Annotated in this window: 47 protein-coding genes; 18 read left to right on the top strand and 29 right to left on the bottom strand. The window is 74.7% G+C overall.

The genetic code is table 11. The features are described from left to right. Positions 1 to 105: 105 nt before the first annotated feature. Complete coding sequence (locus I5Q34_RS15780) at positions 106 to 426, bottom strand: hypothetical protein (RefSeq protein WP_199892806.1); 321 nt, start codon at positions 424 to 426, stop codon at positions 106 to 108. A gap of 142 nt (positions 427 to 568) precedes the next feature. Then, positions 569 to 2809: an ATP-dependent DNA helicase UvrD2 gene (locus I5Q34_RS15775; protein WP_277965664.1), complete on the bottom strand. Its 2241-nt coding sequence runs from the start codon at positions 2807 to 2809 to the stop codon at positions 569 to 571. A 180-nt stretch (positions 2810 to 2989) separates the two neighbouring features. Between I5Q34_RS15775 and I5Q34_RS15770 the strand changes: the two genes are divergently transcribed. Beyond that, a complete protein-coding gene (locus tag I5Q34_RS15770) occupies positions 2990 to 3235 on the top strand; it encodes a mycoredoxin (protein WP_199892805.1) in 246 nt (81 codons plus the stop codon). 22 nt (positions 3236 to 3257) lie between these two features. On the opposite strand, the gene nudC is transcribed toward I5Q34_RS15770, so the two are convergent. The 5 genes from nudC to I5Q34_RS15745 form a co-directional block, all read right to left on the bottom strand. Next, positions 3258 to 4187 carry an NAD(+) diphosphatase gene (nudC, locus tag I5Q34_RS15765; protein ID WP_199892804.1) on the bottom strand — a complete coding sequence of 310 codons (930 nt, stop codon included), beginning with the start codon at positions 4185 to 4187 and terminating at the stop codon, positions 3258 to 3260. A 66-nt stretch (positions 4188 to 4253) separates the two neighbouring features. Then, positions 4254 to 5663, bottom strand: a complete 1410-nt coding sequence (locus tag I5Q34_RS15760; protein WP_199892803.1) for a dipeptidase — start codon at positions 5661 to 5663, stop codon at positions 4254 to 4256. Between the two features lie 10 nt (positions 5664 to 5673). Continuing rightward, a complete protein-coding gene (locus I5Q34_RS15755; RefSeq protein ID WP_199892802.1) occupies positions 5674 to 9552 on the bottom strand; it encodes a UvrD-helicase domain-containing protein in 3879 nt (1292 codons plus the stop codon). A gap of 494 nt (positions 9553 to 10046) precedes the next feature. Continuing rightward, positions 10047 to 13310 carry an ATP-dependent DNA helicase gene (locus I5Q34_RS15750; protein WP_277965689.1) on the bottom strand — a complete coding sequence of 1088 codons (3264 nt, stop codon included), beginning with the start codon at positions 13308 to 13310 and terminating at the stop codon, positions 10047 to 10049. A gap of 237 nt (positions 13311 to 13547) precedes the next feature. Continuing rightward, the gene (locus I5Q34_RS15745; RefSeq protein ID WP_199892981.1) at positions 13548 to 13955 is read right to left on the bottom strand and encodes an MGMT family protein; all 408 of its coding nucleotides are present in this window, start codon (positions 13953 to 13955) and stop codon (positions 13548 to 13550) included. A gap of 155 nt (positions 13956 to 14110) precedes the next feature. Between I5Q34_RS15745 and I5Q34_RS15740 the strand changes: the two genes are divergently transcribed. Beyond that, the gene (locus I5Q34_RS15740) at positions 14111 to 16822 is read left to right on the top strand and encodes a flippase-like domain-containing protein (protein ID WP_199892980.1); all 2712 of its coding nucleotides are present in this window, start codon (positions 14111 to 14113) and stop codon (positions 16820 to 16822) included. 563 nt (positions 16823 to 17385) lie between these two features. On the opposite strand, the gene I5Q34_RS15735 is transcribed toward I5Q34_RS15740, so the two are convergent. Then, entirely contained in the window at positions 17386 to 18837 is a 1452-nt protein-coding gene (locus tag I5Q34_RS15735) for an MFS transporter (RefSeq protein ID WP_199892800.1), read from the bottom strand. A gap of 161 nt (positions 18838 to 18998) precedes the next feature. Here I5Q34_RS15735 and I5Q34_RS15730 point away from each other — a divergent pair, with 161 nt between their 5' ends. The 7 genes from I5Q34_RS15730 to I5Q34_RS15700 all read left to right on the top strand — a co-directional run bounded on the left by I5Q34_RS15730 (position 18999) and on the right by I5Q34_RS15700 (position 27004). Continuing rightward, positions 18999 to 19865 carry a helix-turn-helix domain-containing protein gene (locus tag I5Q34_RS15730; RefSeq protein WP_199892799.1) on the top strand — a complete coding sequence of 289 codons (867 nt, stop codon included), beginning with the start codon at positions 18999 to 19001 and terminating at the stop codon, positions 19863 to 19865. Positions 19866 to 19904: 39 nt separating this feature from the next. After that, entirely contained in the window at positions 19905 to 20303 is a 399-nt protein-coding gene (locus I5Q34_RS15725; protein WP_199892798.1) for a molybdopterin-binding protein, read from the top strand. Continuing rightward, positions 20303 to 21073: a molybdate ABC transporter substrate-binding protein gene (gene modA, locus I5Q34_RS15720; RefSeq protein WP_199892797.1), complete on the top strand. Its 771-nt coding sequence runs from the start codon at positions 20303 to 20305 to the stop codon at positions 21071 to 21073. The genes I5Q34_RS15725 and modA overlap by 1 nt, the downstream gene beginning before the upstream one ends. Next, a complete protein-coding gene (locus I5Q34_RS15715; RefSeq protein ID WP_199892796.1) occupies positions 21070 to 23397 on the top strand; it encodes an ABC transporter permease in 2328 nt (775 codons plus the stop codon). Before modA ends, I5Q34_RS15715 begins: the two co-directional genes overlap by 4 nt. Positions 23398 to 23515: 118 nt before the next feature. Continuing rightward, on the top strand, positions 23516 to 25045 hold the full coding sequence (locus I5Q34_RS15710) for an alpha/beta hydrolase (protein ID WP_199892795.1): 1530 nt from the start codon (positions 23516 to 23518) through the stop codon (positions 25043 to 25045). Positions 25046 to 25172: 127 nt separating this feature from the next. Continuing rightward, positions 25173 to 25442, top strand: coding sequence for a hypothetical protein (locus tag I5Q34_RS15705; RefSeq protein ID WP_199892794.1), 270 nt, complete (start codon positions 25173 to 25175; stop codon positions 25440 to 25442). Between the two features lie 35 nt (positions 25443 to 25477). Continuing rightward, the gene (locus tag I5Q34_RS15700) at positions 25478 to 27004 is read left to right on the top strand and encodes an alpha/beta hydrolase (RefSeq protein WP_199892793.1); all 1527 of its coding nucleotides are present in this window, start codon (positions 25478 to 25480) and stop codon (positions 27002 to 27004) included. 717 nt (positions 27005 to 27721) lie between these two features. On the opposite strand, the gene moeZ is transcribed toward I5Q34_RS15700, so the two are convergent. The 12 genes from moeZ to I5Q34_RS15645 all read right to left on the bottom strand — a co-directional run bounded on the left by moeZ (position 27722) and on the right by I5Q34_RS15645 (position 41423). After that, on the bottom strand, positions 27722 to 28900 hold the full coding sequence (gene moeZ / locus I5Q34_RS15695; protein ID WP_199892792.1) for an adenylyltransferase/sulfurtransferase MoeZ: 1179 nt from the start codon (positions 28898 to 28900) through the stop codon (positions 27722 to 27724). 63 nt (positions 28901 to 28963) lie between these two features. Then, positions 28964 to 29719, bottom strand: coding sequence for a spherulation-specific family 4 protein (locus tag I5Q34_RS15690; RefSeq protein ID WP_199892791.1), 756 nt, complete (start codon positions 29717 to 29719; stop codon positions 28964 to 28966). After that, complete coding sequence (locus I5Q34_RS15685; RefSeq protein WP_199892790.1) at positions 29707 to 30621, bottom strand: NAD(P)-dependent oxidoreductase; 915 nt, start codon at positions 30619 to 30621, stop codon at positions 29707 to 29709. The genes I5Q34_RS15690 and I5Q34_RS15685 overlap by 13 nt, the downstream gene beginning before the upstream one ends. Positions 30622 to 30667: 46 nt before the next feature. Further along, a complete protein-coding gene (locus I5Q34_RS15680; protein WP_199892789.1) occupies positions 30668 to 31687 on the bottom strand; it encodes a hypothetical protein in 1020 nt (339 codons plus the stop codon). Positions 31688 to 31719: 32 nt separating this feature from the next. After that, complete coding sequence (locus I5Q34_RS15675; RefSeq protein WP_374193016.1) at positions 31720 to 33237, bottom strand: DUF3492 domain-containing protein; 1518 nt, start codon at positions 33235 to 33237, stop codon at positions 31720 to 31722. 456 nt (positions 33238 to 33693) lie between these two features. After that, complete coding sequence (locus I5Q34_RS15670) at positions 33694 to 35289, bottom strand: ABC transporter ATP-binding protein (RefSeq protein WP_199892787.1); 1596 nt, start codon at positions 35287 to 35289, stop codon at positions 33694 to 33696. Further along, entirely contained in the window at positions 35286 to 36275 is a 990-nt protein-coding gene (locus tag I5Q34_RS15665; protein WP_199892786.1) for an ABC transporter permease, read from the bottom strand. The genes I5Q34_RS15670 and I5Q34_RS15665 overlap by 4 nt, the downstream gene beginning before the upstream one ends. Then, a complete protein-coding gene (locus tag I5Q34_RS15660; RefSeq protein ID WP_199892785.1) occupies positions 36272 to 37276 on the bottom strand; it encodes an ABC transporter permease in 1005 nt (334 codons plus the stop codon). The genes I5Q34_RS15665 and I5Q34_RS15660 overlap by 4 nt, the downstream gene beginning before the upstream one ends. Beyond that, complete coding sequence (locus I5Q34_RS15655) at positions 37273 to 38997, bottom strand: ABC transporter substrate-binding protein (RefSeq protein ID WP_199892784.1); 1725 nt, start codon at positions 38995 to 38997, stop codon at positions 37273 to 37275. The genes I5Q34_RS15660 and I5Q34_RS15655 overlap by 4 nt, the downstream gene beginning before the upstream one ends. Before the next feature lie 192 nt (positions 38998 to 39189). After that, entirely contained in the window at positions 39190 to 39285 is a 96-nt protein-coding gene (locus I5Q34_RS36050) for an Ms4533A family Cys-rich leader peptide (RefSeq protein ID WP_338399801.1), read from the bottom strand. A gap of 82 nt (positions 39286 to 39367) precedes the next feature. Beyond that, entirely contained in the window at positions 39368 to 40444 is a 1077-nt protein-coding gene (locus I5Q34_RS15650; RefSeq protein ID WP_277965665.1) for a DUF3152 domain-containing protein, read from the bottom strand. Continuing rightward, positions 40437 to 41423, bottom strand: coding sequence for an alpha/beta fold hydrolase (locus I5Q34_RS15645; RefSeq protein ID WP_199892783.1), 987 nt, complete (start codon positions 41421 to 41423; stop codon positions 40437 to 40439). Before I5Q34_RS15645 ends, I5Q34_RS15650 begins: the two co-directional genes overlap by 8 nt. A gap of 159 nt (positions 41424 to 41582) precedes the next feature. Here I5Q34_RS15645 and I5Q34_RS15640 point away from each other — a divergent pair, with 159 nt between their 5' ends. The 4 genes from I5Q34_RS15640 (at position 41583) to I5Q34_RS15625 (ending at position 43536) form a co-directional block, all read left to right on the top strand. Beyond that, the gene (locus tag I5Q34_RS15640; protein ID WP_199892782.1) at positions 41583 to 41801 is read left to right on the top strand and encodes a hypothetical protein; all 219 of its coding nucleotides are present in this window, start codon (positions 41583 to 41585) and stop codon (positions 41799 to 41801) included. A gap of 189 nt (positions 41802 to 41990) precedes the next feature. After that, entirely contained in the window at positions 41991 to 42626 is a 636-nt protein-coding gene (locus I5Q34_RS15635; RefSeq protein ID WP_199892781.1) for a TetR/AcrR family transcriptional regulator, read from the top strand. Between the two features lie 164 nt (positions 42627 to 42790). Then, positions 42791 to 43018: a DUF3107 domain-containing protein gene (locus tag I5Q34_RS15630; RefSeq protein WP_199892780.1), complete on the top strand. Its 228-nt coding sequence runs from the start codon at positions 42791 to 42793 to the stop codon at positions 43016 to 43018. Between the two features lie 239 nt (positions 43019 to 43257). Then, a complete protein-coding gene (locus tag I5Q34_RS15625) occupies positions 43258 to 43536 on the top strand; it encodes a hypothetical protein (RefSeq protein WP_199892779.1) in 279 nt (92 codons plus the stop codon). 49 nt (positions 43537 to 43585) lie between these two features. On the opposite strand, the gene I5Q34_RS15620 is transcribed toward I5Q34_RS15625, so the two are convergent. Then, complete coding sequence (locus I5Q34_RS15620) at positions 43586 to 44335, bottom strand: ferritin-like fold-containing protein (RefSeq protein ID WP_199892778.1); 750 nt, start codon at positions 44333 to 44335, stop codon at positions 43586 to 43588. A gap of 539 nt (positions 44336 to 44874) precedes the next feature. Here I5Q34_RS15620 and I5Q34_RS15615 point away from each other — a divergent pair. Next, positions 44875 to 47118, top strand: a complete 2244-nt coding sequence (locus tag I5Q34_RS15615; protein ID WP_234428775.1) for a DEAD/DEAH box helicase — start codon at positions 44875 to 44877, stop codon at positions 47116 to 47118. Positions 47119 to 47474: 356 nt separating this feature from the next. Here the strand turns inward: I5Q34_RS15615 and I5Q34_RS15610 are convergent, their stop codons facing one another. Next, positions 47475 to 48230, bottom strand: a complete 756-nt coding sequence (locus tag I5Q34_RS15610; RefSeq protein ID WP_234428774.1) for an SDR family oxidoreductase — start codon at positions 48228 to 48230, stop codon at positions 47475 to 47477. A 67-nt stretch (positions 48231 to 48297) separates the two neighbouring features. Here I5Q34_RS15610 and I5Q34_RS15605 point away from each other — a divergent pair, with 67 nt between their 5' ends. Beyond that, positions 48298 to 49191: an alpha/beta fold hydrolase gene (locus tag I5Q34_RS15605; protein WP_199892777.1), complete on the top strand. Its 894-nt coding sequence runs from the start codon at positions 48298 to 48300 to the stop codon at positions 49189 to 49191. Here I5Q34_RS15605 and I5Q34_RS15600 read toward each other — a convergent pair. Both I5Q34_RS15600 and I5Q34_RS15595 read right to left on the bottom strand, forming a co-directional pair. Beyond that, the gene (locus I5Q34_RS15600) at positions 49163 to 49939 is read right to left on the bottom strand and encodes a VOC family protein (RefSeq protein ID WP_199892776.1); all 777 of its coding nucleotides are present in this window, start codon (positions 49937 to 49939) and stop codon (positions 49163 to 49165) included. The two genes, I5Q34_RS15605 and I5Q34_RS15600, sit on opposite strands and share 29 nt — an antisense overlap. A 70-nt stretch (positions 49940 to 50009) precedes the next feature. Then, positions 50010 to 50975 (bottom strand): NYN domain-containing protein, encoded by a 966-nt coding sequence (locus tag I5Q34_RS15595; protein WP_199892775.1) that lies wholly within the window; start codon positions 50973 to 50975, stop codon positions 50010 to 50012. Positions 50976 to 51190: 215 nt separating this feature from the next. Between I5Q34_RS15595 and I5Q34_RS15590 the strand changes: the two genes are divergently transcribed. Then, on the top strand, positions 51191 to 51343 hold the full coding sequence (locus tag I5Q34_RS15590) for a hypothetical protein (RefSeq protein WP_199892774.1): 153 nt from the start codon (positions 51191 to 51193) through the stop codon (positions 51341 to 51343). Between the two features lie 93 nt (positions 51344 to 51436). On the opposite strand, the gene I5Q34_RS15585 is transcribed toward I5Q34_RS15590, so the two are convergent. The 4 genes from I5Q34_RS15585 to I5Q34_RS15570 all read right to left on the bottom strand — a co-directional run bounded on the left by I5Q34_RS15585 (position 51437) and on the right by I5Q34_RS15570 (position 54478). After that, positions 51437 to 52042, bottom strand: coding sequence for a MarC family protein (locus I5Q34_RS15585; RefSeq protein ID WP_199892773.1), 606 nt, complete (start codon positions 52040 to 52042; stop codon positions 51437 to 51439). A 160-nt stretch (positions 52043 to 52202) separates the two neighbouring features. Then, complete coding sequence (locus I5Q34_RS15580) at positions 52203 to 53057, bottom strand: PHP domain-containing protein (protein WP_199892772.1); 855 nt, start codon at positions 53055 to 53057, stop codon at positions 52203 to 52205. 79 nt (positions 53058 to 53136) lie between these two features. Next, entirely contained in the window at positions 53137 to 53778 is a 642-nt protein-coding gene (locus I5Q34_RS15575; protein WP_199892771.1) for a DUF6758 family protein, read from the bottom strand. 94 nt (positions 53779 to 53872) lie between these two features. Then, positions 53873 to 54478, bottom strand: a complete 606-nt coding sequence (locus I5Q34_RS15570; protein WP_199892770.1) for a suppressor of fused domain protein — start codon at positions 54476 to 54478, stop codon at positions 53873 to 53875. Between the two features lie 477 nt (positions 54479 to 54955). On the opposite strand from I5Q34_RS15570, the gene corA reads away from it, so the two are divergent. Beyond that, positions 54956 to 56062 carry a magnesium/cobalt transporter CorA gene (gene corA / locus I5Q34_RS15565; RefSeq protein WP_199892769.1) on the top strand — a complete coding sequence of 369 codons (1107 nt, stop codon included), beginning with the start codon at positions 54956 to 54958 and terminating at the stop codon, positions 56060 to 56062. Here the strand turns inward: corA and I5Q34_RS15560 are convergent. Continuing rightward, positions 56040 to 57017, bottom strand: coding sequence for a DMT family transporter (locus I5Q34_RS15560; protein WP_277965667.1), 978 nt, complete (start codon positions 57015 to 57017; stop codon positions 56040 to 56042). The genes corA and I5Q34_RS15560 overlap by 23 nt on opposite strands. 90 nt (positions 57018 to 57107) lie before the next feature. Here I5Q34_RS15560 and I5Q34_RS15555 point away from each other — a divergent pair, with 90 nt between their 5' ends. After that, the gene (locus I5Q34_RS15555) at positions 57108 to 57611 is read left to right on the top strand and encodes a hypothetical protein (protein ID WP_199892768.1); all 504 of its coding nucleotides are present in this window, start codon (positions 57108 to 57110) and stop codon (positions 57609 to 57611) included. Positions 57612 to 57671 lie beyond the last annotated feature (60 nt).

The following is a 57671-nucleotide window of genomic DNA, read 5'->3' as shown; positions in this document are numbered from 1 at the left end:
CGGCTGGTGGCCGGGCTGGTTTCCCCTGGCTGGGGGGCAAGCAAAAGGGCCGCGGATCCCGGTGTGGGTTCCGCGGCCCTGGAAGGTGCCGACCTGATCTGCCGATCAGGCTGGATCTCTCCAGGGTTCGAGCCCACGGAAGGCCCACATCGTGTGGTGCTGGTACTGCTTCGTCCGGGATTCGGCGCCGTTGGTCTCCGTCGCAAAGGCACGGAACTGTGCCATTGCTGCCGTTGCCGCAAGCGCCTTGGTCGGTCGCTCATTGCCCAGGGCCGACGTGGTGGCCGGGAGGGCGACGAAGGACAGACCGGTGCCGTTGACGGAACCGAGACCGGAGGCGAGGGCGACACCGGATACGGCGCCGAGCGGACGCGTGGCGAAGACCGGGCGATCGGTCATTTTGTTGCTGGGGATGAAGCTGATCATTGGTCTCGCCTCCTCTCGGCGTCTCGGGACGGACGGAGTCCGTCGAATCTTCGGTTCAGTGCACCACGGAACCAGCGGATCCCGTGAGGATCCGTTGTTTCCCTGCTCGGAAGGCTATGGGTATGCCCTCCGCGCGCGCAAACTATTTTTCCGGAGAGATTTCCGAGCCCTCGCACGACCCCGGCTCGCGGCCGGCGCACAGCGCCAGGACATCGGCTCCGAACGTGCCGAGCTTGCGCCTTCCCACTCCTGAGATGACGGAAAGCTCCGCCTCGGTTCCCGGGACGGCCTCGGCGATCGCCAGGAGCGTCTTGTCGGTGAAGACGCAGAAGGCTGGCTGGCCGAGCCGCTCGGCCTGCTCGGCGCGCCAGTCCAGCAGCCGCTCGTGGAGACCCTCGTCCAGCTCGCTGGGGCAGTCCTCGCAGCGCAGCAGCTTGATCTCCCCCGCGTCGGTCAGGGTGCGCCCGCAGACGCGGCACCGCACCGGTCTGCGCCGCGCCCGGGGGGCGGGGCCGCTGCCGGCGGAGCGGCCGCCGGAGCCGTACGCGCCCGACCCGTACGAGACGTGGCCCAGTGCGCCCGTCGCCTCCGCGGCGCCCGGGCGGGGCGCCGCGGAACCCGGGCGCAGGCCGGACAGGAAGCGGCTGGGGCGGCGGGAGGGGCGCCCGCCGGGCGCCCGGGAGAGCGCCCACGACAGGGTCAGGTGGCGGCGGGCCCGGGTGACACCGACATAGAGCAGGCGGCGCTCCTCCTCGATCTGCTCGTCCGTCTTCGCGTAGGTGATCGGCAGCATGCCCTCGGTGAGGCCGACCAGGAAGACGGCGTCCCACTCCAGGCCCTTGGCGGCGTGCAGTGAGGCGAGCGTCACACCCTCGACGGCGGGGGCGTGCTGCGCCTCGGCCCGCTCCTGCAGCTCGGTGACGAGGTCGGCGAGCGTGGCGCCGGGGCGGGAGCGGGCGAAGTCCTCGGCGAGGCGCACCAGGGCGGCCAGGGACTCCCAGCGGTCGCGGACCGCGCCCGAGCCGGCGGGCGGCTCGGGCGTCCAGCCCCGGGTGGAGAAGACGGCCCGGACCTGGCCGGCCAGGTCCTCGGCGGCGGCCAGCCGGGGGTCGGTGCCGGTCGCCGCCCGGGCGGCGCCGCGCAGCAGCAACTGGGCCTCGCGGACCTCGGGGCGCTCGAAGAACCGCTCGGCCCCGCGCAGCTGGTAGGGCACGCCCACGTCGGCGAGGGCCTGCTCGTAGCCCTCGGACTGGGCGTTGATGCGGTAGAGGACGGCGATCCCGCCGGCGGGCACGCCGGAGGCGATCAGGTCGCGGACGCGCCGGGCGACGCCCTCGGCCTCGGCCGGCTCGTCGGCGAACTCCGCGTAGGCCGGCTCCGGGCCGCTCTCCCGCTGGGAGACCAGCTCCAGGCGGTGGTCGGCGGCCCGGCCGCGGGCCTGGGCGAGGAGCTCGTTGGCCAGGCGCACCACCTGGGGGGTGGAGCGGTAGTCGCGGACGAGCCGGACGACGGTGGCGTTGGGGTGGCGGGTGCGGAAGTCCAGCAGGTGGTCGGGGGTGGCGCCGGTGAAGGAGTAGATCGTCTGGCTGGCGTCGCCGACCACGCAGAGGCTGTCCCGCTCCCCCAGCCAGAGGTCGAGGAGGCGTTGCTGGAGGGGGCTGACGTCCTGGTACTCGTCGACCACGAAGTGCTGGTACTGGCGGCGGACGGTCTCGGCGATGTCGTGGCGGTCCTGGAGGACGCCGACGGTGAGCAGCAGGACGTCCTCGAAGTCGATCACTCCGCGCTCGCGTTTGAGCTGCTCGTAGATGCCGTAGATCTTCGCGATCTCGGCGGGGTCGCGGGGGGCGTCACGGGAGCAGCGGGCGACGGCCACCGGGTACTCCTCGGGGACGGTCTGGGTGACCTTGGCCCACTCGATCTCGCCGGTGGTGTCGCGCAGCTCATTGCGGTCGAGGCGGACCCGGCAGCGGGCCGCGGCCTCGGCGACCAGCTGGGCCTTCCGCTCGACGAGCCGGGGCAGCTCGCCGCCGACGGCCTTGGGCCAGAAGTACTGCAGCTGGCGCAGGGCGGCGGAGTGGAAGGTGCGCGCCTGGACGCCGGCGGCGCCCAGCTGGCGCAGCCGGCCGCGCATCTCGCCCGCCGCGCGGTTGGTGAAGGTGACGGCGAGCACACTGGCGGGCTGGAGCACGCCGGAGCGGACCCCGTAGGCGATCCGGTGGGTGATGGCGCGGGTCTTGCCCGTGCCCGCGCCGGCCAGCACGCACACCGGCCCGCCGAGCGCCGTGGCCACCGCGCGCTGCTCGGGGTCGAGCCCGTCGAGCACGGCGTCGGCGGTCTCCGGCACCTGGGGGAAGAGGGTGGAGTGCGTTGCTGGTGTCACCCCGCCATGCTGCCAGGTTCCAGGAGGCGACCGGGACGGTTGTCCACAGGCGGGGCTCCGCAGTCGTACTTATGCTGGCCGGGACCTTTCCGGGAATGGCCGAGGATGGTCGCACGTTCTACCACCGGAGCACCGCTCCCCCACCCGGAAACACCCCCGCACGACCTCCAAGGAGTCCCGATGTCCGCCGTGACGATGTACAGCACCACCTGGTGCGGCTACTGCATCCGCCTCAAGCGCCAGATGGAGCGGGAGGGCATCGAGTACACCGAGGTGAACATCGAGCACGACCCCGAGGCCGCCGCCCTGGTGGAGAAGGCCAACGGGGGCGACCAGACGGTGCCGACCCTGCTGTTCGCGGACGGTTCCACGCTCACCAACCCCTCCCTCGCCCAGGTCAAGGCCAAGATCGGGGTCGGCGTCTGACCGCCGGCTTACGGCGACCCGCCTACGGCAGGGGCTCGCCGTACCAGAGCTCGACCAGCCGGGCCGCGATCGAGATTCCGGTGGGAGGCAGTACCTCCCCGGACTTGAACGCGGCCCGCAGCTCTTCCCGGGAGAACCAGCGCGCCTCGTGGATCTCCTCGCCGTCCACCTGGATCTCGGAGGAGACGGCCCGCGCCCGGAAGCCCAGCATCAGGCTGGACGGGAAGGGCCAGGGCTGGCTGGCGACGTACTCCACCTCGCCCACCACCACGCCGGCCTCCTCGGCGACCTCGCGCCGCACCGCCTGCTCGATGGACTCGCCCGGCTCGACGAAGCCGGCGAGCGTGGAGAAGCGGCCCTCCGGCCAGTGCATCTGGCGGCCCAGCAGGGCGCGGTCCTGCTCGTCGGTGACCAGCATGATCACGGCGGGGTCGGTGCGCGGGTAGTGCTCGGCGCCGCAGGCCGGGCAGCGGCGGATGTGGCCGGCGGCGGCGATGACGGTGCGCTCGCCGCAGCGCGAGCAGAAGCGGTGCAGCCGCTGCCAGTTCTCCAGGGCCACCGCGTGCACCAGCAGGCCGGCGTCACGCGGCGACAGCAGCAGGCCCGCCTCGCGCAGCCCGGCCGGGCGCGCCGACTGGTCCATGCGGCCGGGCAGGCTGTCCTTCTGGAGCGCGAAGTAGGCCACCCCGTCCTCGTCCTGGCCGAGGAAGTAGCGGTGCGTCTCGGTGACGGGGGCCTCGAACGCCGGCGTCATCACCAGCTCCGTGCGGCCGTCGGGGGCGTCGTCGATCAGCGCCTGCCCCCCGGAGACCACGAAGACCCGGGTCGAGGGGTGGCTCCAGGCCGCCGCCAGCCACGCCTCGTCCAGGCGGTGGTGCGCGGCGCGGTCGATGCCGCTCGCGCCGCTGAGCGTGATGGGACGGTCGGCCGGGAATGCGGTCCAGGTGGTCACGGCTGCTTCCAACTCCCCCTGTGGTGATGGTGGTGGTGCGTCCGGGGCGGGTGCGGTCCGCCCGCGCTACTGCCCGCCCGGGCCCCCGGCGAGGTCGCCCCAGAGGTGGGCCGCGGTCTCCACGCCCTTCATGAGGAGGTCGAGCTCGACCTTCTCGTTCGGCGCGTGCCAGCCGTCCGAGGGCACCGAGATGCCGAGGAACAGCACGGGGGCGCCCAGGACGTCCTGGAGGTCGGCAGCGGGGCCGGAGCCGCCCTCGCGGGTGAAGAGGATCTTCTGTCCGAAGGCGCGGCCCATGGCCCGGGCGACGGACCGGAGCGCGGGGTGGTCCAGCGGCGTCAGGCAGGGGCGGGTGGCCCCGGTGAAGGTGATCTCGTGGCGGACGCCCTCGGGCAGCCGGGCGGCCGTCCACTCCCGCACGGCCTGCTGGATCCGGTCCGTGTCCTGGCCGGCGACCAGGCGGAACGACAGCTTCAGCACGGCCGAGGACGGCACGACCGTCTTGCCGCCGGGGCCCTGGTAGCCGCCGCCCATGCCGTTGACCTCGGCGGTGGGACGGGCCCAGACGCGCTCCAGGGTGGTGAAGCCGGCCTCGCCGAGGGTGGCGTGCGAGTGCGCGGTGCGCTGCCAGCGCTCCTCGTCGAAGGGCAGCTCGGCGAAGAGCTCGCGCTCGCGGTCGGTGAGCTCCACGATGCCGTCGTAGAAGCCGGGGATCGCCACGCGGCGGTCCTCGTCGTGCAGCGCGGCGACCAGCCGGGCGGCCTCGGTGGCCGGGTTGGGCACGGCGCCCCCGAAGGAGCCGGAGTGGATGTCCTGGTCCGGCCCGTACAGGTCGATCTGGCACTCGACCAGGCCGCGCATGCCGGTGCAGACCGTCGGGGTGTCCTCGGACCACATGCCGGTGTCGGAGACGATCACGCTGTCGCAGGCGAGGCGGTCGGCGTGCGCGCGGAGCAGGGCCGGGAAGTTCGGCGAGCCGAACTCCTCCTCGCCCTCGACGATCAGCTTGAGATTGACGGCGGGGGCCGTCCGGCCGGTGGCCGCCAGGTGCGCGCGGACGCCGAGCGTGTGGAAGAACACCTGGCCCTTGTCGTCGGCGGCGCCGCGACCGTAGAGCCGGCCGTCCTTGACGACGGGCTCGAACGGGTCGGTGTGCCAGCCGTCCTCGCGGGCGGCCGGCTGGACGTCGTGGTGGCCGTAGACCAGGACCGTGGGGGCGCCGTCGTCCCCGGAGGGCCACTCCGCGAAGACCGCGGGGGCGCCGTCGCCGCCGTCCGTCTCCCAGACCTCGACGGTCGGGAAGCCCGTCTCCTCAAGCTTCCCCGCCAGCCAGTCGGCGCTGCGGCGGACATCGGCGGCGAGGCCGGGGTCGGCCGAGACGGAGGGGATGCGCAGCCACTCCGCGAGGTCGTCGAGGAAGGCGGCGCGGTGCTGCTCGATGTACGCGCGGACGGCACTGTCCGGGGTGTGGCTCATGACATCGAGCCTATCCGGACACGCGCGGTGACCGGGACCGGGTTTCCTGCTCCGGCTTCTCGTGCGCTGTCTCCTCCTGCTCTGTCTGCTGCTGCGCTGTCCGCTGCTGCTCTGTCCGCTCCTGGCCGAGCAGGATCCGTTCGAGCCCGGCGCGGTCCGGCAGGTCCGGCGGGCGGACGACCGTGCCGTCGCGTACGTGGACGAACGCGGCGGTCACCCGGGACGGCGGGATGCCCCGGCGTTCGGCCCAGGCCAGGCGGTAGATCGCCAGCTGGAGGGGGTCGGCCGCGTTCCGGGTGCGGCCGGTCTTCCAGTCGACGATCTCGTAGCGCTCGGCACCGGACGTGCCGTCGTCCGTGCGGTAGACCGCGTCGATCCGGCCGCGGATCAGGCGGCCGGCGAGGGTGATCTGGAAGGGGGCCTCGGCGCGGTGGGGGGTGCGGTGGGCGTACGGGGTGCGTTCGAAGGCGGCCTTGAGGGCGGCGAGGTCGTGGTCGTCGGTGATTCCGTCGTCGATCCCGTCGTCCTCGTCGTCGCCGGACGGGTCGACGAGGTCGTCGAATCCCGGCAGGGGGAGCTCCTCGAAGGTCTCGAAGCGGGTCTCCAGCCAGGCGTGGAAGCGGGTGCCGCGGCGCGCGGCGGGGCGCGGGCGGCTCGGCATCGGGCGGGCGAGCTCGGCCGCGAACGCGTCGGGGTCGGCGGCGAGGCGGACCAGCTGCGTGGCGGTCAGTGTCGGCGGGACGGGCACGTCGCGGACGGCGGCGCGGGTGCGGCGGAGCTCGCCGGCGAGGGCTTCCAGGTCGCGGTCCCAGGAGGCGGTGAGGCGGGATTCCTCCGGGGTGAGCTGTTCTTCTTCGGGGGCGGGTGCGGAGCGGGGGGTGGAGGGGGGTTGCCCCAGTCCCTCCCCCAGAGGGGGCACCCCCATTTCACCGTTTCCCGGGGCGAGCCCCGGGCCCCGGGGCTCCTCGGGGCTGTGCCCCTCGGCCGCCTGCGCGGTGTCGCGCTGCGGTGCATGGCTGCGGCTCCCCAGCGGGCCGCCCGGGGCATCGGTCGACGCCTCATCGGCGTACGGTGCGCCGCCGGCGCGCCCGGGCGCCGGGCTGTTGCCCGGCAGCGACTCGGCGGCGCCGAGGGTGGGTGCGTCCGGCGCATCGGCTGCACCGGATGCGGCCAGCAGTCGCCCTACCGGATCACCGGTGGCTCCGGGCAGGGGCGCATCGGGGCCGGGGGCATCGGACCCGTCGGCCGGCGTGGGACGCGTCGGGCGGGTGCCGGGCAGGGCGTCCCAGTCCGCCAGGGCGGCCCGGGCCTCCTCTGCGTCGTACGCGTCGTACGGCTCGTCGTCCTCCGGTGGCGGGGGCCAGTCCGGGTCGTGGGCCGGTTCCGGAACCGGGGACGGGCCCGGGGGGCGGGCCAGGTGGGCGCGGACCGCGTCCGCGGCGGCGCGGCGGCGGACGAGGGACGCCTCGTCCAGCGGCAGCGGCCAGGCGAGGTCGGTCTCGTGCTCCGCCAGGGCCGGGTTCGTCGCGCCCTCCTCCGGCGCGTCCGCCCACGCCTCGATCTCGCCGTGGCCCGCCTCGCAGTGCTCGCGCAGGGCGTGCAGGAAGGCCGACGGCCCCCGGGGGCGCTTCTGCTCCGGGCCCCACCAGTGGCCGGAGCCCAGCAGCAAGGAGCGGGGGCGGGTGAAGGTGACGTAACCGAGGCGGAGCTCCTCGACGGCCTGGTGCTCCTTCATCGCCGTTTTGAAGACGGTCAGCCCCTTGGCGTCCCAGGACGTGACGTCGGGGAGGGTGTCCGCGTCGCCGCGCAGGGCGTGCGGCAGGACGTGGGCCTGGGCCGTCCACGCGTCGCGCGGCTGCTCGCCGGGGAACGTCCTCGCGACGAGGCCGGGGACGGCGACGACGTCCCACTCCAGGCCCTTCGACTTGTGCGCGGTGAGGACCTTGACCGTGTCCTCCGCGCCGGGCAGCGAGCTGTCGAGGCCCTTCTCGTACTGCACGGCCGTGCGCAGGAAGCCCAGGAAGGCGGAGACCCCGGCGTCCCCGTCCAGGCCGGCGAAGCCCGCGGCGATGTCGAGGAACTGGTTGAGCGTCTCCCGGCGGCGGGCCGCCAGCGCGTGCGGGGAGGCGGAGAGCTCGACGTCCAGGCCGGTGGTGGCGAGGACGCGGTGCAGGACGTCCATCAGCGGATCGGCCAGGCAGCGCCGCAGCTCGCGCAGCTCCGTGGCGAGGCGGGCGAAGCGGACGCGGGCGTCGGCGGAGAACGGCAGGCCGTCGTCCGGCGCGTCCCCGGCGGTGAGGAAGGTGTCGAGCGCGTCGGCGAGGGAGATCACCTCGGCCGGGTCGCGGCCCTCGACGGCCTCGGCGAGCCGCCGCTCCGGGTCGGTGCCGGCGCTGCCGTACGGGACGAGGGTGCGCGCGCGGCGGCCGAGGAGCGCCAGGTCGCGGGCGCCGATGCGCCAGCGCGGGCCGGTCAGCAGGCGGACGAGCGCGGCGTTGGCCGTGGGGTCCTGGAGGACTTCGCAGACGGCGACGAGGTCGGCGATCTCCGGCAGGTGCAGCAGCCCGGAGAGGCCGACGACCTCGACCGGGACGTCCCGCTCGACGAGCGCGCCCTGGATCCGGGCGAAGTCGGCGGCGGTGCGGCACAGGACGGCGACGTCGCCGGGCCGGGTGCCGGTGCGGATCCGGTGGGCGAGGGAGTCGGCGAGCCAGGCCAGCTCCTCGGCCTGGGTGGGCAGCAGGGCGCAGCGCACCAGCCCGTCGTGCTCGGCGCCGGGCGCGGGGCGCAGCGCCTCGACGCCCTCGTGGCGCTCGCGCAGCGGCGCGGCCAGGCCGTTGGCGAGGCGGAGGAGGCGGCCGCCGCTGCGGCGGTTCTCGCCGAGGGAGTGGCGGGCGGCGGGGCGGCCGTCGGCGTGCGGGAAGTGGCGCGGGAAGTCGTCCAGGTTGGCGACGGAGGCGCCGCGCCAGCCGTAGATGGCCTGGCAGGGGTCGCCGACGGCGGTCACCGCGTGGCCCGTGCCGGACCCGAACAGGCCGGCGAGCAGGAGGCGTTGGGCGACGGAGGTGTCCTGGTACTCGTCGAGAAGGACGACCTCGAACTGCTCGCGCAGGATCCGGCCGACCTCGGGGCGGGTGCGGGCCAGGTCGGCGGAGAGGGCTATCTGGTCGCCGAAGTCGAGGAGGTCGCGGCGGCGCTTCTCCTCGCGGTACGCCTCGACGAGGCCGGTCAGCTCGTGGCGGGCGCGGGCGGTCTCGGGGGCCTTGCGCAGGTCGGCGTTGGTGAGCCGGGCGCCGTCGAGGGCGGCGAGCAGCTCCTCGTCGTGGGCCCGCAGGGCGGCGGGCTCCACGAGGTGCTCGGCGAGCTCGCCGTCGAGGGCGAGGAGGTCGGCGACGAGGTCGGCGAAGGGGCGGGTGAGCGCGGGGTGCGGGCCCGGGGAGGAGCGCAGGACGCGGGCGGCGAGCTGGAAGCGGGTGGCGTCGGCGAGGAGGCGGGCGGTGGGCTCCAGGCCTATGCGCAGGCCGTGCTCCTTGAGGAGCCGGCCGGCGAAGGCGTGGTACGTGGAGATCTGCGGCTCGCCCGGGCCCTCCTCGTCGGTGGCCTCGCCGGCGGTGATACCGGCGCGGGCGAGGGCCTTGCGGACGCGCTCGGCGAGCTCGCCGGCGGCCTTGTTGGTGAAGGTGAGGCCGAGGACGCGCTCGGGTGCGACCTGGCCGGTGCCGACCAGCCAGACGACGCGGGCGGCCATCACCGTGGTCTTGCCGGAGCCGGCGCCGGCGACGATGACCTGCGGGGCGGGCGGGGCGGTGATGCAGGCCGTCTGCTCCGGGGTGAAGGGAATGCCGAGCAGGTCCTTGAGCTGCTCGGGGTCCGTGAGGCGCGGCGTCATGTCCCTCACGGTAACGGGGCCCACTGACAGTGGGGGGCGGGTGGTTTTCTCCCCGCCCCGCCCTTTCACCGTTTCCCGGGGCGGAGCCCCGGACCCGGGCGCGGCTCCGCCGCTCGTCCTCAAGCTCCCCGGAGGGGGCAACCCCCAGACGAGCTGAAGTGCGCGCCCAGGCCGGATATCCGGTGCGGGCGCGAAATCCAGCCCGTCCGGGGGTTGCCCCCTCCGGGGAGCTTGAGGACAACCGCGCGCAGCGCGGTTCCAGGGGCCCAGGGGGCGAAGTCCCCGGTCAACGCGGCGAAGCCGCGTTGTGGCGCCCCGGGGGCAGCCCCCGCCTCCGCACGGCGGAGCCGAGCCCGGCCCCGGGGCGGAGCCCCGGCGGGGGTGCAGGGGGCGAAGCCCCCGCCACCGCCCGGAGGGCGGTCCGGGACCGCCCGGAGCCCGGAAGAAACCGTGAAATGGGGGTGCCCCCTCTGGGGGGAGGGCCCGGGGCACCCTCACTCCACCACCTGCCGCCCCTCCGGCCGCGCCGAGCACGACGTGCGGAAGGCGCAGTGCGTGCAGTGCCGGCCGGGGCGAGGGGCGAAGCGTTCGTCCAGGACTCGGCCCGCCGCCGTGGCCAGGAGTTCGCCGACCCAGCCGTCGCCGGAGTCCTCCGGGGACTCCTGCGCCTGGACCTTCGGCAGCGCGTCCCCGCCGTCCCGCTTGGCCGCGCCCTGCCGCAGCTGCACCAGTTCCGCGCCGCCGGAGCGCGGCCGTTCGCCGTCGAACAGGTCGTCCACCGCGCCCTGGCCGATCGCCAGCTGGTAGACGGCGAGCTGCGGGTGGCGGGCGACCTCGGCGGCGCTCGGGGCGCTCCTGCCGGTCTTGAAGTCGACCACGTACGCCCGGCCCGCCGGGTCCTTCTCCACGCGGTCCATGGAGCCGCGCACCCGCACCAGGTACTGCTCCGCCTTCAGCGTGACGTCGAAGGGGTGCTCACCGGCCACCACCGCGCGGCCGCGCTCCAGGACGTGCCAGCGCAGGAAGCGCTCCAGGGCGGCCCGCGCGTTCTCCTTCTCCTGGCGGGACTTCCAGGGCGCGTCGAAGGCGAGCGCGTCCCAGACGGTGTCCAGGCGCTCCATCAGGACGGCGAGGTCGGCCGGGGTGCGGCCGGAGGCGACGTCGTCGGCGAGGACGTGCACGACGTTGCCGAAGCCCTGGGCGGGTCCGGCCGGGGCCTCCGCCCGCACCTCGCGGCCCAGGAACCACTGGAGGGAGCAGGTGTCGGCGAGCTGGCCGAGCGCGGAGCCGGAGAGCGCCACCGGGCGGTCGCGGTCGCGCAGCGGCACCTCGCTGTGCGTCGGCTCGTACAGTCCCCACCAGCGGTCGGGGTCGGCGGCGGGGACGAGCGGCCGGTCCTCCTCGTCGCGCAGCGCGGCGAGCCGGGCGAGCCGGCCGGCGGCGGCGGCCCGCAGCGCGGGGGACGCGGCCGGGTCCACGGTGGTGGCCCGCAGCTCGGCGACGAGCGCGGCGACCGCGAGCGGGCGGCGGGGGCGCTGCGTGACGTCCACCGGCTCGACGCCGAGCTCGGCGAGGAACCGGGACGGCTGGTCGCCGTCCTCCGCCGCCGCCTTGACGGCCGTGACGACCAGGCGCTCCCGGGCGCGGGTGGCGGCCACGTAGAACAGCCGCCGCTCCTCGGCCAGCAGGGCGCCGGGCGGCAGCGGTTCGGCGAGGCCGTCGCGGCCGATCCGGTCCGCCTCCAGCAGCGAGCCGCGGCGGCGCAGGTCGGGCCAGAGGCCCTCCTGGACGCCGGCGACGACGACGAGCCGCCACTCCAGGCCCTTGGCGCGGTGGGCGGTCATCAGCCGGACGGCGTCCGGGCGCACCGGGCGGCGGGTGAGGGTGTCGGCGGCGATGTCCTGGGCCTCCAGCTCGTCCAGGAAGTTGAGCACGTCCCGGCCGCCGACGCGTTCCTCGGCGCGGGCCGCGGTCTCGAACAGGGCGCACACCGCGTCCAGGTCGCGGTCCGCGTTGCGCCCGGCCGCCCCGCCGCGGTGCGCGGCGCGGCGCAGCCGATCGGGCCAGGGCGTGCCGTCCCACAGCGTCCACAGGGCGTCCTCGGCGGTGCCGCCGGCCGCCAGCCGCTCGCGGGCGGTGCGCAGCAGCGCACCCAGGCGCTGGGCGCCCCTGGCGTACGCCGGGTCGTGCGCGACCAGGCGCTCGGGCTCGGCGAGCGCCTCGGCGACGAGCACGTCCGAGGGGCGGGGGACGGCCCGTCCGGCGAGCCGTTCCTCCTCGCGCAGGGCGCGGCCGAGCCGGCGCAGGTCGGTGCCGTCCATGCCGCCGAGCGGCGAGGTGAGCAGGGCGAGGGCGGTCCCGGGGGCGGGGGCCGCGGTGACCGCGGGGGTTCCGGCGTCGGCCTCGGCGTCCCCGGGCACCGCGCCCGAGCCTCCCGCCGCCACCTGCTCCGCGACCACCCGCAGCGCCGTCAGCAGCGGCGCCACCGCCGGCTCGTGGCGCAGCGGGACGTCGTCGCCGTCGACCTCCACCGGCACGCCCGCCGAGGTCAGGGCGCGGCGCAGCACCGGCAGGGAGCGGGAGCCGGCGCGGACCAGGACGGCCATGGCGCCCCAGGGGACGCCGTCCTCCAGGTGGGCGCGGCGCAGGACGTCGGCGATGTTGTCGGTCTCGGCGCCGGGGGTCGGGTAGGTGTACGCCTCGACCCGGCCGCCGGGACGGTCGGCGGTCAGCTCGCGGTGGGCGCGGACGGCGGCGGCCGGGAGGCGGGTGAGCGGCATCCGGGCGGTGAGCAGCCGGGTGGCGGCCAGCAGCGCGGCGCCGGAGCGGCGCGAGGTGGTCAGCACGCGCACCGGGGCCGGCGTGCCGTCGCGGCGCGGGAAGGCGTGCGGGAAGTCGAGGATGCCGCCCACGTCCGCGCCGCGGAAGGCGTAGATGGACTGGTCGGGGTCGCCGAAGGCGATCAGCGCGCGGCCCCCGCCCGCCAGCGCGCGCAGCAGCCGCCCCTGGGCGGCGTCGGTGTCCTGGTACTCGTCCACGAACACCGCGTCGTAGCGCGCGGCCAGGTCCGCCCCGACCTCGGGCCGCTCGGCGAGCAGGACGGCGCGGTGCACCAGCTCCGCGTAGTCGAGCACGCCGCGGGCGTCGAGGACGTCGAGGTACTCGGCGAGGAAGGCGGCCGCGGCCGCCCAGTCGCCGCGCCGGGTGCGCTCCGCGAAGGCGGCCAGCTCGTCCGGCCCCAGGCCCAGTTCGCGGCTGCGGGCGAGGACGGCGCGCACCTCGTCGGCGAACCCGCGGGTGGTCAGGCACGCGCGCAGCTCGTCCGGCCAGCGCACCGCCCCGCGTCCCTCGCGCTCCAGCTCGGTCTGGCCGGCGAGCAGGTCGCGCACGGTGACGTCCTGCTCGGGGCCGGAGAGCAGCCGCGGCGGCTCGCCGAAGAGCTCCGCGTCGCGGTGCGCGCGGACCAGGGCGTGGCAGTACGAGTGGAAGGTGGTCGCCCGCGGGGCGCGCGCGCCGCCGAGCCGGGCCGCCATGCGGTCGCGGAGCTCGACGGCGGCCTTGCGGCTGAAGGTGAGGACCAGGACGCGCTCGGGGTCGGCGCCCCGCCGCACCCGTTCGGCGACGCTCTCGACGAGCGTGGTGGTCTTGCCCGTCCCGGGCCCGGCGAGCACCAGCAGCGGACCGTGCCCGTGCTCAACCACCGCGCGCTGCGCCGCGTCCAGCCGTGCGGGGACCACGGGACCCGGCGGGGTGCGCACCAGGCGGTACGCGCCGGCGCCGTCCCGGAGGGTCCGCCGGTGCTCCGGGCGGTCCGGGCGCGACGAGCCGGAGGGCGGGTGGGATCTCACGTGGGCTGCCGGTCCTGGTCGGTGACGGGGGCGGTCGGGACGGTCCCCGACGCTACGCCAGGAGGCGGGTGGTGCGCAGATCGTCCCGGGAGTCGTCCCGGGCGTTCGGGCACCTCATCCGTTCGGGTGGCCCGGATGCGCCGGGGATCAGGTGTCGCGTCTCACACCGCCGGTCGCGCCGTCGGCCGCACCGCCGGTCCCGTCGGTGACGCCGTCCCACCGTGCCCGCGTCATCGCGATGCGGGGCACGTGCCCTCCGGCGGCGCGCCCCGCCTCCCGCAGCGGCGTGCCCTCGTCCCGGTAGTGCGCGAGGGCGCGCAGCTCGTGGCCGGGGAGCAGGACGCCGTCGGCGCGGACGACGCGCCACCACGGGACGGCTCCGCCGTAGAGGGCCATGACCCGGCCCACCTGCCGGGGTCCTCCCTCGCCCAGCCACTCGGCGACGTCGCCGTAGGTCATCACGCGGCCCGGCGGGATCGTCTCGGCGACGGCCAGGACCCGCTCGGCGTACTCGGGCAGTGCGTCGGGCAGTGCTTCGTCGGTCACCCGGTCCATACTGCCCGGCGCCGGCGGGGCGGGACCGGCCGGGATCACCCGGAGTGCGGCACCGGACCACAGGGCGTACGATCCGTTGTCCGCGCCCCCGAAATGCACCCTGATACACCCTTGCCCGGCCGGGCCATGCCACCATCTTCCGGGCGGTGACTCTGGTGATACGAGAACGAGAAGACCAGGAAGAGACGGACGACGAGGGCGCGGGGCCTCCCGAGGAGGCGCGCGCCCCCCGAGCGCTGCCCGGGAAGGGCGAGGTGCAGCCCCCCGAGACGAGGAACGGCGAGGTCCACATCGACAAGGTCTCCGGCGACGAGCCGCTGCTGCCGGCCCGCGTCCACCGCCCCGCCGACCTGGTGCGCATGCTGCTGGGGATCGTCGGCATCGCCCTCGTCCTCGCCCTCGCGGCGTTCGCCCACGGCACCACGACCGGGCTGGAGGCGGACGTCAAGGAGAGCGCGGGCCGCGCGCCGGCCACGCTGGCGAACCTCGCCGGGCTCACCGCCAACATCGCGATCTTCATCGTGCCTGTGGCCTTCGCCGTCGAGCGGCTGATCAAACGGGACGGACTGCGCATCGCGGACGGCGTCCTGGCCGCCGTCCTCGCGCACGGCGTCTCGCTGGGCGCCGCACTGTGGGTCGCCGACGCGGCCCCCGAGACCATCCGGGACGCGCTCACCAGGCAGTACCCCACCGGCACCGGCGTCACCGACCCCGTCCACGGCTACCTCGCCCCGGTCATCGCCTACATGACGGCCGTCGGCATGTCCCGGCGGCCGCGCTGGCGGGTCGCGATGTGGGCGGTGCTGCTGCTGGACGCCTTCGCGGTGCTGGTCAACGGCTACTCGACGCCGTTCTCGATCGTCATCACCGTGCTCATCGGCTGGACGGTGGCCTACGGCACGCTCTACGCCGTCGGCTCCCCCAACGTCCGCCCCACCGGCCAGCACCTGCTGCACGGCCTGCGCCGCGTCGGCTTCCGGCCGGTGAGCGCCCTGCGCACCGAGGACCCGGCGGGCGACACCGAGCCGCACGACCGGGGCCGCCGCTACGTCGTCACCCTGGAGGAGGGCCCGCCGCTCGACGTCACCGTCGTCGACCGCGAGCAGCAGGCGCAGGGCTTCTTCTACCGCGTCTACCAGCGGCTGGCGCTGCGCGTCACCCAGCGGCGCAGTCTCCAGTCGCTGCGCCAGGCCCTCGAACAGGAGGCGCTGCTCGCCTACGCGGCCATCGCCGCCGGCGCCAACGCGCCCAAGCTGATCGCCACCTCCGAGCTCGGCCCGGACGCCGTGATGCTGGTGTACGAGCACATCGGCGGGCGCCGGCTCGACACCATCCCGGACGAGGAGCTCACCGACGAGCTGCTGGCCAGCGCCTTCCGGCAGGTCAAGGCCCTCCAGTCGCGGCGCATCGCCCACCGCCGCCTGGACAGCGACTCGCTCCTGGTGGATCGTTCCGGCAACGTCGTCCTGACCGACCTGCGCGGCGGCGAGATCGCGGCCGGCGACATCGTCCTGCGGATGGACATCGCGCAGTTGCTCACCACCCTCGGCCTGCGGGTCGGCGCCGAGCGCGTGGTGGCCTCGGCGGTCTCCGTCCTCGGCCCGGACGCGGTCGCCGACAGCCTGCCGCTGCTCCAGCCGATGGCCCTGACCCGCGCGAACCGGGCCACCCTGCGCCGGCTCGCGCGCGAGCGCTCCCAGCGCGAACGCGAGGCCGTGCTGGAGGCGTCCCGGATCGCCAAGGAGGAGCGGGCCCGCGAGCGGGCGGAGAAGGGCTCGGGGCCGGCCGACGACCGCAAGGCGCTCAAGGCCGAGCGGAAGGCGGAGAAGCAGGCCCTGGACGACGCGGCCGAGGAGGCCCGCGAGGAGGACCTGCTCGCCCAGATCCGCCGTCAGGTCCTGCTGATCCGGCCGCAGGCGCCGATAGAGCCGGTCCGGCTGGAGCGCATCCGGCCGCGCACGCTGATCAGCTCGATCGCGGGCGCGATCGCCGCCTACTTCCTGCTCTCGCAGCTCTCGCACGTGCAGTTCGGGAACATCGTCGAGCAGGCCAACTGGGGCTGGGTGGCGGCCGCCGCGGCCTTCTCCGCCCTGAGCTACTTCGCGGCGGCCATGCGGCTGCTGGGCTTCGTCCCGGAGAAGGTGCCCTTCCTGCGGACGGTGATGGCGCAGGTCGCGGGGTCCTTCGTGAAGCTGGTCGCCCCGGCGGCGGTCGGCGGCGTGGCACTGAACTCCCGCTTCCTGCAGCGGGCCGGGATCCGGCCGGGGCTCGCGGTGGCCAGCGTCGGCGCCTCCGAACTCATCGGCCTGGGCGCCCACATCGTGCTGCTGCTGACCTTCGGCTACATCACCGGCACCGAGCGGACGTCGTCCCCGCTGCCGCCGTCCCGCACGATCATCGGCGGGCTGCTGACGGCGGCGGTGCTGGTGCTGGTGGTCACCGCGATCCCGTTCCTGCGCAAGTTCGTCTCGACGCGGGTGCGGTCGCTGTTCGCGGGCGTGGTGCCGCGCATGCTGGACCTCCTCCAGCGGCCGCGGAAGCTGGTCAGCGGCATCGGCGGCATGCTGCTGCTGACCGCCGCGTTCGTGATGTGCCTCGACACCTCGATCCGGGCCTTCGGCGGGGACATGAGCTACGCGAGCGTCGCGGTGATCTTCCTCGCGGGCAACGCGCTGGGCTCGGCCGCGCCGACGCCGGGCGGCGTGGGCGCGGTCGAGGGCGTCCTCATCGGCGCCCTGACCCTGGCGGGCCTCCCCGCGGACCAGGCGACCCCGGCGGTGCTGCTGTACCGGCTGCTGACGTTCTGGCTGCCGGTGCTGCCGGGCTGGCTGTGCTTCAACCAGCTGACGCGGAAGGGTGCGATTTAAGGGGGGCGTTGGGGGCGGGCGCTGCGGCAGGCACTGCGGCGGCCGGCTCGGCGGGGCCTCCGCGGGCCCGGGGCCCACACGCCATGTGGGGCTCCCGCGTCTCTCGGGCTTCCGCACTTCGCAGGTGTCCCGCGGGAGCGGGGGCGCAGGGGGACCGTGGACTGGATGCCGACCCGGCCGAGCAGGTGTCCCGCGGGGACGGGGCGCAGGCCGGCCCGCCCGGAACCTCTCCGCAGCCCGCGGAGGTGTCCTGCGGGAGCGGGGGCACGGGAGGCAGCCCCCGGAAGGGGGTGCAGGGGGCGGAGCCCCCGCCTTCGCGTGGCGGAGCCGCGCTCGGGGCCGGGGCTTGCCCCGGGAAACGGTGAAAGGGCGGGGCGGGGAGAAAACCCCTTCGACGCGGACGTCCCGCCGCACCGCGAGAGGCACCTCGCCCGCCTCGCCGGAGGGCCAGGACCGCCGGGGCCGCCGGGGCCGGAAGGGCCGCCGAGGCCGGAAGGCCAGGACCGCCGGAACGGGCACCGACCCGGCCCGGCCGGAGGCGCGGACCCTGACCCGCCGGGGCCCTAACGACCCACCCCGCGCCGCTCCCCCGCGAACACCCACACCGTCAGCCCCGTCGTCACGCACAGCGCCACCCCCGCCGCGACCAGACTCGTACGCAACCCCGGCAGCGAGAACCCCTCCCCGCCGTCCGCCACCAGCACGCCGAACACCGCCACGGACAGCGCCCCGCCCGTTTGGCGCACCGCGTTGAACAGGCCCGAGACCGTACCGGCCTGGTGCGCGGGGACGGCGTCCATCAGCAGCGCGGTGAGCGCGGGAACGATCAGCGCGCCGCCCACCCCCATGGGGATGAGGAGCAGCACCACCTGCCACACCGGAGTGCCGTCCCCCAGCGGCAGCAGCGTGAACATCGCCAGCGACAGCACCGCCTGCCCCGCCAGGATCACCGGGCGGCGGCCCAACCGCTCGGCCAGGCGCGGCGAGAGGAGGTTCGCCCCGGTGATCACTGCGGACAGGGGGACGAACATCAGGCCCGCCGCCGTACCCGACATGCCTCGCAGTTGCTGGTAGTAGAGGCCCAGCAGGAACACCACGCCGTAGAAGCCGGCGTTCGCGGCGAAGCCGATCACCAGGGGCAGGGCGACGCCACGCCGCCGGAACATGCCCAGCGGCACCATGGGTTGGGGGTGGCGCCGCTCGGTGACGACGAACGCGAGTCCGGCGACGACCGCGACGGCCGCCGCCCCGGCCACCGCCGGCGAGGTCCAGCCCGCGTGCCCGCCCTCGATGACCGCGAAGGTGAGGCCGGCCAGGGCGAGGACGGCGGTCAGCTGCCCCGCCGGGTCGAGCGCCCGGGGCCGGCGCGGGGACGGCGCGGTGCGGGTCAGCAGCGCCAGGACCACCGCGCCTACGGGGATGTTGAGCAGGAAGACGGCCCGCCAGCCGACCGAGTCGACGAGCAGGCCGCCCAGCACCGGCCCCGCGGCCAGGGACACCGAACCGCCCACCGTCCACAGCGCGATGGCGCGCGCCCGGCGGGCCGGGTCCTCGTACGCCTGCCGGATCAGCGCCAGCGAGGCGGGCATCACGACGGCGGCCGCCCCGCCCTGGGCGATGCGCGCCCCGATCAGCCATCCGATGCCCGGCGCGAGGGCGCAGCCGAGGGAAGCGAGGGTGAACAGCGCGACGCCCACGGTGTAGGCGCGCCGGGCGCCCGCACGGTCGGCGAGCGCCCCCGCGGAGAGCATCAGCGCCGCGAACATCAGCGTGTAGGCGTCAATGACCCACTGGAGCCCGGCCATTCCGCCGTGGAGGGACGAACGGATCGTGGGCAGCGCGATGGTGACGGCGGTGACGTCGATGGTGATGACGGTGAAGCCCAGGAGCGAGACGATCAGCGCGGCGGAGGGGGGCGGGGGCGGCGACCCGGCGCGGCGGCCTGCCGGGGGCGCGGCCGCCGGTACCGGGCGCGGGGCGGTGACAGACGGTATGTCCGGGTCGTCCGACGGCATGGACACTCCTTCTCGGTCGTGGAGGCGGGAAACGGGGCGCGGTCGGCCCTCAGTCTGGGCAAGCCCCCCGGAGCGGCGGCAGGGCGCGCGCTTCCCGGGTGCGCCGTTCCTGGCCCTGGCACGGCCTCTCACGCGGGAACCCCACGGGACACAATGTCCGGATGGCACACGGCACCGAGCTGGGCAGATACCTGCGGGCGCGGCGGGCGTTGATCACCCCCGGGGAGGTGGGCCTGCCCGCCGGCGCGGGGCTCCGGCGCACTCCCGGGCTGCGCCGCGAGGAGCTCGCGGCGCTCGCCGGGGTGAGCGTGGACTACTACACCCGCCTCGAACGCGGCCGCGAGACGAACCCCTCGGCGGCCGTGCTCGACTCCCTCGCCCGAGCGCTGCGCCTGCACGGCGACGCCCACGAGCGCCTCCACGACCTGGCCGAACTGGCCTCGGGGCGGCTCCCCGGGCCGAGTCGCACCGACGGGGACACGGTGCGCCCGTCCGTCCTGCGCGTCCTGGAGGCGGTGCGCCCGCTGCCCGCCTACGTGGTCAGCCGGCACAGCGACATGCTCGCCGCCAACCCGGCGGGGCGGCGCCTGCTGCCCGGCCTGTGGGACTGGCCGCCGGAGCAGCGCAATATGACGCGTTACCTGTTCCTGCACCCCGTGGGCCGCACCCTCTACCGGCCCTGGGAGGAGACCGTCGCCAAGTCGGTGGCCCACCTGCGGGCCGTCGGCGGCCTGGACCCGGACTCGCCGCGGCTGACCGCCCTGGTCGGTGAACTCGTGCTCAAATCACCGGAGTTCGCGCGACTGTGGAATCGGTACGACGTGAAGGAGCGGGTCGGCGGGACCAAGCCCTTCGCGCATCCGAAGCTCGGCGACATGACGCTCACCTACGAGGTCATGCTGCTGGCCCGGACGGGCGGCCAACGGCTCGTCGTGTACTCGGCCCCGGAGGGCGGCCCGGACGAGGCGGCGATGCTCCGGCTGGACCCGGCGGGGGCCCGGCGGATACCAGGCGGGCAGCGCACCTGACCTTGCATATGCGAGCCCCCTCCCCCTAACGTGCCGCGCATGCGGTCCTACACCATCGGCCGGGCGGCCCGGCTCCTCGGCGTCAGCCCCGACACCGTCCGCCGCTGGGCGGACGCCGGGCGGATCCCCACCACGCGGGACGAGCACGGCAAGCGGCTGATCGACGGCACCGACCTCGCGGCCTTCTCCGTCGCGCTCGCCGCCGAGGCCGCCGAGGACGGGGACGAGCCCCGCACCAGCGCCCGCAACGCCTTCCCCGGGATCATCACCGCGGTGAAGCTCGGCGACGTCGCCGCCCAGGTGGAGGTGCAGGCCGGGCCGCACCGCCTGGTCTCGCTGCTGACGCGGGAGGCCGTGGAGGAACTCGGGCTGGCCGTCGGCAGGGAGGCCGTGGCCCGCGTGAAGGCCACCAACGTCCACATCGACCTGGAGAACTGATGCGCCGCCGCCGCACGTCCGCCCGTTCCGCCGCCCTCGCCGCGCTGCTGCTCCTGCCCCTGGCCACCGCCTGCGGCGGCGGTTCCACGGACGAGGGCAAGGGCGGCACGACGCTGACGGTGCTGGCCGCCGCCTCCCTCACCGACGTCTTCCGGCGGGCCGGGGACGCGTACGAGAAGGAACACCCCGGTACGACCGTGAAGTTCTCCTTCGCCGGTTCGCAGGAACTGGCCGCGCAGGTGCGCCAGGGCGTGCCGGCGGACGCGCTGGTGACGGCCGACACGAAGACGATGGACGGCCTCGCGCAGGAGACCGGCGAGCCCGTCGTCGTCGCGCGCAACCGGCTCACCATCGCGACCGCGCCCGGCAACCCCAAGCACCTCACGTCCCTCTCCGACCTCGCGAGGAGCGGCCTGAAGGTCGTCCTCGCCGCGCCCGAGGTGCCCGTCGGCCGCTACGGCAAGCAGGTCCTCGACCGGCAGCACGTCACGGTGAAGCCGGTCTCCCAGGAGCCGAACGTACGGGCCGTGCTGAGCAAGGTCTCCCTCGGGGAGGCCGACGCCGGCCTGGTCTACGTCACGGACGCCGCCGCGGCCAAGGACAAGGTGGGCACGGTCGCCGTGCCGGACGCGCAGAACGCCGTCGCCGCGTACCCCGCCGCCACGCTCAAGGACTCCCGGCACGCCGGGGAGGCGGCCGAGTTCGTGAAGTGGCTGCGCGGCGACAAGGCGCGCGGGCTGCTCGCCGCGGCCGGCTTCCAGAAGCCGTGAGACGCGTCCGGCCGCCGCTGGCGCTGGTCGCGCCGGCCGTCCTCGCGGTGGTGTTCCTGCTGCTGCCGCTGGCGGGCGTGCTGGCGCGCACCCCCTGGTCCACGCTCCCCTCGCGCATCGTCTCCCCCGAGGTCGGCGGCGCCCTGATGCTCTCCCTCACCGTCTCCGGCTGGGCCCTGCTCGTCTCGCTCGTCCTGGGCGTGCCGCTGGCCTGGCTGCTGGCCCGGGCCGACTTCCCCGGCAAGGCGTTCGTGCGCTGTCTGGTGATGCTGCCGATGGTGCTGCCGCCGACGGTCGCGGGGGTGGCGCTGCTCCAGGGATACGGGCGGCGGGGCCTGGCCGGCGGTCCGCTGGAGGAGTGGACGGGCGTCACGCTGCCGTTCTCGACGGCGGGCGCGGTCGTGGCGTCCGCCTTCGTGGCGATGCCGTTCCTGGTGATCAGCCTGGAGGGGGCGCTGGCCGGGCTGCACCCGCGCTACGAGGAGACCGCGATGTCGCTGGGCGCGTCCCCGCTGCGCGTCTTCCGCACGATCACCGTGCCGATGGTCGCCCCGGGCCTGCTCGCCGGGGCGGCGCTGTGCTGGGCGCGGGCGCTGGGCGAGTTCGGCGCGACGATCACCTTCGCCGGCAACCTCCCCGGCGTCACCCAGACCCTGCCGCTCCAGGTCTACCTCCTGCTCCAGGACGACCCGGAGGGCGCGACGGCGGTGTCGCTGCTGCTGCTCGTCATCGCGACGGCGGTGCTGCTGGCGCTGCGGGGGCGGTGGCTGGGGGCGGGGGGCCACGCGGCCGGCCGGGGTGGCCGGGGGCGGGGCGGGCGCCTCGGGGTACGGCGGCCGGACGCCGACGTCCCGCCGTGGCCGACGGGCTCGGGCGCCGGGCCGGACGCCCAGGTTCCGGGCCCGGCAGGCACCGGCGCGCGGGCGCCGGGACCCGGTCTTCCGTACGCCGGGCGCACGGGCACCGACGGACCGTCCAACGGCGTTCCGCTGCCCCGGGCGCACACGGCACCGGGCCGTACGTCCACCGCACCGGCGAGTCCGGACCGCCCGGTCACCGACGCCGAGGACCCGCGAACAGGGCTCCCGGAGCCCGGCCTCCCGCGGAGCGGACTCTCCGGTACGGGCACCCGGCCGGACGTCGACGCCGCGTACCCCGCAGCCCCGCGAACGCAGAAACCGAAGCCCGGCCCCCCGCAGGACGGGCCTCCCACCGTCCGCGCCCGCCCCGGTACCGACCCCGACCCGCGCGACCGGTACCCCCTCCGCGCCACCGTCACCGGCGCCGTCGACCTCGTCCTCGACGTGCCCGCCGGCACCACCGTCGCCGTCGTCGGGCCCAACGGGGCCGGGAAGACGACCCTGTTGCGCGCCCTCCTCGGGATCACCCCGCGGGCCGTCGCGCGCCCCCTGGCCCTGGGCGACGGGGACATCGCCCACGTCCCCGCGCACCGGCGGCGGATCGCCTGGGTGCCGCAGGACGGGGCGCTCTTCCCGCATCTGACGGCGGTGGCGAACGCCGCGTACGGGCTGCGGGCCCAGGGCGTCCCCCGGGCCGAGGCGCTGCGCGCGGCCCGGGCGCACCTGGACGAGCTGGGGGTCGGGCACCTGGCCCGGCGCCGGCCGGAGGGGCTCAGCGGCGGGCAGGCCCAGCGCGTGGCCCTGGCGCGCGCCCTGGCCGCGCGCCCGCAACTGCTGCTGCTGGACGAGCCGTTGGCCGCGCTCGACCAGTCGGCGAAGGCGTCGGTGCGGCAGGCCCTGCGCCGCCGGCTCGCCGGCTTCCGGGGCGTCTGCCTGCTGGTGACGCACGACCCGGTGGAGGCGGTCTCGCTGGCGGACCGGGTGCTGGTGCTCGAGGACGGCGCGGCCGTGCAGTACGCGGCGCCCGCCGAGCTGGCCGGGCGCCCCCGCTCGCCGTGGGTCGCGCGGATGCTCGGGCGCAACGCCTGGCCGGGCACGCCGGTCGCGGAGGGCGCCCTGCTGCTCGACGGCGGCGCGCGGCTGGCCGCCGCGGAGCCGCTGCCGGAGGGGACGCGGGCCGCGCTGGCCGTGGCGGGCCCGGAGGCGGTCGCGCTGCACCCGGCCCGCCCGGACGGCGACGCGGACAACGCCTGGCCCGGCACCGTCCGCGAGATCACCGCGCAGGGCGGCCGGCTGCGGGTGCGGGTGGCCGGCGGCGGCCCGGAGGCCGTGGCCGAGCTGACCCCCGCCGCGGTGGCCGGACTGGGCCTGGCGGAAGGCGTCCCGGTGTGGGTGAGCGTGCCGCCGAAGGAGGTCACGCTCGTCCCCACCGGCGGCTCCCCGTACCCCCCGGACGGCGTTTGACGCACCCGGCGGCCCACGGGCCCCACGTCCACCCGTACGCCCCGCACTGCGCGCGCGCCCCGCTCCCCCGACCGGAGGATGAGGGCGTTCCTCCCCTCTTCGAACCCCGGGAGCCGCGGTGTCCAGATCCGTACGGGCGGGGTGCCTGTTCGCCGCCGGGCTGCTCGCGGTCGTGGGCTGCACGGGAGACGGCGGGGGCACCGCCGCGCAGGGCGCCCCGGCCTCCCCGAAACCCTCGGCCGGGGCCGCCGACTCGCTGCGCTGGTCGTCCTGCCCGGCGCCCAGCACCGCGGAGGGCGCCCCGGCCCGGCGCCCCGGCGACGAGTGGGAGTGCGCCACGCTGCGCGCGCCCCTGGACTACGCGAAGCCGGACCGCGGCACGATCGACATCGCGATGATCCGGGCGAAGGCCACCGACCAGGCGCACCGCATCGGTTCGCTCGTCTTCAACTTCGGCGGCCCGGGCGGCTCCGGCGTGGCCACCCTCCCGGCCTTCGCCGACGACTACCGGGACCTGCGCAAGCGCTACGACCTGGTGAGCTTCGACCCGCGCGGCGTGGGCCGCAGCTCCGGGGTGACCTGCCTGGACGACAAGGAGCTGGACTCCTACTACGCGGCCGGGGCGACCCCGCGCACCACCGACGAGCAGAAGGCCCTGATCGGCCGGGTGGAGAAGTACGCGCAGGGCTGCGGGAAGCGCTCCGGCAGGGTGCTGCCGTACGTGGGGACGGCCGACGCGGCGCGGGACATGGACCTGATGCGGCAGGCGCTCGGCGACGACAGGCTCCACTACTTCGGCGTCTCCTACGGCACCGAACTGGGCGGCGTGTACGCCCATTTGTTCCCCCGGCGGGTGGGCCGGGCCCTCTTCGACGCGGTCGTGGACCCCACCGCCGACCCCGAGGAGGGCGCCCTCGGCCAGGCCCGCGGCTTCGAGCTCGCGCTGGGCAACTACCTGACGGCGTGCGCCGCGACGCGCGACAACTGCCCGACCGAACAGCAGATCGTCGCCCTGCTGGACCGGCTCGGCAAGAACCCGGTCCCCGGCGGCGAGGGCCGGATGCTGACCCAGTCGCTGGCCACCACGGGCATCGCCCAGTCGCTGTACTCCAAGGACTTCTGGGACTACCTCACCGAGGGCCTGGAGGACGCCGAGAACGGGGACGGGAAGATCCTCATGGCGCTGGGCGACGCCATGAACGGCCGCGGCCAGGACGGGCGTTACAGCTCGCTCCAGGCGTCCCTGACCGCCATCAGCTGCGCGGACTTCGCCCAGCGCTACACCGCCGAACAGATCGCGGAAAAGGTGCCCGCGTTCCGCAAGGCGTCCCCGGTGTTCGGCGACTTCATGGCGTGGAGCCTCACCCAGTGCACCGGCTGGCCCGTCAAGGGCGCCTGGCAGCGGCCGGACGTCGGCGCCAAGGGGGCGGCACCCGTCCTGGTCGTCGGCAACACCGGTGATCCCGCCACCCCTTACGAGGGAGCGCGCAGGATGGCGCAGGCGCTGGGCGAGGGCGTCGGAATCGAGATGACGTACCGGGGACAGGGGCACGGCGCGTACGACAGCGGAAATCCCTGCGTCAAGAAGGTGGTTGACGCCTATCTGCTGAACGGTACTGTGCCGGGGCGCGGCACAGTGTGCTCATAGCACCCGCAGCACATCGCATCGTACGGCGAATTCGGCTCTCTCGAATGTCAGTGGCCCGCACTACGATCGCCCGCACATGGTCCCGCGCACACGGTCCCGCCCCTGCGGACGAGAAGGAGGGGGTGTCATGCCCGACGAGCCGTCGCCGACGGAGCCGGGCGGCCACGCGCGCCGGCTCACCGGCGCCCTGGCCGTCACGGCCCTGGTGGCCGCGCTGGTCGCGCTCTGGCAGACCCAGTCGGCCCCGCTGGTCGGCCCGGAGGACACTCCGGCGCCCCCGGCCCCGGGGCCTCCGTTGACGACCCCGGCGTCGTCGGGCACCCGGTCCCCGGGCCCCACGGGGTACGTCACCGGCACCACCGACCGGCCATTGCGGGCGATACCTGCCGGATCGTGACGCACGGTGTCCGACCCCGGCCGTAGAGTCGGTGCATGAGTCCACCTCGGCCGAGGGCCCTCGCCCTCGCAAGCGCCGCGCTCGCGCTCGTCCTCGCCGCAGGCTGCGGCCCGGGCGGCGGGGGCGGCGGGCGCGACGACGTCAGCGGCAAGTCCGGGAGCCGCGCCGGCTCCCGGATCGACTGGAAGCCGTGCGCCGCCCCCACGGTCGCCCAGGGCGGCGGCAAGGCACCCGGCAAGGACTGGGAGTGCGCATCCCTGCCCGTCCCCCTGGACTACGCGCGGCCGGACGGGAAGACCATCGGCCTCGCACTGATCCGCGCCCGGGCGACGGACGAGAAGCACCGCCTGGGGTCACTGGTCTTCAACTTCGGCGGCCCGGGCGGCTCCGGCGTGTCGACGCTGCCCTCGTTCGGCAAGAGCTACGCCGATCTGCGCAAGCGCTACGACCTGGTGAGCTTCGACCCGCGCGGGGTCGGCGAGAGCGCCGGCGTGCGCTGCCTGACCGACAAGGAGCTGGACGCCGCCGACCGCGTCGACGCCACCCCGGACGACGACACCGAGGTCACGGCGGCCGTCGAGCTCGACCGCCGCTACGCCCGGGCCTGCGGGAAGAACGCGGGCCAGGTCCTGGCCCACGTCGACACCCTCAGCGCCGCCCGCGACATGGACCGGCTGCGGGCCGCCCTCGGCGAGGACCGGCTGCGCTACTTCGGCATCTCCTACGGCACCGAACTGGGCGCCGTCTACGCCCACTTGTTCCCCGCCAAGGTGGGACGGGCCGTCCTCGACGCCGTCGTCGACCCCCGGCAGGATCCGGCGCAGGGCGCCCTGGCCCAGGCCAAGGGCTTCCAGCTCGCCCTCGACGACTACCTGAAGGACTGCGGCGCCGACTGCCCCGCGCAGAGCCGGATCACGGCCCTGCTCAAGCGGCTCGACTCGAAGCCGCTGCCCACCGCCCTGGGCCGCCCCCTCTCCCAGGACCAGGCGGTGAACGGCATCGCCGCCGCGCTCTACTCCAAGGACACCTGGAAGTACCTGACCGCCGGCCTCCGCGAGGCGACGGCCAAGGGCACCGGCACCACCCTGCTGCTCCTCTCCGACTCCCTCGCGGGCCGCGACCCCGAGGGCCGCTACAGCAACCTCCAGGCCGCGAACCGCGCCATCAGCTGCGCGGACGCGGAGCAGCGCTACGCGCCGGCCGAGGTGAAGGCCCTGCTGCCCCAATTCCGCTCCGCCTCACCGGTGTTCGGCGAGTCGGCGGCCTGGGCACTGCTCCAGTGCACGGACTGGCCCGTCAAGGGCAAGTGGAAGACCCCCGAGTCGTCGGTCTCGGCGAAGGGCTCCGCGCCGATCCTGGTCGTCGGCAACACGGGTGATCCGGCGACGCCTTACGAGGGGGCGCGGCGCATGGCCGAGGCCCTGGGCCCGGCGGCCGTCGAGGTGACGTACAAGGGGGAGGGCCACGGCGCGTACAACAGCGGCAACGCGTGTATGAAGGCGCTGGTGGACGGCTATTTGCTGGAGGGGAGGGTGCCGGCGCGGGGGGCGACGTGCTCGTAGCCTGTCCCCCACCCCGCCCTTTCACCGTTCCTTCCGGGGCAGGCCCCGGGGCCCGGCACCGCGCTCCGCGCGGTGAGCGGGGGCTGCGCCCCCTGCACCCCGCCCCGGGGCTCCGCCCCCCGGCCCCCGCAAAGCGGCTTCGCCGCTTTGTCCTCGAACTCCCCGGAGGGGGCAACCCCCGGACAGGCTGGATTCGGGGCCCGCCCGGACCCCGCAACGCGGCTGCGCCGCGTTCGTCCTCAAGCGCCGGACGGGCTGGATTGGTGCACCCGCGCTGATTGGTACGCCAGGGCTGAATCGCGCGCCAGGGCTGAATGGCGCGCCCGCCCAGATCTTCAGCCTGGGGTGCGCAATCCAGCCCGTCCGGCGCTTGAGGACAGCGCCCGGAGGGCGCTTCGGGGGGCCAGGGACGGAGCCCCGGCAGGGGGCCAGGGGGCGCAGCCCCCACACCAGGGGCCAAGGGCCAAGCCCCATACCGGGGTCCAAGGGGCGGAGCCAGGCGCACACGGTCATCAAGGAGATGAAGCCGCCCCACACCGGGGTCCAGGGGACGGAGCCCCCGGCGGGATGCAGGGGCGGAGCCCCGCCCACCCACCCGCGCGGCGCGCGGGCCCGGCGCGCCTCCGCGCCCTCAACGCCCCCGCGCAGCGGGGTTCCGAAGGGGCGCAGCCCCTGCGGAAACGGTGAAAGGGCGGGGGTGGGGCCCAACCCCCCGGACTAATACACCGGCTTGTGCGGCTCCACCTGGTTCACCCAGCCGATCACACCGCCCTGGACGTGCACCGCGTCCGCGAAGCCCGCCGACTTCAGCACGGCCAGCACCTCCGCGGAACGAACCCCCGTCTTGCAATGCAGGACGATCTTCTTGTCCTGCGGGAGGTCCTGCAGGGCACTGCCCATCAGGAACTCGTTCTTGGGGATCAGCCGAGCGCCCGGGATGGAGACGATCTCGTACTCGTTCGGCTCGCGGACGTCGATGACGTCGATGTTCTCGCCCTCGTCCAGCCACTCCTTGAGCTGCTTGGGAGTGATCGTCGAGCCGACGGCCGCCTCCCGCGCCTCGTCGGAGACGACGCCGCAGAACGCCTCGTAGTCGATGAGCTCCGTCACCGACGGGTTCGCGCCGCAGACCGCGCAGTCGGGGTCCTTGCGGACCTTGACCTGCCGGTACGTCATCTCCAGGGCGTCGTAGATCATCAGCCGTCCGACCAGCGGATCACCCACCCCCGCCAGCAGCTTGATCGCCTCCGTGACCTGGATGGATCCGACCGAGGCGCACAGCACGCCCAGGACGCCGCCCTCGGCGCAGGACGGGACCATGCCCGGCGGCGGGGGCTCGGGGTACAGGCAGCGGTAGCAGGGGCCGTGCTCGCTCCAGAAGACGGACGCCTGGCCGTCGAAGCGGTAGATCGAGCCCCAGACGTAGGGCTTGTCGAGGAGCACGCACGCGTCGTTGACGAGGTAACGGGTCGCGAAGTTGTCGGTGCCGTCGACGATCAGGTCGTACTGGGAGAAGATCTCCTTGACGTTCTCCGCCTCCAGGCGCTCCTGGTGGAGGACGACGTTCACGTACGGGTTGATGCCGAGCACGGAATCGCGCGCGGACTCGGCCTTGGAGCGGCCGATGTCCGACTGGCTGTGGATGATCTGCCGCTGGAGGTTGGACTCGTCGACCTCGTCGAACTCCACGATGCCCAGCGTGCCCACGCCGGCCGCGGCGAGGTACATCAGGGCGGGCGAGCCGAGGCCGCCGGCGCCGACGCACAGCACCTTGGCGTTCTTGAGCCGCTTCTGCCCGTCCATCCCGACGTCCGGGATGATCAGGTGGCGGGAGTACCTGCGAACCTCGTCGACGGTGAGCTCGGCGGCCGGCTCGACCAGGGGTGGCAGCGACACGGGGTCTCCGTAGGTCGGAAGAAGGGTGCGGTCTTCAATTCCGTAACACTGCCACGCCCCGGCTCATTCCGAGACACCAGGTCCGATGTTCGAGATGAACTCGTCCCAGTAGCCGGGCATGGACTCCCAGGGGTCCAGGCCGTCGCGGTCGGTGCGGTCGGTCATGTAGACCGTGCCCGCGCCCTGCCGGCGGGCGATCCACAGGGCCTCCCGCAGGTGGTCGCGGGGGACGCTGTGCACGAGGTGGCAGAAGCGGCCGGGGGCGTGGTCGGCGGTCCAGTCGGCCGGGCGGGACCAGCGGTAGCGGTTCCACGGGCCGGTGAAGGTCACCAACTGGTCGGCGAGCGCGGCGTATCCGGGGACGGGGTGGCTGCCGTGCGCCAGGACGAGGTACGCCCGCTCGCACAGGGTGCGCAGCGCGCCGGTCACCCGGCGGACGTCGGCGAGCGCGCCGCTGTCGGCGGGGCAGCGGGCCAGGGCGAAGCCGTCGACCTTGTACCAGTTGAGGAAGCGCTGGGCGTCCGAGAGGAGTTCACCGAAGGGCCGGGACCCGTACCCGGCGTCGAGATGGCCCAGCACCCGGACGCCCACGTTCCGCAAGGGGGCGGCGGCGGCCGCGTAGTACGGGTCGGGGCGGCTGCCCGGGCCGCCGGACGCGCCGCCGAGCACGGCCCACTCCAGCGGGAGCCCGGCCCGGCAGAGCCGGCCCCACTCCACGGGGGCGACGAGGGGGTGGGCGAAGCCGGGGATCCCCAGCCGCAGCGGAGCCTTCCCGGCCGGGACCGGCCGCCGGTTCCCCGAGGAGATCAGATGCGACACGCGGCCTCCATCCAGATGTCCGCCAGCGACTCCTCCAGCCCGATCCGGGGCCGCCAGCCGAGCCGGTCGCGCGCGGTGCGCACGTCGGCCTGCTGCCAGCCGCCGCAGCCGTCCGGGTAGGGGTAGGCGGGGGCGGCGCCCAGGTGCGGGTCGTCCAGCTCGTGCAGCGCGCCCCCGAAGCCGGCTACGCGGGCGAGCAGGGAGGCGGCCTCGCGCAGCCGGACGGCGCGGCCGGTGCCGATGTTGACGGCACCCTGGGCGGCGGACAGGGAGGCGGCGTGCACGGCCCGGGCGATGTCGCGGACGTCCACGAAGTCGCGCTGCACGCCGAGGCCGGTGAGTTTGAGCTCGTTGTCCCCGTTCTGCATGGCGCGCCGCATGGCCTCGGCGAGGCGGCCCAGCGGGGAGCCGGCGGGGGTGCCGGGGCCGACGGGCGAGAAGACCCGCAGCACGATGGCGTCGAGCCCGGAGCCCAGCACCAGTTCGGTGGCGGCGAGTTTGCTGACGCCGTACGGGCCGCCGGGGCGCGGCACGGCGTCCTCGGCGGTGGACGAGCCGGGCTGCGAGGGCCCGTACTCCGAGGAGCACCCCAGCTGCACCAGGCGGGCGCCGCAGCCGCTGCGGCGCAGGGACTCGCAGACGGTGGCCACGGCGACGGTGTTGTGCCGGGCGAGGTCGCGGGCCCCGCCGCGGGTGGCGCCCGCGCAGTTGATGACGACGCCGGGGTGGACGGCGTTCAGGAACCGGGTGAGCGCGCCGGGGCTGCCGGTGGCCAGGTCGAAGCGGACGTCCGCGTCGTCGCCGCGGCCCAGGGCGGTGAGCTGGACGGCGGGGTCGGCGAGCAGCCGGTCGGCCACGAAGCGGCCGAGGTAGCCGTTGGCGCCGAGCAACAGGACCCTCATCGGTCGCGTCCTCGCTCTCGCCCGGTGGTGCCGGTGGGGTGAACGGTCATGATGCGTGCTCCTCTGACGGGTGGACGGCGGGCGCGTTCGGGACGTCCTCCCGGCCGTGGACGGCGGCCCGGGACAGGACGGTGACGGCGTGGACGAGGAGGGCGAGCGCCGGCACGGCGCACGCCACGAGGGGGACCGCGGCCGGGCCGTGGGCACCGGTCAGCCAGGTGACGGGCCGGTCCAGGGCGGAGCAGCCGGGCAGCCGGGCGGCGAGCAGCAGGGCGAACGGCGCGGCCTCGGCGGCACAGGCGGCGAGGCCGGCGGCGAGGGCCGGGCGGGTCAGGCCGTGCGCGGCGCAGAGCCCGGCCAGGAAGAGCAGGGCTCCCAGGGCCACGGCGGCGAGGGCCGGCGGCGCGGCGGCCTCGGCGACGGGCAGGGCCGAGCGGGCGGAGACGACGCAGACGCACAGGACGCCGAGGAAGACGGCGACGGAGGCCAGCAGCGCGCGCCGGGCGCGGCCGTGGAACTCGGCCAGCGACCGGCTGTCGGCGAGCCTGCGCCGGGCGTACCCGGCGAAGGCGTGCGCGCACCAGGCGGCGGGGGCGACGGCGCAGGCCAGCGCGAGGGCGGTCGGCGCGGCGGCCGCGGCCAGGGCGCGGGGGCCCGGGAGGCGGTGGCCGTGGGCCAGGGCGGCCGGCAGCAGGTCGCCGGCCAGTCCGTAGCCGAGCAGCCAGAGCCAGACCAGCGCGCCGGGGACGCCGCCGCCCCCGGGCCGGGCCGGGCACGGCTCTCCGGCGGCCGGCGGCCGGGCGCTCCTGGAGAGGGCCGACTGCCCGGTGCGCTCCGCCCGGGCGTGCAGTTCCTCCGCGAGGGAGAAGACGTCGCGGTGGCCCAGGGCGGCGGCCGTGCGGTCGGTGACGCCGTGCGCCTCCAGGCCGGCGGCGATCTCCAGGGGGTCCACGGCGTCGGCGCAGAGCGCGTGGTGGTCGCGCAGCAGGGTCCGGACGGGGTCGGGGCGGGGGCCGGCCGGCGCACCGGATATATCGGCGGGGGCGGGGGCCGCGGGGACCGTCATCGGGGCGGGCGGCGCGGGTCGGGTCGTCGACGTCACCGGCGGCCCGCCCAGGAGGGCGACGCGGACCGGGCGGACGGGTCGAGGGGCGGCACGGCGTCGTGGGGGACGGGCGCGAGGTCGTGCCGTACCGGGGCGCGGGAGAGGAGTTCGAGGTAGATGGCGCCGAAGGAGGCGATGTTCTGCTCCACGGTGAAGAGTTCGAGCGCGCGGGCGCGGGCCGCGGCGCCGAGCCGCCGTCCGTGCCCGGGGTCGCGCAGCAGGGCGAGGCAGGCCTCGGCGAGGGCGTGCGGGTCGCGCGGGGGCACCACCAGGCCGGTGCCGCCGAGGACTTCGCGGACCGCGGCGGTGTCGGGGGCGACCGTGGCGCGGCCGCAGAACATGGCCTCGGCCAGCGGGACGGGGAAGCCGTCGCCGGGGGCGCCGACGACGACGGCGTCCGCGGCGGCGTAGTCGTCGGGGCCGCAGGCGGCGACGCGGGTGACGCCCCCGGGCAGCGGGGTGTCCTCGGCGGTGCCGGTGACGGCCAGCCGCACCCGGGGCTCGGCCATCCGCAGCACGGTGAACGCCTCCCACAGCCAGGGTTCGGGCGGGCCGCCGGCGAGCAGGAGGAGGGGCCCGTCGGACGCCGTCGTGCCGTCCTCGGGGCAGGCCTCGCCCACCGCCTCGTACAGTCCGGCGTCCACGCCCGGGGGGACGGTGCGCAGCCGGGCGCGGTCGGCGCCGCAGCGCTCCTGCCAGCGCCGCACCTGGGCGTCGCCGGGGGTGATCAGGGCGGCCCGGGCGTAGATCTCGCCGGCCAGCAGGCGGTGGAAGGCGGAGAGCAGGGTGCGGACGGAGAGCGACAGGCCGGCCGGTCCGGCCAGGTAGTGCTCGCGCAGGCGGACGCCGTACTCGGTGACGAGCAGCGGGGTGCCGAAGAAGCGGTGGGCCAGCAGCCCGGGGAGGGCGGCCGGCCCGGCGGAGGCGGCGTGGCACAGGTCGACCCCGGCGAGCCCCAGGTCGCCGTCCGGGGCGCCGTACCAGTCGAGGGAGAGGGGACGCAGGGCGCGCTCCAGCAGTCCGGAGACGACGAGCAGGTCGGCGACGCGGGCGCCGTACGCGCCGGGGTGGGCGCCGGGCGCGCGGCAGGCCGCCTCCAGGGCGCGCAGGGCGGTCTCGGAACGGAGGGCGCAGGCGAGGCCGCCCTCGTCGCGGGCGAGGTCGGCGAGGCCGTAGAGGCCCTCGGCGAAACGGTACGCCTGATCGCCGGGGGCGGTGAGGGCGGCGGCCAGGTCGCCGAAGTGGCCGGTGAAGCGCTGGCGTTCACGGCGGCCGTAGGAGCCGCTGGCGCGGCCCGGCGCGGATCCCGCGGGTCCGCCCCACAGCGGAGCGGCCCTGATCCGGCGGACGTTGCCGGGCAGGGCGTACCAACCGCCCTCCTCCTGGCGGGCACTGCGGCTCAGGGCATAGACCTCGAACTCGTGCCGGGCCAGGCCGCGCACCAGCCGGTCGCACCACTCGCCGCCCTCCCCCGCGGCGTACGGGTACCCACCCTCGGTCAGCAGTCCCACGCGCACGAGCGCACCCCCGATCTCCTCCGTCGTACGGCAGCCGGGAGCACGCTATGGGGGCCCGCCGGTGGTGCGGCGGACGGTTGTCCGTCGCACCACCGGAAGGGGTGAACGGTCGTGACCTTCGGGTGGGGCGGGCGTTACGGGGGTTTCCCCTGCCCCGCCCTTTCTCCCCCAGAGGGGGTGCCCCCAGTTTCTTCCGGGGCTCCGCCCCGGGGTCCCGGGCACGGCTCCGCCACGCGGGAGGCGGGTCCTCCGCCCCCTGCACCCCGAAGCGCCCTCCGGGTGCTGTCCTCAAGCGCCGGACGGGCTGGATCGGCGCGCCCAATTCAGCCCGTCCGGGGGTTGCCCCCTCCGGGGAGTTTGAGGACGAGCGGCGAAGCCGCGATACGGGGGCCCCGGAAGAAACTGGGGGCACCCCCTCTGGGGGAGAAAGGGCGGGCCGGGGGCGAACCCCTACCTCGCAACCCCCAGTCGCGGCACCGCCTCCAGCAACCCCCGCGTATACGCGTGCGCAGGCCGCTCGTACACCTCGTCCGCCACCCCCTCCTCCACCACACGCCCGCCCCGCATCACGACCACCCGGTCGCTCACCTGCCGCACCACCGCCAGGTCGTGCGCGATGAACACCAGCCCCAGCCCCAGCTCCCGCTGCAACTCCCCCAGCAAGGCGACGACCTGCGCCTGCGTCGTCACGTCCAGCGCCGACACCGGCTCGTCGCAGACCACGACCTTCGGCGAGGGCGCCAGCGCCCGCGCGATGCCGACCCGCTGCCGCTGCCCGCCGCTGAACTCGTGCGGATAGCGGTGGTACGCGCCCGGGTCGAGCCCGACCCGTTCCAGCAGGTCCCGCACCCGCGCGGTGATCTCCTTCTCGTCCAGCCGCCCGGCCACCCGCAGCGGATCGGCGATCGACTCCCCGACCGAACGCCGCGGATTGAGCGACGACACAGGGTCCTGGAAGACCATCTGCAGCTCGCCGCGGAAGGACCGGAGCTCCCGTTCCCCCATCCCGCCGATGTCCCGCCCGCGGTAGCGCAGTTCACCGTCCGACGGCCGCAGCAGCCGCACCAGCATCCGCCCGAGTGTCGTCTTCCCGCTGCCGGACTCCCCCACGACGCCGACCGTCTCCCCGGCCCGCAGCGTCAGCGAGATCCCGTCCACGGCGGTGACGGACCCCCGCCCCCGGCCGAACTCCTGCCGCAGGCCGGTGGCTTCGAGCAGCACGGGTCCACCGGAGGACGCGGCCGGCGCCCGCCGTACCTCCACGCGCGGCACGGCGGCCAGCAGCTCGCGCGTGTACGGCTCGCGCGGCGCGTCCAGCACCTCGCGCACCGGTCCGCGCTCGACCGCGCGCCCGCCCCGCATCACCAGCAGCTCGTCGACGCTGCCGGCGGCCACGCCCAGGTCGTGGGTGACGAGGACGAGCCCCGTCCCGGTCTCCTCGCGCAACTCCCGCAGCAGGTCCAGGATCTGCGCCTGCACGGTGACGTCGAGCGCCGTGGTGGGCTCGTCCGCGACGAGCAGCCGCGGCTCGCAGGCCACGGCCATGGCGATCAGGGCCCGCTGCCGCTGCCCGCCGCTGAACTCGTGCGGACGCGAGCGCGCGCGCCGCGCCGCGTCCGGGATGCCCACCCGGTCCAGCACCTCGACGGCCCGCTCGCGCGCGGCGCGCCGCGAGGCGCCCCGGTGGTGGACCCGGTACACCTCGGCGATCTGGTCGCCGACGGCCTGGTAGGGGTCGAGCGAGGAGAGCGGGTCCTGGAAGACCATGGCGACCACGCCGCCGCGTACGCGGCGCAGCTCCGCCTCGTCCGCCGCCGTGACGTCGTGCCCGGCGACCCGCACGGTCCCGGTGACGTCCGCGCCCGTGCCGCGGTGCAGCCCGAGCAGCGCGTAGGCGGCGGTGCTCTTGCCGGAGCCGGACTCGCCGACGATGCCGAGCGCGCCGCCGGGGGCGAGGGTGAAGGAGAGGTCCTCGACGGCACGTACGGACGTCCCGCCCGCGGACGGGAAGGAGACCGACAGCCCTTCCACCGATACGAGCGTCATCGCAGGGCCACCCTCCGGTCGGCGACGGCGTACAGCACGTCCGCCACGATGTTGGCGATCGCCACGGCGGCACCGGTGACCATCACCAGGCCCACGACGACCGGCAGGTCGATGGTCCGCGTGGCGTGCACGAGCAGCTGCCCCACGCCCGGCAGGCCGAACATGGCCTCCGTCAGCATCGCGTTGCCGAACATCGACCCGAAGTCGGCGGCGGTCAGGGCGATGACGGGCGCCAGGGCGCCGCGCAGCGCGTGCCGCCCGACGATCGCCCGCTCGCCCACGCCGTAGGCGCGGAAGGTGCGGACGTGGTCCTCGGCCAGCGTCTCCAGCAGCGAACTGCGCGTCAGCCGCGCATACTTCGCGGACTCCAGCAGCGCCAGCGCGAGGCACGGCAGGAGCAGGTTCCACGCCCACTGCTCGGGGTCGTCGGTGAGCGGCACGTACGTGGGGAACGGCAGCCACTCCAGGTAGGCGCAGAACAGCATCAGCAGTCCGATGCCGCTGATGAAGACGGGCGTCGCGGTGCCGGCCAGGGTGATCCAGGTGAGCACCCGCTCGGTGACGCCGCCGCGCCGCAGGACGGACAGCAGCCCGCTGCCGATGCCGATGACCAGCCACAGGACCATGGCGCCGGCCGCGAGGGAGGCGGTGGCGGGCAGCCGTTGGACGATCAAGTCCATGACCGGCTGGTCGCTCTGGAAGGACAGCCCGAGGCAGGGCGCGTCGCAGTGCCGCACGCCGGTGCCGGTGGAGTAGTCGTGCCCGGTGACGACGCCCGTGAGGAAGTGCCAGTACTGGACGTACACCGGTTCGTCGAGGCCCAGTTGGGCCCTCACCCGGCGGATCTGCTCGGGGTCGCACTTGGGCCCGCAGGCCAGCCGTGCGGGGTCGCCGGGGGCGAGGTAGAAGGTCGCGTAGACGACGACGGACAGCACGAGGAGGACGGCGAGCACGCCGAGCAGGCGGCGCGCGACAAATGCGGTCACGACGAACCCCCCTGGCTCGCACGGCGCTTGCGCCGCTCACGTCCCACGCGCAGCCGCGACGCCTCGCGCGGGTCGAGCGCGGCGCGCACGGTGTCTCCCAGCACGGTGAAGGCGAAGGTGGTGACGAAGAGCATCAGGGCCGGCAGGGCCACGTACAGCGGGTCCGCGCGGAACCAGGTCGTGGCCGAGGAGAGCATCTGGCCCCAGGACGGGGTCGGCGGCTCGATGCCGACGCCGAGGAACGACATGGACGCCTCGTTGAGCATGTTCTGCGGCAGCATCACCGCCGCGTAGGTGATCACCGGCGCGGCGAGCCCGGGCAGCAGTTCGCGCCGGGCGATCCGCCAGGCCGAGGCGCCGGAGAGCCGCGCGGCCGAGACGTAGTCAAGTTTGAGCAGACCGAGCGCCTGGGCGCGCACGAGACGGGCCATCGCGCCCCAGGCGATCAGCCCGATGACGACGACGAGCAGCAGCGGGCGCGGGAAGCCCTCGGGGGCGACGGCGGTCACGGCGATGGCGAAGACCAGCAGCGGCATGGCCACCATCACGTCGGTGAGGTGGCTGAGCACGCTGTCGGCGAGCCGGTTGCCGAGCGCGGCGGCCAGCCCGACGGCGACGCCGATGAGGACCTGGACGACCGTGGCCCCGACGGCGACGGCCAGCGAGACGCGGGCGCCGTAGAGAAGTCGTACGAACAGATCGCGTCCGGTCCCCGGTTCGACGCCGAGCCAGTGCTCGGCGCTGATCCCGCCGAACGACCCGACGGGCACGCCGCCGCGCGCGGAGTCGACGAGGCCGTCGTGGTACGTGGTGGGGTCCTGGCCCTCCAGCGCCGCGAGCAGCGGCGCGCCGAGGGCGAGGACGACGAGCAGGCCGAGGACGGCGGCGGCCGCGAGCGCCGCCCTGCGGGCGCGCAGCCGCCGCCAGACCTGGCGGGTGCCGGAGACGGGGGCCGCGGCCTCCGTCTCCGGCACGGACGGAGCGGTGAGGAGGTCCGTCACTTGACCGCGACCTGCGAGACGTCGAGGACACCGGTCCAGTCGCTGATGACGACGTTCTTGACGTCCTTGCCGTAGAGGCGCTTGTAGACCGGGTGGAACAGCGGGACGGTCAGGGCCTGTTCGCCGATTTTCACGTCCAGGGCGCCCCAGCGCTTCGCGGCGGCGTCATGGTCGGTGATCTTGTTGATGGCGTCGATCTCGTCGTTGACCCCGGCGTCGTCCAGGCGGCCGACGTTGAAGTTGTAGCCGTCCTCGACGATCTGCCGCCCGTCGAAGACCGGGGCCAGGAACGGGCCGCCGGACGGCCAGTCGGCGCCCCAGTGGGCGAGGAAGAGGCCCGGCTGCTGCTCGACGCTGTGGACCTTGTCCTCGTAGGCGTTGTCCTCCAGGCCCTCCAGCCTGACCTTGAACCCGGCCTTGTTCAGGGCCTCCTGGACCGCGGTGGCGATGTCGGGCCCGGTCTCGAAGTTCTGGGCGGTGGAATGGGTGAGGGTGATCTCCAGCCCGTCCGGGTGCCCGGCCTCCTCGAGCAGCTTCTTCGCCTTCTCCGGGTCACCGGCCTTGCCAGCCGGGAAGTGGTCGTACGGCGTGTGACCGAGCGGCTTCTGGTTCGGCAGGAAGGTGGTGGCCGGCTCGGCGAGCGAGGAGCCGCCGGCGGCGTTGACGACGCTGGTGCGGTTGATGGCGTAGGCGACGGCCTGTCGCACCTTGGGGTCGTCGAAGGGCTTCGACTCCGGGTTGAACGCCAGGTAGTTGGTGTAGCCGAAGTGGCCCGTGCCGACCCGGGAGGCGAGCTTCTTGTCGTTGGTGACCTGGGCGAGCTCGGCCGGTCCGAGGTTGGTGTCGGTGGTCACCGCGGCGGCGTCGGCGCCGGATCCGGTGGACAGCCGCTGGTTGATGACGGCCGAGGAGAGCCCGGAGCGGACGTCGACGGTGTCGGGGTAGGCGTGCCGCTCCTTGTCGGTCGCCTCCGACCAGTGCGGGTTGCGCTCCAGCAGCAGGTGCTCGCCGTCGCCGGTGTTCTTGACGACCTTGTACGGGCCCGAGGACACGGGATGTTCGGCGTACTTGGTGCCGGTGTCCTTCGCCTTGGGGACGGGCGCGAACTGGGTGGAGGTGGCCAGGTAGGGGAAGTCGCCCTCGGACTTGCGCAGATGGAAGACGATGGTCTTCTCATCCGGGGTCTCGATGGAGTCGAGCCCCTTCTTCTCCTTGTACGGCCCCTGATAGCTGTCGCCGCCGACCAGCCAGTCGCGCAAGTAGGGCCCGCCGCCGGAGAGTTCGGCGGCGAAGGAGCGCTCGATGCCGTACTTGATGTCGGCGCTGGTGATGGGCGAGCCGTCCTCGTACTTGAGGCCGTCCTTCAGCCGGTACGTCCACACCTTGGCGTCGTCGCTGGGCTTGCCGGTGTCGGTGGCGAGGTCGGGGACGACCTTGGTGCCCTCGGCGCCGTCGGCGCGGTGCCGGGTGGTCAGCGTGCGGAAGACCAGCGAGGGAACGTTTCCGCCGCCGGAGGTGTAGAGCCGGGCGGGGTCGAACTGCTTCTGCGGCGCCCTGTTGAGGACGGTCAGGGTGCCGCCCTTCTTCGGCGCGCCGCCGGCCCCGCCGGCGCTCCCGGCGGCGCCGTCGCCCTCGGGGCCGCAGGCCGCGGCCGTGGTGACGACGGCGACGACGAGGGCGGCCGCGGCGACGCGGCGGCGGTGGGCGGACGAATGACGCATGACGGGACATGCCTTTCGCGGGAGGCGGGGAGGGAGGGGTCCAGGGCAGGACGCACCCGCGGAAGGCGGTGGAGGAAAGGCGCGCGGCGGCGCGCGGGACCGCCCCCGGCGGGCGCGGCGCACTGGTGCGGCGCGTGACGGCGCAGGGGAGAGTGGGGGTCCCCCCATGCCGTTCAGGCAATGGGGGAGGTCTCAGCGACAGTGGATGTCGGCGACCGCGTGCGCGGCCACACCGATCAGCGCCAGCTCGAAGCCGGCGTGCTCGTAGGTGTGGTGGTGGCGCGACATGCCCAGCAGCCTGAACGAATTTTCGGCCACTGACAAAGGCGTCTCGACATGAGAGACGAAACGTCCCGCACCCCGAGAATGATCAACGTCCGGGATAGGGCCACGCGTTGGGCTTGCAGGTCGTCCCGTCCGTGGTGAGGAACTTGGTCTGCTGCATCATCACCGGGGCGAGCGCGCCGGACTCCTCGCAGGACTCGTGGTTGTGCCCGAGGCGGTGGCCGACCTCGTGGTTGATGAGCATCTGCCGGTACTCGTGCATCCGGTCGCCGTAGGTCTCGGCCCCCTGCGCCCACCGGTAGGCGTTGATCATGACGCGGTCGGTGGCGGCGGAGTCGCAGGAGACGTTGTCCACGGTGGTGTCCAGATCCGACTTGGCGCACCAGCGCGCCGTCGTCGCCGGGCTGGCGAGGGTCACCACGAAGTCGGCGGGACCGGAGGAGACGCGCTCGAAGGTGCGGACGCCGCCGTGGCCCCAACTGCGGTCGTCGTTCAGGGTCCGGTGGACGGCGGTGGCGAAGAGCCCGCCGTCGAGCGGCAGTCCCTTCTCCACGTCAACCCGGAAGCGGAGGACCTCACCCTTTCCGGGGGCCTTGTCGTGCCCCGGCACGGCCGCGAACTCCCCCGAGCCCTTCCCCTCCTTGTCCAGCGGGTACTTGCGGGCCATCTGCTCGTTGTACGTGACCCGCACCGCGCCGCCGTTGGGCGTCGGCCGGCTGTCCGAGCGGGAGGCGGCGTCCGCGCCGGGCCGCGGGTCCGCGTCCTGGGTGCGGGCCTGCGCCCTGCTCTCCGTACCGTCCTCGACCTGGCCGGCCACGATCACGGCCAGCACGGCGGTCACCACCGCGGCGGCCACCCCGGTGACCGTCCGCCCCATGCCCCCGCCGGCCCGGTGCGCGCCGCCCGACGGGCCGCCGCGCCCGCCGCCGGACCGCCGGGCGACCTCGGCCCGGGGCGGGGCGGGCGAGGCGTCGACGGACGGCGGTCCGGCCTGCCGCCCGATGACGCCCCAGCCGATGGCCGGGCCCCGGACCGCGGACCGGCCCACCGGTTCCCAGGGCTCGGTCCGGACGGAACCCCGCGCCGCGTGCGGCGGGACGACCGGGATCTCCCCGGTCGCCTCCCGCTCCGCCTGGGGGGCACGTGCGCTGTGTTTACCCACGGGGCGTGGCGCTCCGTTCCGACGTCGTGGCGGTGTCCGCGAGGAGTCCGCGGACGGCACGGGCCACCGCGTCCGGGTCCTCCATCATCGCGACGTGGCCCGATCCCAGCAGGGTCAGCAGCCGCGCGTCGCGGAACGCCCTGCCCGCCCGGCGGGCCATGCGGTACGAGACGAGGCGGTCGCGCGTTCCGTACACCAGCAGGGTAGGGGCAAGGACGCGCTCGGCCTGCCGCCACAGCGAATGCTGACCGCCCAGGGTGTACGCGTCCACCACTCCCCGGGCCGACCGTGCCATCACATCCCAGAAATACGGGAGCTCCAGCCTTCGCCCGTACTCCTCGACCGCGCGCGCGAACCCCTCCGGTGTCACCCGTTGGGGGTCCCCGTAACAGAGGGCCAGCAGTTCACGCGTGCGCTGCTCCGGCGTCCAGTCGCGGGTCAGCCGGGCGAAGAGCGGGACCATCCCGGGGACGGCCATCAGCGCGGTGGGCCACGCCGTGCGCTGCGGCCGCAGCTCGGGCAGCGCGGGCGAGACGAGGGTGAGGGTGCGCACCAGGTCGGGGCGGACGGCCACGACGCGGGTGGCGACGGCCCCGCCCATCGAGTTGCCGAAGAGGTGCACCGGCCCGCGGCCGCCGGCGTCGAGGTGGCGGATGACCACCCGCGCGCAGGCGGTGATGGAGTGGTCGCCGTCGTCCGGCGGGGGCGCCTCGCCGAAGCCGGGCAGGTCGAGGGCCTCGCAGTCCAGCTCGTCCGCGAGCAGCGCCATCAGCTGCGACCAGTTCTGCGACGAGCCGCCGAGACCGTGGACGAAGAGCGCGGGCTCGGCCCCCGGTCCGGCCCCGGGCCGGTACCGCACGGTGATCGTCGCTCCCGGCAGGGGCACCGTGCGCAGCCGCTCCCCCTCGCAGACCTGCGTGGACGGCACGGGCGGCACCACGGGCACGGCGCGGGCAGTCGGCGACTCGGTCTCGGACATGCGGGCAATGTTACGAGACGATCACGCCGGAAACCCCTGTGGTGGCCGTCACAGATCGCCTGGCGGTACGGGGCCGCGTCTCCTAGGCTCATAGGCAGGAACACGAGGGCGCTCATCCTGGATGCCGTGGAGTTGCAAGGGATGACGAAAGGGATTCGCATGCCTGTCGATCCGACCGACCCGGAGACCTTCGAGGACGAGGAGGACGGCACCGTCCGGCTCGACGTCGAGGCCCCCGAGGCGGACGCGGCCGAACAGCACGCCGACCTGGCCCCCCACCGCGACGAGGACCTGCCGGCCGATGACACGGAGGCGAACGAGGCGGACCGCGCGGAGCAGGCCCGCGTCGTGGAGCTGGACGAGGACGACTACCGGTGACGGAGCACCGGTGACGAGCGCGCCGGCCGGGGCGGTCCGGACGGGCTTGTGGGAATTGTCTGTTTTTTGTGGGCTTCCCACAGCGTCCAGCCGGTGAAATTCTCCGCTCCGGCCACGCACGGCCCGGTTACCCAAAAGTACGATGGCGGGCGCGGTGCACACCGTGCAGGAACGAATATGGGAGGCGGCGTGACAGCCATCGAGCAGACCGAGGCGCGCCCGCGGGGCACGCGCCTGCCGCGCCGAGCCCGACGCAATCAGCTCCTGGGCGCGGCCCAGGAAGTGTTCGTCGCTCAGGGGTACCACGCGGCGGCCATGGACGACATCGCCGAGCGCGCCGGTGTCAGCAAGCCGGTCCTCTACCAGCACTTCCCCGGCAAGCTCGACCTCTACCTGGCCCTGCTGGAGCAGCACTGCGACAACCTGCTCCGGGCGGTGCGCACGGCGCTGGCGTCCACCACGGACAACAAGCAGCGCGTGGCGGCCACGATGGACGCCTACTTCGCCTACGTCGAGGACGAGGGCGGCGCCTTCCGTCTGGTCTTCGAGTCGGACCTGACGAACGAGCCCGCGGTGCGCGAGCGCGTGGACCGGGTCTCGCTGGCCTGCGCCGAGGCGATCAGCGAGGTCATCGCCGAGGACACCGGCCTGGCCAAGGAGGAGGCCATGCTGCTGGCCGTCGGGCTGGGCGGCGTCTCCCAGGTCGTGGCCCGGTACTGGCTCTCCAGCGGCAGCACCGTGCCGCGCGGCACCGCCGTCCAGCTGCTGACCTCGCTGGCGTGGCGGGGCATCGCGGGCTTCCCGAAGAACGGCGCCGAGCACTGACCCTCCCCGCTCAGGGGCCCTGTTCGCTGCGGGCGTGTACGGCCGGGGCCCGGCGCACGGGGGCAGCGGGCTAATGTGTGGACCGTACTGCGCGGCCCGTCCGCGCACCCCTCCCCCGGGGCCACACACCGTGGGGGACCGCACACCTTCGGAGGACAGTAGCCGTGGAGGTCAAGATCGGCGTGCAGCACGCGCCCCGCGAGATCGTTCTGGAGAGCGGTCAGTCCGCCGAGGAGGTCGAGCGCGCGGTCGCCGACGCGCTCGCCGGCAAGGTGCAGCTGCTCAGCCTGACGGATGAGCACGGCCGCAAGGTCCTGGTCCCGGCCGACCGGCTGGCGTACGTGGAGCTCGGCCAGCCCACCGTCCGGCGGGTCGGCTTCAGCACGATCTGAGCGGACGGATCGATCCGAGCGATCGACGACGGAAGGGCCCCGGTGCACGACGCACCGGGGCCCTTCCGCATGCCGGTCCACCACCCGTCCGCGCGCCGTTCCGCGCCCGTTTCCGGACGGTGACAGCGGTGACCGGACCGTCGAGCGGAGCAGGGTTGCCCGGGGTGGTCAAGGGGTAAGACCGCTACGACCGTTTTGCACCTGCTGCCGGTCCGCGGGGTACGGGAGGGAAAACCGACATGATCCTCTGGGAAGCGCTGGGCTCGGTGCTGATCGGCCTCGCCGTCTCGTACGGAGCCCTGCGCTGGCTGCCCGCCCGCTTCGGACGGTTCGGCTCCCGGACGCTGGCCCTGGGCACCGGCCCGGTGGCCGCTCTCTTCGGCGCTCTCCTGGCGCACTCGGTCCTGGGCCCCGGCCACGTCGCCGGCACCCTGGTGGCGGCCCTGGTGGTGGCCGTCGCCCTGCTCTCCCTGCTGCTGCGCCCCGAAGGGCCGCCCCGCCGCTCAGCCACGGTCTGAGGCGGACCCGACGAGGCCCCGGTGATACGGCGTGTGCCGCCCGCGCGGGTCAGGCGGCCAGGCCCAGCGCCGCCATCCGCTTGGTGTGCGCCTCGGTGATGCGCGAGAACATCTTCCCGACCTCCGCGAGGTCGAAGCCGTCGGCCACCCCGCCCACGAGCATCGTCGACAGGGCGTCCCGGTCGGCGACGACCCGCTGCGCCTGCGAGAGCGCCTCGCCCATCAGCCGCCGCGCCCACAGCGCCAGCCGGCCGCCGACCCGCGGGTCCGCCTCGATGGCGGCCCGGACCTTCTCGACCGCGAAGGAGGCGTGGCCGGTGTCGTCGAGGACGGTGAGCACCAGGGCCCGGGTGTCGGAGTCCAGCCGGGCCGCGACCTCCCGGTAGAAGTCACTGGCGATCGAGTCGCCCACGTACGCCTTGACCAGGCCCTCCAGCCAGTCCGAGGGGGCGGTCTGGCGGTGGAACTCGTCGAGCGGCGCGGCGAAGGGCTCCATGGCCCCGGTCGGCTCGGCGTCGATCGCCGCCAGCCGGTCGCGCAGCCGCTGGAAGTGCTGGAACTCCGCGGCCGCCATCTTGGCCAGCTCCGCCTTGTCGCCCAGCGTGGGCGCCAGCTTGGCGTCCTCCGCGAGCCGCTCGAAGGCGGCCAGCTCGCCGTAGGCCAGGGCACCGAGCAGGTCCACGACCGCGGCGCGATAGCGGGGGTCGGCGGACGCCTGCGCCCAGTCCTGGGCGGCGATTCCGGTGGGTTCTTCGGCAGGACCTTCTGCGGCCGCTGCGGCCTTGTCGGACGTCTCCATGAACGGAACCATAGCCCGCCCTGGCGGGTGCGGAAGGGCCTGGTCAGCCACTCGTCGGACGCCCTCGGGACGAACGGCCCGGGCACATGTGCGCCTTTCCGGGGTAGAGTGCTATATGGCCAGCCGCGCATTCGGCCGGCCATATCCATGCCGGTTCCTCCGGGAGCGAGTCCCCGGAGCGCCAGCGGATGCCCGGTCGGTGGCCCGATCGGCTTCCACAAAACCGACCGCCCTCCCCGCGGTGCGTACGAGGCGTACGCAGACCAGGAGGGATCCGCTCGCGGCACGTGTGCTCGCGCGAAGGCAGTGGTCCCGCGCCAATCCGGCCCCCGGCCGGTGAGTACTTCCGGCGCGGTACGTACGGACTCCTCGTACGACCCCCTTCGCCGCTACGCGCCGCGTCTCACAGAAGAGGCAGCACCCTGAACACGCCGGACACTTCCGAGAACCGCATCACTTTCCGAGAACTCGGGATCCTCCCCGAGATCGCCGAGGCCCTCGAAGCCGTCGGCATCGTCCACCCCTTCCCGATCCAGGAGATGACGCTCCCGGTCGCCCTCTCCGGCTCCGACGTCATCGGCCAGGCCAAGACCGGCACGGGCAAGACCCTCGGCTTCGGCCTGCCGCTGCTGGAGCGCGTGATCGTCCCCGCCGACGTCGAGGCGGGCCGGGCGAAGCCCGAGCAGCTGACCGACGCCCCGCAGGCGCTGATCGTCGTCCCCACCCGCGAGCTGTGCCAGCAGGTCACCAACGATCTGCTCACCGCCGGCAAGGTGCGCAACGTGCGCGTCCAGGCGATCTACGGCGGCCGGGCCTACGAGCCGCAGGTCGAGGCGCTGAAGAACGGCTGCGACGTCGTCGTCGGCACCCCGGGCCGTCTGCTCGACCTGGCCGGCCAGAAGAAGCTGGACCTCTCGCACGTCAAGGCACTGGTGCTGGACGAGGCCGACGAGATGCTCGACCTGGGCTTCCTGCCCGACGTCGAGCGCATCATCACGATGCTGCCGGCCAAGCGGCAGACCATGCTCTTCTCGGCCACCATGCCCGGCGCGGTCATCTCCCTGGCCCGCCGCTACATGGACCGGCCCACGCACATCCGCGCCACCTCGCCGAACGACGAGGGCCAGACCCACGCCAACATCGCGCAGCACGTCTTCCGCGCCCACTCCATGGACAAGCCGGAGATGGTCGCCCGGATCCTGCAGGCCGAGGGCCGCGACCGCGCGATGATCTTCTGCCGGACCAAGCGGACGGCCGCCGACATCGCCGACCAGCTCCTCCGGCGCGGCTTCGCCTCCGGCGCGGTCCACGGCGACCTCGGCCAGGGCGCCCGCGAGCAGGCGCTGCGCGCCTTCCGCAACGGCAAGATCGACGTGCTGGTCTGCACCGACGTCGCCGCGCGCGGCATCGACGTCGACAACGTCACGCACGTGGTCAACTACCAGTCCCCCGAGGACGAGAAGACCTACCTGCACCGCATCGGCCGCACCGGCCGCGCGGGCAAGTCCGGCACGGCCGTCACGCTGGTCGACTGGGACGACGTCCCGCGCTGGAAGCTCATCAACAAGGCGCTGGAGCTCGGCTTCGACGAGCCGGAGGAGACGTACTCCACCTCGTCGCACCTGTTCGAGGCGCTGGGCATCCCCGCCGGGACGAAGGGCATCCTGCCCCGCTCCGAGCGGACGAAGGCCGGGCTCGCGGCGGAGGAGATCGAGGACCTCGGCGAGACGGGCGGCCGCGGGGCCGGCCGGGGCCGTGGCCCCAAGGCCGCTCCGGCACCTGTCGCCGACGAGCGCCCGGAGCGGACGCGGACGCCGCGGCAGCGCCGGCGGACGCGCGGGGGCGCGTCGCTGGACGCGGCCGCCACGCCCGCTCCGACGCCTGTCGCCGACGAGACTCCGGCCGCCTCCGCCACCGCCGTGGAGACGACCGCTCCCGAGACCCCGGCCCGGCCGCGACGCCGGCGGCGGACACGGAGCACGGCGGACGCGTCGTCCGTGACCCCGTCGGCGCCGGTCGCCACCGAGGCCCCCGCCCCGGCTCCGGCTGAGGCCGAGGCCCCGGTCGAGAAGGCCCCGAGCCGCCGGGCGCGCCCGGCGGCGACCGCGTCGGTGCCGGTCCAGGCCCCGCCGGCCCGCCGGGCACCGGTGCGCCGGGTCGCCGCGCCGGTGGAGCCTGCTGCCGAGGTGGGCTTCGAGACGGTGGAGGCCGCCATCCTGCGGCAGGCGGCGGCCGCCGCAGCCGCGGCGGCTGTCGAGCCGAAGCGACGGAGCACCGTCAAGAAGGCCACGGCAGAGGCCGTCGAGGCGCCCGAGGCAGTCGAGGCGGTCGAGACCGCGAAGGCCCCCGAGGCGACCGAGGAGAAGCCGAAGCGCCGCCGCGTCGTCCGGAAGGCGACCGTGGAGGCCCCCGAGGCCGAAGCGGCCGTCGAGGAGAAGCCGAAGCGGACCCGCACGGTCAAGAAGGCGACCGAGGCGGCCGAGGCCGTTGAGCCGGAGGAGAAGCCGAAGCGCACCCGCGCCACGAAGAAGGCCGCGGCGACCGTCGAGGGCGAGCCCGAGGCCAAGCCGAAGCGCACGCGGACCACCAAGAAGGCCGTCGCGGCGGCGGAGCCGACGGAGGAGGCCGAGGCGAAGCCGAAGCGGACCCGTACGGCGAAGAAGGCCGCGCCGACGGCCGCCCCCGAGGCCGCGGAGGCCCCGGAGACGACCGAGGAGAAGCCGAAGCGCCGCCGCGTGGTCCGGAAGACCGCGACGCCGGCGGCGGCGGAGGCCACGGCGTAGGGCTTCTGCCCCACCCCGCCCTTTCACCGTTGACCCGGGGCTCCGCCCCGGACCCCGCAACGCGGCTTGCGCCGCGTACGTCCTCAAACGCCGGACGGGCTGGTTCAGCCCGTCCGGCGTTTGAGGACAACCGCGCGCAGCGCGGTTCCAGGGGGTCCAGGGGGCGAAGCCCCCGGTCAACGCGGCGAAGCCGCGATGGGGGTACCCCCTCTGGGGGAGGGCCCGAGGCTTGCCCCGTCGCCGTGAAACCGCGCTCCGCGCGGTGCCGGGCCGCGGGGCGCAGCCCCGGGAGAAACGGTGAAAGGGCGGGGCCGGGGCGGAAAACCCCAGCCCAAGCCCGCACCCCCCGGCACCCGCTACGCCGCGAACCCCCCGTCCACCGCCACAGACGCCCCCGTCACGTACCCCGCCCCCGGCCCCGCCAAGTGGGCCACCGCATCGGCGACCTCCTCCGGCCGGCCGTAGCGGCCGACGGCCGTCAGCGCGGCCTGGACCGGCGCGGACTCGCCGTCCGCCGGGTTCATGTCCGTGTCGATCGGCCCGGGATGGACGATGTTGACCGTGACGCCGGCCGGTCCCAGCTCGCGCGCCAGCGCCTTCGTCAGACCGGCGAGGGCCGCCTTGCTGGTGGCGTAGAGCGTGCCCCCGGGGAAGGCCGCCCGCTCGGCCATGCAACTGCCGATCGTGACGACCCGGCCGCCCGCCCCGAGATGGGGCACGGCGGCCTGCGTCACCAGATAGACGCCACGGATGTTGACCGTGAGGACGTGATCGACGTCGGCGAGGGACATCTCCGTGATCGGGCCCATCGCCCCCGCCCCCGCGTTGTTGACGAGGACGTCCAGCCGTCCGAACTCCGAGACGGCCGTCTCGACGGCCGACCGCGCCGCCTCCGCCGAGGCCGCGTCGGCCCGTACCGCCAGGGCCCGCCGCCCCAGCGCCTTCACCTCGGCGACGACGTCCGCCGCGGCCGCCTCGTCCGACCGGTACGTGAAGGCGACGTCCGCGCCGTCCGCCGCGAGCCGGAGGACGACGGCCCGGCCGATGCCCCGGCTGCCGCCGGTGACGAGGGCGGCCTTGCCGCTCATGCGTGCTGTGCTGCTGTTGTTCATGCTTCGATCCTGGTCGGCGGCGCCGCCCGGCGCTGGCGGCGATCGGACGCCGCGTTAGCCTCGGGACATGAGCAGGCCGCCCTTCCTCACCTTGCCCGGGTGCGCGCACGCGTACCGTCTCGCCACCGCCCGCGGCGAGTTCGCCGTCCACGACGCACGGCCGGAGGGCCGCCCGCGCGGCACCGTGCTGCTGGTCCCGGGATTCACCGGCAGCAAGGAGGACTTCATCGCGCTGCTGGAGCCCCTGGCCCGGGCCGGCGTGCGGGCCGTGGCCGTGGACGGCCGGGGCCAGTACGAGAGCCCCGGACCGGACGACGAACACGCCTACGCGCTCGACGAGTTGGCGCGGGACGTGCACGCGCAGGCGGCCGCCCTCGGCGACGGCCCGGTGCACCTGCTCGGCCACTCCTTCGGCGGCCTGGTCGCCCGCGCGGCCGTGCTCGCCGACGCGCGCCCGTTCCGCTCGCTCACCCTGATGAGCAGCGGCCCCGCGGGGGTGAGCGCCGAACAGCGCGACCGCACAAGGCTGTTGATCCACGCGCTCACGGAGCTGAAGCTCGACATGGAGAGCGTGTGGCGGGAGAAGGTGCGCCTGGACGGCCCGGGGGCGGCGCACGACGAATTCCACCACCGCCGCTGGACGGGCACGAGCCCGGCCCAACTGGCGGGCGCGGGCCGCCAGTTGATCGAAACCCCGGACCGGACGGCGGAGCTCGCCCGCACCGCGCTCCCGAAGCACGTCCTGTCCGGCGAGGAGGACTTCGCCTGGCCGGTACCGGCGATGGACGCGATGGCCGCCGCGCTGGGCGCCCGCCGCACGGTGATCGCCGGCGCGGGCCACTCCCCCGCCGCCGAGCGCCCCGGACCGACAGCCGACGCACTGCTCGCCTTCTGGGAGACACTCCGGGAAACGACGGACGAAGCGGACCCGGTCAGTCCGGCAGGCCCGACGTCACGGTGAAGATGGCACCCTCCGGGTCGCACAGCGTGGCCTCGTGGCCGACCACGGACAGGCCCGGCTCGGCGGCCACCGAGCCACCGGCCAGGAGGGCCGCCTCGACCGCCTTCTCGACGTTGCCGACGCGGAAGTAGACGTGCCAGCGCGGCCGGATCTTCGGATCGGGGGCCGCCTCGACACCACCGCCGCGCAGGCAGGCGACCGTGTGCCCGGCGACGCTCACCAGCACCACGTCGTCCTCGTAGCGCACGTCGGTCTCCTGGCTCTGGTCCCACAGGAAGACGCCGCTGTAGAAGAGCGCCGCGTCGAAGCAGTCGCGGGTGCGCAGTTCCAGCCAGGCGGGGGCGGCGCCGTGGCCGATCCGCCAGTCACGCAGGACGCGGCCCTCCCAGAAGCCGAAGACGGCCCCGGCCGGGTCGGCCGCGAGGGCGGCGCGGCCGCGGCCGAAGGCGAGCGGGCCCACCGCGACGGTGCCGCCGCGCTCGCGCACCCGCGAGGCGACGGCGTCGGCGTCGTCCACGCCGAAGTAGCAGGTCCAGGAGACGGGCACGCCCATGGTGCGGGCGACGTTGGCGAGGCCGGCGACGGCGCGGCTCCCGGAGAGCGCCACGCAGAAGTCCTCGCCCAGCGAGCCGGGCCGGAAGGCCCAGCCGAGCACCGCGCCGTAGAACTTCTGGGCCGCGGTGAGGTCAGCGGTCTGCAGGCTCACCCAGCAGGGCGTCCCCGGCCGCGCGTGCTCGGTAGCGGCCATGGCCGATCGCCTCTCTCCTGTGACGCGTGCGGTGCTCCAGCCCACCCGTAGCCAGGGAACCGCATCCGGCTCAGAACTGCATCCGCAGGTGGTCCCAGAAGCCGTCCCGCACGGCGCGGCGCAGATCGGCGTGGCCGCGCAGGGACAGGCCGAGCAGCCCCTCCGCCTCGACGAGCAGCTCCTGGTCCACCGCGCCGGGCAGATAGGGGTGGCCTGGCAGCAGGTCGGCCAGCGTGTCCCGGCCGCGGGCGCCCAGCCACTGGGCGGCGACGCGGGCGCCGACGAAGCGGACGTCCTCGCGGGCGGGGACGGGCCCGCGGTGCGGGGCGGCCTCGGCGAGCGGTTCGTAGGCCGCGCGCCGGCTGACGTAGGGCTTGCAGAAGTCGAGGTCGAAGGTGCGCTGGCTGTCCACCTCCCACAGCAGCGGCTCGGCCTGGTTGCGTCCGCCGACGGCCTCGATGCCCCAGAGGTGGATGCGGGCGCCGTAGCCCTGGGCCGCCTCGACGGCGGAGACCAGGTCCTCGTCGCCGCCGATGAGGACGGCGTCGCTGATGGCGCGGTGCCGGGCGAGGGACTCCAGGTCGGTGCGGATGAGGGAGTCGACGCCCTTCTGCTGGTTGTTGGCGTTGAGGTTGCCGAGCCTGACCTTGACGTCGGGCAGTTCGGCGATGCCCTGCTGCTCGGCGGTGTGGATGCGGCGGCGCGCGCCGTCGTACCAGTAGACGCGGAGCAGCCGGCTGTCGGGGAAGATCGTGCGGGCCTTGTCGATGAACGCCTCGATCAGCCCCTCGGCGTCGAGTTCGAAGGCGCGCCGGTCCTCGGTGCCGGTGACCAGGCGGCCGGCGGCGGCGTAGACGTAGCCCGCGTCGACGAAGACGGCGTGGGTGGAGGGTCTGGTGGCGACCTCGGCGAGGACGCGGGTCAGCAGTGCGTTGGTGCGTTCGATGCCCGCGACGACCGCGGCGAGGGCGGGGGTCTCGGGCCGGGCTTCGTGCAGGCCGGGCAGGTGGTGCTGGTCGTTCAACGATTCAGTCATGGGGGGCTCGCTCATCCGGTGGTCACGCGCTGTGGGGGAGGGACTTCCGGGTCATTCGCCGGTTACTTATTAGTCAGGTTAAAAATTTCCTTAGCGTAGGGAATGTTTGCAGTCGGCACTACGTTGGACATCTGTGGAACGCGCCGCAGTGCCGCGGCGCGCTTCCTCTGCTCTATGAAGTTCTCCTCAGGAGGATCGGACGAAGGGAGAAGCCCGTGCGCTTCGAGATCATGCGTCTGGACGACGTCGACGGCACCGCCGTGGACAGCACCGTCGTGGACGCCGCCTCCGTCAACCGGATCGTGCAGCAGGCCGCGTCGATCGGCCAGCGCCTCTACATCCGTCCTGCCGACGCCGCGACCCGGTGACGCGCTAAAGGGTACGCATGCGGCGGCCCGGCAGGACACGGAACGCCCCCGTACGGAACGGCCGTACGGGGGCGCTTCGCGTTTCGCAATGCCCTACTTGTGCGTGATCACCTGGGTGATGCCGTTGATGATCTGCTGCACGGCGAGCGCGGAGAGCATCATGCCGGCGAGCCGGGTGACCAGCACCACACCGCCGTCCTTGATGACCTTGATGATCAGCAGCGAATAGCGCATCACCAGCCACAGCACGAGGTGCATGGCGGCGATCGCGCACCACACCGACACCTGCGCGGTCACCGAGTCCGCGTGCTGCACCGCGAGGATCACCGAGACGATCGCACCGGGGCCGGCCAGCAGCGGCATGCCGAGCGGGACGAGCGCGACGTTGACGTCCTTGGTCTGCTTCGGCTCCTCGGACTTGCCGGTGAGCAGGTCGAGCGCGATCAGCAGCAGGAGCAGCCCGCCCGCGATCATCAGCGCCGGGGTGGTGATGTGCAGGTAGTCCAGGATCTGCCGGCCGCAGATGCCGAAGACGGCGATGACGCCGAAGGCCACGGTGGCCGCCTGCCAGGCCATGCGGCGCTGGACCTTGGCGGGGCGGCCCGAGGTCAGGGCGAGGAAGATCGGGGTGATGCCGGGCGGATCCATGATCACGAAAAGGGTGAGGAAGAGGGATCCGAAGACAGCGAAGTCGAACACGGTAGGGCCTTGCGTGTGGTGCCGAGCAGGGAAGGTCGAGCAGGTCGAGCAGGGAGGTGAAGAAGAGGTGCGGTGCCGTACGGCGCGCGGGGACGCGCGGAGGCCCGGACACCGTCAGGGGTGCCCGGCCCGCGTGGATCGCCTCGCGAAGGGGTGCGGGTCAGCCGCCCGCGCCCGGAACGGGGAACGCACCCGTCGCGCGGCGCGTGATCTCCCCGTAGATCTCCGGGTCGGTGGTGAACTCGCCGAGTTCACAGGTCTTGTTGCGGCCGTGGTAGTCGCTGGAGCCGGTGGTCAGCAGACCGAGGTCGGCGGCGAGTCCCCGCAGCCGGGCGCGGGCGGGTGCGTCATGGTCCATGTGGTCGACCTCGACGCCGTCCAGACCGGCCGAGGCCAGCTCGGCTATCGCACCCTCCGGCAGGACCACACCACGCTTGACGGCCATGGGGTGCGCGAGCACGCTGACCCCGCCGGCGGCCTTGACCAGCCGGACGGCCTCGAACGGGTCGAACTCGTGCTTCTCCACGTACGCGCGGCCGCCGCTGCCCAGCCACTCGGGCGTGAAGGCGTCCGAGACCGAGCCGATCACACCGAGCTCGACCATGGCGGCGGCCACGTGCGGCCGGCCGACGGCGCCGCCGCGGGCCAGCTCGGCCACCCGCTCCCAGGTGACCGGCACGCCGAGCTCGCGCAGCCGCGCGACCATGGCGCGGGCCCGGGGCTCGCGGCCGTCGCGGACGAGCTCGCGCTCGCGGGCGAACTCCGGCTCCGCCGGGTCGAAGAGGTAGGCCAGCAGGTGCACGCCCACGCCGCCCAGGCGGCAGGAGAGTTCGGCGCCCGTGACGAGGGTGAGGCCCGGCGGCAGCGCCGCGATCGCCTCGGTGTACTCGCCGGTGCCGTCGTGGTCGGTCAGCGCGACGACGTCCAGGCCCGCGGCGGCCGCGCCCAGGACCAGCTCGGCGGGGGTGTCCGTACCGTCGGAGGCCGTGGAGTGGGTGTGCAGGTCGATGCGCACGACACGGGCCTCCCAGCGCTGACGATGAGATCGGACGGAACCGGTTCAGGATAACGGTCGCCCGTGCGGGCCCCCGGAGTCAGGGCGAGACGATCCTCGGGGAGAGCGCCCCGCAGGGCACCAGGTCCACCTCGGCGCCCGCGTCCCGCAGATCGGTGATGACCAGCTCGTCGTACATCAGCAGGCTCGACGGCTCGGGCCAGACGACGGCCCACAGCCACAGGCCCCGCGCCTCGCCCGCGAAGACCGCCCGGTCGCCCGGCACCCCCTCCACGTGCCACAGGGGCGTGGGCCGCCCGGCCGCGACGACCTTGGCGTTCGGGGCGCGGTCGACGCTCATCAGGCGGCCGGGGTCGGGGCCGTCGATGCCCGCGTACCGCGCGCCCAGCCCCACCCCCAGCTCCTCGGCGATCAGCAGCAGCTCGCCCGGGCCTCCCAGCGGGCCGGGCCCCGAGCAGGCGACGGCGGTGGCGCGGCCCCCGTTGCGGTCGTCCCCGGCGCAGACGACCCCGGTGAACAGCCACCCGACCGGCAGCGGCCAGGGCATCCAGACGGGGACCCGGGACCGGTTGACGACGACGGCGAGCGCCTCGACGCTCGGCGGGACCACGGGCTGCAGAGGGTGCACCGTTCCGTGCGCGGCGCACTGCCAGGAGTCGGCGAAGAGACCGGGCGCTCGCACCCGGCCACCGCACTTCGGGCAACTGGGTTCGCCCCTCATAACTTCCAACGGTCCTCCGCGGCCGCCGCCGCGTCAAGGACGATCACCCGTCCGGAGGGCCACGTCCCGGGGCCTTCCGGCACGTGCGTCCCCCTCACCCCAGCGGCACGCCCCCGCGCAGTGGATCACGCAGGTCGGTGCCGTGCCGCAGCCAGCGCTCCTCCAGCGCCGCCGCGCCCTGGACCCGTTTCCACGCCGCCTCGTTGGGGGTCATCGGCAGCAGCGGGAGGAAGCGCACCGGGTCCATCGGGGCGTCGAGCTCCAGGTCCTCGACCAGCCCGCCGGGCTCGGCGACGAGGACGGAGGTGAACGGGGCGCCGGGCCATAGCGGCTCACCGGTGTCGAGCGAGGCGCCGGGCGCCACGACGAGGCCCTCCACCTGGGGCGAGGCGGCCAGTACGGCGAGCGGGCGCAGCGCCTGGTCGGTGTCGGCGCGGCCGGGGCGGACGGTGAGGACGAGTTCGGCGCGGGGGCCGCGGAGCGGGTCCGCCAACGGCGAGGTCGGGTCGGCCATCGGCTGGGCGGACATGCCGAGGGTGACGTAACGCACCACGTCCTCCCCGGCGTTGCCGTCTCCCGGCCCGATGAAGCGCAGGACCTCGATCCGGTCGGTGCCGAGGAAGGTCACCGCGGCCCGCGCGTCCGGCTTCCCGAAGGTGGTGTGCAGCCTGGCCTCGACCAGTGCGAGAACGTCCGACATGCGCCCGAGCATAGAACGTGTATCGAACAGGCAAAGGCGGGGCTTGACGTCCCGGGCGGCTGCTAGCCTTGGCCTCTGGTCAGGGAGTTACGTCCGTCCCTCAGCGGGGACCGGCCGGAGGAGGTGGGGCTGCGGTGGATCCTAGTCGACCGTGCAGTACCGACAGTTCCCCCGTTCCTCCGCTCCGGACGCGCGCTTCGTGAACTAGAAGCGGTTCTTCCGCCCCGCCGGTCTCCTCGCCGGCCTCCCGGAAGTCCTTCCGCGCCCATGGCACTTGACGGGGGAGCGCTGCCCTCACACGCCCTCCTGCAAGCCCTCTGCGAGTTCTCCGCGAACTGCCGCCGGCCGTACGCACCGCATGGAGCGCGGTCCGCCGCGTGGACGTCCGCCTGTCCCACCGACAGGCCCTTACGTCCCCGTCGCGGACCGCGGTGCCGCGCGTCCCGGCCGGCGGCGGCCCGGTGAATGGAGCCAGCCATGTCGATGATCCGTGACCTGCGCGCCGCCGTCCGTCCCACCATGCGCAAGGACGGGACCCCGTACGAGTACGACACCACCCGCTCCCCGTCCTCCAGCAGTGCCGTGGTGGACTGCGCCGTCTACCGCGAGGGGCAGCGGGTGAGCCTGCCGTGCGGGCCGGCGGAGGCCATGCGGCGGGTGCGCGCCGAGGGCGGGTTCGCCTGGATCGGGCTGCACGAGCCCACGGAGCAGGAGTTCGCGGGCATCGCCCGGGAGTTCGGGCTGCACCCGCTGGCGGTGGAGGACGCGGTCCACGCCCATCAGCGGCCCAAGCTGGAACGTTACGACGACACGCTGTTCACGGTCTTCAAGACCATCCACTACGTCGAGCACGCCGAACTCACCGCCACCAGCGAGGTGGTGGAGACCGGCGAGGTGATGTGCTTCACCGGCGAGGACTTCATCATCACCGTCCGGCACGGCGGCCAGGGCTCGCTGCGCGCCCTGCGGCACCGGCTCCAGGAGGACCCGCAGCTGCTGGCCAAGGGCCCGTCGGCGGTGCTGCACGCCATCGCCGACCAGGTCGTGGACGGCTACATAGCGGTCGCCGACGCCGTGCAGGACGACATCGACGAGGTGGAGATCGACGTCTTCTCCGCCCCGAGCAAGGGCTCCCGGCGGGGCGGCGACGCGGGCCGGATCTACCAGCTCAAGCGGGAAGTGCTGGAGTTCAAGCGGGCGGTGACGCCGCTGATGCGGCCGATGCAGCTGCTCAGCGAGCGGCCGATGCGGCTGGTGGACCCCGACATCCAGAAGTACTTCCGGGACGTCGCCGACCACCTCGCGCGGGTGCACGAGCAGGTGGTCGCCTTCGACGACCTGCTCAACTCGATCCTCCAGGCCAACCTCGCCCAGGCGTCCGTGGCGCAGAACGAGGACATGCGCAAGATCACCTCCTGGGCGGCGATCTTCGCCGTGCCGACGATGATCGCGGGCATCTACGGCATGAACTTCAAGTACATGCCGGAGCTGGGGTGGAAGTACGGCTACCCCACGGTCATGGTGATCACGGTCACGATCTGTGTGACCATCCACCGCGGCTTCAAGCGGAACGGCTGGCTGTAGCCGGCTCCTCCGCGACCGGCACCCCGGCGGCCGGCTCCGCCGCGCGCCCGCGGCCGGCCCTGCGGTCGGCCAGGATCACCAGGGCCAGGCCGCCCAGGATCACCGCCAGCGCCGGATACGACGCCACCGGCGGCGTCTGCCCCAGCCAGAACGCGGCTATCAGCGCGGCGCCCGGGGTCTCCAGCAGGATCGCCGTCGAGGTCACGGACGGGCCGAGGCCCTTGACCACCCGGTTGATCAGGGAGTGGCCGAGCAGTTGCGCGGCGGCCGTCAGCAGCACGAGCTTGCCCCAGGTGCCCCCGTCGTACCCGGCGAGGGAGGCGCCGGACACCAGGCACGCGACGAGCAGCAGCACCGTGGTGGTCGTGTAGCAGACGAACGTGTACGGCACGGTGCCCACCGTCCGGCGCACCTCCGCGCCCAGCAGGACGTACCCGGCGGCCGCCATGCCGCCCACCAGCGCGAGGGCGTCCCCCGCCAGGGCGCGCGGCGAGCCGGAGAGGTCGACGCCGGTGAGGATCACGACGCCGAGGAAGGCGAGGGCGGTGCCCGCCCAGACCAGCCCGGGCCGGCGCCGGCCGCCGAGCCGCATCAGGACGACCGTCCATATCGGGGTGGTGGTGACCAGCGCGGTCGAGGACGCCACCGAGGTCATGGACAGGCTGGGCAGCCACACCCCGAAGTGCAGGGCGAGCAGCGCCCCGCCGGCCATCGTGAGCAGCACGGCCCGGCGGCCCATGGCCTTCAGCTCCGCGCGGTGGCGCAGCAGGACGAGCGGGGTGAGCGCGCCCACCGCCATGGCGTTCCGCCAGAAGGCGATGGCGAGCGCGGGGGCGGCGGTGATGGAGGCGATCAGCGGTGCGGACAGGGCCATCCCTGAGACGGCGACCAGCAGGAGGGCGAGGTCGAGACGGACGCCGGCGGGGACGGCCCGGTGGGTACGGAGAGCGCTCACCGCTCCAGCCTAGGCCCGGGCCTTGCTCTGCGTAACCGGGATCATGGGCGCATGGGCGGACGGACCGGCGCGTGCCCATAGAGTGGGCGCATGACGCAGACGCTGGCGCTGATCGAAGAGGCCGCGAAGAAGTCGGGTCTCCTCTGGGTGCAGGGTCCGACGGGGCCGAGCCGTGCCCTGTGGCACGTCTGGCACGACGGGGCGGCCCACGTCGTCGGCGGCCCCGGCGAACAGCCCCTCGACGACCTCGGCCTGACGGACGGCGCGACCGCGGCCGTCACGGTCCGCAGCAAGGACAAGGGCGGCCGGCTGGTCACCTGGACCGCGCGGGTGGGCGAACTGGCCCCCGGCGGCGAGGCGTGGACGGCGGCGGTGGCCGAGCTCAAGGGCAAGCGGCTGAACGCGGTGGGGTTCGACTCGCTGGAGGAGCGGTGGGCTCGTGAGTGCCGCGTCCTCCGCCTCGCCCCGACGGGGGCGTCGGAGCCGCTGCCCTCGTCGGCGCTGGCGGCGGCCCCGCTGCCGACACCGGCGACGACGCGCCACCCGATGCCGGCGGCCCTCCCCCGCCTGCTCCGCCGCGGCCGGAGGAAGTAGCCCCCGGCCCGCCCTTTCACCGTTTCTTCCGGGGCTGCGCCCCGGGGCCCGGCACCGCGC

Origin of the sequence: Streptomyces sp. AV19 (genome assembly GCF_015999245.1) — a bacterium.
Taxonomy (GTDB): Bacteria; Actinomycetota; Actinomycetes; order Streptomycetales; family Streptomycetaceae; genus Streptomyces.
The sequence above is the reverse complement of the archived record's forward strand: the minus strand, read 5'-3'. Positions and strand labels throughout refer to the sequence as shown.

What these genes read in the sequence shown, in the direction of transcription:
- I5Q34_RS15780 (WP_199892806.1), bottom strand. Translation starts at nt 426, where the DNA reads ATGATCAGCTTCATCCCCAGCAACAAAATGACCGATCGCCCGGTCTTC.
- I5Q34_RS15770 (WP_199892805.1), top strand. Translation starts at nt 2,990, where the DNA reads ATGTCCGCCGTGACGATGTACAGCACCACCTGGTGCGGCTACTGCATC.
- I5Q34_RS15760 (WP_199892803.1), bottom strand. Translation starts at nt 5,663, where the DNA reads ATGAGCCACACCCCGGACAGTGCCGTCCGCGCGTACATCGAGCAGCAC.
- I5Q34_RS15755 (WP_199892802.1), bottom strand. Translation starts at nt 9,552, where the DNA reads ATGACGCCGCGCCTCACGGACCCCGAGCAGCTCAAGGACCTGCTCGGC.
- I5Q34_RS15745 (WP_199892981.1), bottom strand. Translation starts at nt 13,955, where the DNA reads ATGGACCGGGTGACCGACGAAGCACTGCCCGACGCACTGCCCGAGTAC.
- I5Q34_RS15735 (WP_199892800.1), bottom strand. Translation starts at nt 18,837, where the DNA reads ATGCCGTCGGACGACCCGGACATACCGTCTGTCACCGCCCCGCGCCCG.
- I5Q34_RS15730 (WP_199892799.1), top strand. Translation starts at nt 18,999, where the DNA reads ATGGCACACGGCACCGAGCTGGGCAGATACCTGCGGGCGCGGCGGGCG.
- I5Q34_RS15725 (WP_199892798.1), top strand. Translation starts at nt 19,905, where the DNA reads ATGCGGTCCTACACCATCGGCCGGGCGGCCCGGCTCCTCGGCGTCAGC.
- modA (WP_199892797.1), top strand. Translation starts at nt 20,303, where the DNA reads ATGCGCCGCCGCCGCACGTCCGCCCGTTCCGCCGCCCTCGCCGCGCTG.
- I5Q34_RS15705 (WP_199892794.1), top strand. Translation starts at nt 25,173, where the DNA reads ATGCCCGACGAGCCGTCGCCGACGGAGCCGGGCGGCCACGCGCGCCGG.
- I5Q34_RS15700 (WP_199892793.1), top strand. Translation starts at nt 25,478, where the DNA reads ATGAGTCCACCTCGGCCGAGGGCCCTCGCCCTCGCAAGCGCCGCGCTC.
- I5Q34_RS15685 (WP_199892790.1), bottom strand. Translation starts at nt 30,621, where the DNA reads ATGAGGGTCCTGTTGCTCGGCGCCAACGGCTACCTCGGCCGCTTCGTG.
- I5Q34_RS15680 (WP_199892789.1), bottom strand. Translation starts at nt 31,687, where the DNA reads ATGACGGTCCCCGCGGCCCCCGCCCCCGCCGATATATCCGGTGCGCCG.
- I5Q34_RS15670 (WP_199892787.1), bottom strand. Translation starts at nt 35,289, where the DNA reads ATGACGCTCGTATCGGTGGAAGGGCTGTCGGTCTCCTTCCCGTCCGCG.
- I5Q34_RS15655 (WP_199892784.1), bottom strand. Translation starts at nt 38,997, where the DNA reads ATGCGTCATTCGTCCGCCCACCGCCGCCGCGTCGCCGCGGCCGCCCTC.
- I5Q34_RS36050 (WP_338399801.1), bottom strand. Translation starts at nt 39,285, where the DNA reads ATGTCGCGCCACCACCACACCTACGAGCACGCCGGCTTCGAGCTGGCG.
- I5Q34_RS15645 (WP_199892783.1), bottom strand. Translation starts at nt 41,423, where the DNA reads ATGTCCGAGACCGAGTCGCCGACTGCCCGCGCCGTGCCCGTGGTGCCG.
- I5Q34_RS15640 (WP_199892782.1), top strand. Translation starts at nt 41,583, where the DNA reads ATGCCTGTCGATCCGACCGACCCGGAGACCTTCGAGGACGAGGAGGAC.
- I5Q34_RS15625 (WP_199892779.1), top strand. Translation starts at nt 43,258, where the DNA reads ATGATCCTCTGGGAAGCGCTGGGCTCGGTGCTGATCGGCCTCGCCGTC.
- I5Q34_RS15620 (WP_199892778.1), bottom strand. Translation starts at nt 44,335, where the DNA reads ATGGAGACGTCCGACAAGGCCGCAGCGGCCGCAGAAGGTCCTGCCGAA.
- I5Q34_RS15615 (WP_234428775.1), top strand. Translation starts at nt 44,875, where the DNA reads ATGACGCTCCCGGTCGCCCTCTCCGGCTCCGACGTCATCGGCCAGGCC.
- I5Q34_RS15610 (WP_234428774.1), bottom strand. Translation starts at nt 48,230, where the DNA reads ATGAACAACAGCAGCACAGCACGCATGAGCGGCAAGGCCGCCCTCGTC.
- I5Q34_RS15605 (WP_199892777.1), top strand. Translation starts at nt 48,298, where the DNA reads ATGAGCAGGCCGCCCTTCCTCACCTTGCCCGGGTGCGCGCACGCGTAC.
- I5Q34_RS15600 (WP_199892776.1), bottom strand. Translation starts at nt 49,939, where the DNA reads ATGGCCGCTACCGAGCACGCGCGGCCGGGGACGCCCTGCTGGGTGAGC.
- I5Q34_RS15595 (WP_199892775.1), bottom strand. Translation starts at nt 50,975, where the DNA reads ATGACTGAATCGTTGAACGACCAGCACCACCTGCCCGGCCTGCACGAA.
- I5Q34_RS15575 (WP_199892771.1), bottom strand. Translation starts at nt 53,778, where the DNA reads ATGAGGGGCGAACCCAGTTGCCCGAAGTGCGGTGGCCGGGTGCGAGCG.
- I5Q34_RS15570 (WP_199892770.1), bottom strand. Translation starts at nt 54,478, where the DNA reads ATGTCGGACGTTCTCGCACTGGTCGAGGCCAGGCTGCACACCACCTTC.
- corA (WP_199892769.1), top strand. Translation starts at nt 54,956, where the DNA reads ATGTCGATGATCCGTGACCTGCGCGCCGCCGTCCGTCCCACCATGCGC.
- I5Q34_RS15555 (WP_199892768.1), top strand. Translation starts at nt 57,108, where the DNA reads ATGACGCAGACGCTGGCGCTGATCGAAGAGGCCGCGAAGAAGTCGGGT.